Genomic DNA, 43,778 nt, shown 5'->3' with positions numbered 1-43,778 from the left:
AGGGCGGCGGCGGGCGTTTCGGCCTCGGTCACGATCTCGGTCGTGGCTTCCTCGGGCGCGGTCGGGGGCGTGTCGGGCACCGGTGTGGGAGTCTCGGACGGCTCTGGCCGCGTCACCACCTCGGGCGCGATCTCGGCCTCAGGCGGCGGTGCGGGTGCAGGAAGCGGGGCCACACGGGGCGCTTCGCTCGGCGCGGGCGTGTCAGAGGGTGGCGCGGTCACGTCCTGTGCGGGCGGGCTTGGCAGCGCGGCCACTTCCGCCTGCACCTCGGTATCGGGTAGCGGGGCCAGCGCCGACATGTCGGGCTGCGTTTCAGTCGGCGGTTCCGGCGTGGCCTCGGGCGGTGTCGCGTCCGGCGCGGCGGCCTCTGGCGTGGGTGGGGTCGGTTCGGTGATATCGGGCGCGGGCGGTGTCGGCAACGCGGGCTGTTCCACCACGGCGGGCACAGGCACGACGGTTTCGAACATGGCGTCGAATTCCTGCGCCGAAATCAGCGTGACCCCGGTCAGTTCGAACGGCTCTTCCTCCGTATCGCTGAACAGACTACCCCCGATCAGCGCCCAGAAGAGCACCCCGAAATGCAGTCCGCTGGAGGCATAGAGCGCACGCCGCATCGGCCCGTCACTCCCCTGCCTGTTCGTCGAGACGCGGGCCACCCGCATCGGTCACCAGCCCGATTTCGCGGAATCCACCGGCATTGAGTGCGCCCATCACCTGCATCACGTCGGCATAGGGAATGCCCCCGTCCGCGCGCAGGAAAATCTGGTTGCTGTCGCGTTCGGCGGCGATGCCCTGAAGGCGCGTCACCAGCTCCTCCATGGGAACCGGCGTGGTCTGGATCATCACCTGCCCGTCGGCGGTCAGCGTCACGGCAAGGGGTTCCTCCTCCTGCTCGCCCGGCAGCGGCTCGGCGGCGGTTTCGGGCAGCTCAATCGGCACGCCCACGGTCATCAGAGGGGCAGAAACCATGAAGACGATCAGCAGCACCAGCATCACGTCCACGAAGGGGGTGACGTTGATTTCCGACATGGCGGCGTGGCGGGACCGGCGGTTGCCGCGCCTGCTGCGCCCGCCCGTCTGCCCCTGTTTCACTCCGGCCCCCATGGGTCAGTCCAACTGCCGGGAGAGGAGGGTGGAAAACTCATCCGCAAAGCCCTCGTACCCCGCGACCAGCCGGTCGGCATCGGCAGAGAGCTTGTTATAGAGGATAACTGCGGGGATAGCGGCCAGAAGGCCAAGCCCGGTGGCTAGCAGCGCCTCTGCAATACCCGGCGCCACAACCGCAAGCGAGGTGTTGCCCGAGGTCGCGATCTCCTGAAAGGACCGCATGATCCCCCAGACCGTTCCAAAAAGCCCGATGAAGGGCGCGGTCGCACCGGTGGTGGCCAGGAAGTTGAGACCGGATGTCAGCCGCTCCGCCTCTCGTCCAATCGCCACGTCCATCGACCGGTCCACGCGCTGCTGCACACCGGGAATGAGCGCCCCGTCATCGCGCAAGGATCGCTGCCATTCGGTCATGCCCGCGACGAAGACCCGTTCCGACGCGGACCGGGGCCGCTCGGCCACCTTGTCGAAGAGCTCATCCAGCGGCTCACCCGACCAGAAGGCCGCGTCGAACTGCGCCGCCCTACGGCGCGATAGCCGGTAGGTGGAGAATTTGGAGAAGGCGATTGCCCAAACCCAGATCGACGCCGCGAAGAGCATCACCATGACGATCTGGACGACAAAGCTTGCGCGGAAGAACAGGGCCAGCAGCGAGAAATCCATCTCCTGCGCCATGCTCAGCGTTTCGGTTTCCATGAAGTGCGTTTCCTATCTGCCCGGCCTCTGGTCGGATGCCATCTTGTTCGCGGCATCTCATTTGGAGGGGAATCTAGCAAAGAGGAAGAGCAAACACCATTGGCTTGCGTCACGGTCGGTTTCACTGCTGAAACGTAACCAGCTTTTGGCGGATATCCGCCGGAATCCGCACCGCGCGGCCATTTTCGGCAAGGCAGACCACCTGAACCTTTGCCGCATAGAGCCGGTCCGCACCCCGCCAGACGGTCTGATCGAGGTCGAAACTGGCCCCTTTGACGCCGATCAGACGGGTTTTGACCCTCAGATCATCCTCGAATCGGGCGGGCGCAATGAAATCCATCTCCATCCGCCGCACCGCAAAGACGATCCCCTGATCGGCCTTCAGCGCGGTCTGCGAAATCCCCGCCTCGCGCACCATCTCGGACCGGGCCCGTTCGATGAACTTGAGGTAATTGGCGTGATAGACGATCCCCGCCAGATCGGTGTCTTCATAATAGACGCGGGTGTGGAAATGGTGGGTCACGACAGCATCCCCACCCGTGCCGCCAGTCTCAGCCCGTGGCTCGGGTCGTTGGCGCTGGCGGGCATCACCGGGTCGTAGCCTGCGCGGATCACGTTGGCGATCTCGGGTTTCAGGACGGCGGGTTGGCCGGGGGCCGCGGCAAGGGGGGAGCTGTCGGTGAAGGCCGTATCGGACCACAGCAGGATCACCTGCACCATCTGGGATAGTGCGATGGTTTCCGCCGGGACCTTGGACATCTCCTCATCCATGCGGATGAAGACGAAGGCCGCCTGAATGGCCCCCGTGTCGTCGAACCGGAAGCTGCGATACTGGTTGGCATCCGCCGCTTTCAGCCGGTCCACCGTGGCGGGCAGGTCGGGGATCAGCCGGTCGAGATTGGGCGTCTCGGTCAGCTCGTCCCACTCGCGGAAGAAGAACACCATCAGGTTCGCGCCCAGTTCCGGGTCGGTCTCGGCCATCTTGTGACCGGCCAGCGCCACCACCGCCTCGATCGCGCCTTTCAAGATGCTGACGGTCGCATCCTCCACCCCGAAGACCACGGGCACGATGGGGCGTCCCCACCGGGCAAAGAGGTAGTTTCCGTCAGAGCGGGTAAAAAGGCGCGTGACCGCGTCGGCATCCATTCCGGGGGCTCCTTACAGGTTGTTTTCCGCCATCCAGCCCGCGAATACCGGATCATAGGCGGCAGGGCCATAGACCTGCGGGGCGGTGCCGCTTTCGTAGATGGCAGCAGCCGCCGCCCCGTCCGAAATGCGAATGCCCCAAGCGCCCGCCGAAATGTTGCAGGCATGGGCCATGCAGCCCGCGCCAAGCACCCAATCACCCCGCTGGATCACGCTGTTTGCGGGGCCGATCCGGTCGGCAAGGTCGCGGATCTGGTCTTCGGTCATGATGGTCAGGAAGCGGGCACGTTCGCCGGGGTCGCGGAAGATGGCGTAGGGATGTTCCCCGATCCAGCGGGTCGCATCCGCGCCGGGACCAGCGGGAATGCCCGCGAAGGGTTGTTCGCCGGGCGTGGTCTCCATGCCCGCATCGCTGAACCGGTAGGTGGTGAATTGCTGGCGTATGCCGTCGACGAAGATGTCGAGCTCCAACGCATCGGGCTCGATCCGCATATCGCTGACCGCGCCTTCGCAGGCCCCTGTTTCGCCCATCACCTGCACCGTTCCCTGACCGACGCGGATCACCGTCACGCCGGGACCGCACATATTGCCGCCGTGGTGATGGGTGGCCAGCAGCCAGTCATGGTCCGATCCTTCAAGCGCCCAGGCCCCCAGGATTTCCCACATATAGTCCAGCTCCACCGGCAGGGTCGCACCGGAAACCATCAGCCCTTGGCTGGGACGCGCGCCCACGACCGAGGCCGCGCCGAACCGGGTCTGAAACTGATCGTAACTGCCGAAGTCGACATCGGCACTTGCCGCGCTGGCCGAGAGGGCAACAAGGGCGGCACATAGAAATCGGATCATGGCAATGCTCCCGATAGGGTTAAATAAGGCTGCCCTGCTCGGGCGGCATCGGGGCGGCAAGACCCAGATGCGACCAGCCTTTGGATGCCAGCATCCTTCCGCGCGGGGTGCGGGCAATCAAGCCCTGTTGCAGCAGATAAGGCTCGATCACCTCTTCGATCGCGTCGCGGCTTTCCGACAGGGCGGCGGCCATGGTCTCCACCCCCACGGGACCACCGCCGTAGTTCTCCGCCATCAGCATCATGTAACGCCGGTCGGCCCCGTCGAGGCCGAGGTGATCGACCCCGAGCCGTGTCAGCGCGCTGTCGGCAATCGCCTGTGTCAGCCGCCCGTCGCCTTCGACCAGTGCGAAATCCACCACCCTGCGCAGCAGCCGCCCTGCGATCCGGGGGGTGCCACGGGCACGGCGGGCAATTTCCAGCGCGCCTTCGGGATCGGACGGGATGCCCAACATCCGCGAACCGCGCGTCACGATCTCGTGCAGTTCCGGCACCGTGTAGAATTGCAGACGCGTGGGAATGCCGAACCGGTCCCGCAGGGGCGTGGTCAGCAGGCCGAGCCGGGTTGTCGCCCCCACAAGCGTAAAGGGCTGCAGCTCGATCCGCACCGTCCGCGCGGCGGGGCCTTCGCCGATTACGAGGTCCAGCTCGAAATCCTCCATCGCGGGGTAGAGCACCTCCTCCACCGCCGGGTTCAGCCGGTGGATCTCGTCGATGAACAGGACATCGCGCGCCTCCAGATTGGTCAGGATCGCGGCAAGGTCGCCCGCCTTGGCCAGAACCGGGCCAGAGGTCATGCGGAAATTCACCCCCAACTCCCGTGCCATGATCTGCGCGAGCGTCGTCTTGCCCAGACCGGGCGGGCCGTGGAACAGCACATGGTCCATCGCCTCTTCCCGCCTGCGGGCGCTTTCGATGAAGACACGCAGGTTGGCGCGCGCCTCCTCCTGGCCGATGAATTCCGTCAGCTCCTGCGGACGCAACGCGCGGTCGGGGCTTTGATCCTCGGGCAAGGGCGTCGCGCGCAGGGTGGGGTCGGGCTCTGTCATCTCAATCCTTCGGGGCCAGCAGCTTCAGGGCCGCGCGGATCAGGGCCGGGGTTTCCGCGTCGGGCGCGTCCCCCGCGGCCTGCGCCACCGCCATGGCGGCCTCTGCCGGGGCATAGCCCAGGTTCTTCAGCGCCGAAAGAGCCTCGGCCTGAGAGGATGAGGACGGGCGTGCCCGGATTGGCGCCGCGATATCGGGCTGCGCAACCACCGCCACCGGGGCATCCCCCAGGGCCTCGATCACCTCGCCCCCCATGGCCATCACGCCGGGGGCCTTGTCTTTCAGCTCGTTCACCACCCGCTGCGCCAGCTTGGGGCCGACACCGGGCGCGGCCTTGACCGCTGCCGCGTCGCCAAGCGAGATCGCCCGCGCCACGCCCTCGGCCCCCAAAGTGCCCAGAATGGCCATCGCCGCCTTGGCCCCCACGCCCTGAACGGAAATCAGCAGCCGGTGCCATTCGCGGTCATAAAGCGTCGGGAAGCCGAAAAGCTGCAACAGATCCTCACGCACCAGCAATTCGGTGAACAGTGCCGCCGCCTCGCCCGGCCCCGGCAAAGCGGCCAGTGTCCGGTCGGAGCAGTAAACGACATAGCCCACGCCATTCACATCCAGCAGCACATGGTCGCTGCCCTTGTAATCCACCCGGCCTGTCAGTTTGCCGATCATCGCCCCGCCTCCACTGCTGCGGCCAGCCGGCCTGCGGTCTGCGCATGAAAGGCATGACAGATGGCAATGGCAAGCGCATCCGCCGCGTCGGGGCTGGATGGGTTCGCTCCGGGCAATTGCATCTTGACCATATGCGCCACCTGTCCCTTTTCCGCGTGCCCCACGCCGACCACCGTCTTCTTGACCGCATTGGGGGCGTATTCCGCCACGCTAAGCCCCGCCTGCGCCGGAACCAGCAGCGCGATCCCCCGCGCCTGCCCCAGTTTCAGGGTCGCCACGGCATCGCGGTTGACGAAGGTTTGTTCCACGGCGGCCTGGTCCGGCTGCCAGCGGTCCAGCACCTCGGACAACTGCCGGTACAGCGACAAGAGCCGCGCAGCAAGGTCCTTGCCTTCGCTGTGGCAGGTTCCGTTGGCGATGTGACTGAGTCGCGATCCCCGCGACTCGATCACGCCCCAGCCCATGTTTCTGAGCCCCGGATCGATCCCGATGATCCTCATGCTGCCCGACCCCGTAAAATTCTTGCGACTTTTTTGCAGCACTAGCACGAAACGAGAACATTGACCAGACAAAGTCGGTTTTCGGCGTGCACTGAAACAAAAGCGACAAGCACCGGCGGGGATGTCGATTCAGGACAACTTCCTGATCCTGTTCCGACAGGAATTGTGGCGGATTTTTGCCCGAAATTCATGTCGTTACGTCCAATTCAGACCTATGCGCAGATTGCATATGACCCATGCGAAAATCGGCATTGCTCGGGCCAGCCCCGGCCCCTAAGTGCCGGTTCAGCAAGCGAACACTTCGCAACCCACCCTCTTATCTGGAAGGAACATTCAGATGGCTACCGTGACCAACCGCACCGTTGACGCCGGCTTCAGCGTCGCCTCGATCCTCTCCATCTTCGTGGGTCGGATTGCAGCCTGGAACGACGCCCGCGTAACCCGCAAAGCGCTGGAGGCTCTGTCCGATCGTGAACTGGACGATCTGGGCCTGAACCGCGGGGATATCGACTCGATTGCCAATGGCATCTACCGCTGAGATATCTCTCACTCTTCTCTCCCCGATTGAAGCCGCTCCGACCCCGGGGCGGTTTCTTTCGTTTCAAGGGGGTCAGACCGGTGGACGCCCGATCGCGTCTCTCAGGGTCGTGCCGATCCAGACGGATACCGGATCCATGGACAGAACCCATGCCGCGGCCCGATGGCCGGTCGACTGGTCCGACAATTCCGCCAACCGCGCGGCGTAGTCCGCCTCGCCCTGGTGCCAGATCATGAAGCCCTTGAACAGGAAACAGCAGATTACCGCGAGTGCCAGGCTGCGCCAGGGAAACGACAGGCGAACACGTCGGCGGCGCGGAACGACGAGCCCGTCTGGCTGCACCACCACGCCATGTCCCTCGCCCGCGCCGGACTGGTTCATCCTGCGCAGCCGTTCCTGAAACCGGTCGTAATTCGCATCCATCGGGGCACCTCTTGCGCCTGCCCCACCCGTGCACAAATTATCCGCAAATTATGGCAAAACTGTGCCGGTCAGCGGCGCAGGGTCAGCGTGGTCCATTCGCCAAGCTCGGCCCGATGCTCCAGGGTCATGCCCTGCGCCGCATAGGCCGCGACAACCTCGTCGCCCTGTTCATTGAGCAAGCCGGACAGGATGACATGGCCACCTTCCGCGCAATGCGCCGCCACGTCGGGGGCAAGCTCCACCAGCGGACCTTTCAGGATATTGGCAAAGATCAGGTCGTAGGGCGCGGCGGCATGCAGCTCCGCGTGGTCGAGCCCCGCCGCCTCAAGGCAGCGCACCCGCCCCGCCTCGCCATTTGCCGCCACATTGGCCAGGGCCACATCCACGGCAACCTCGTCGATATCGGAAGCCAGAACCGGCTCGGGCCAGACCTTTGCCGCCGCCAGCGCCAGCACGGCGGTACCGCAGCCGATATCGACGGTGTTCTTCTTGACTTCGCCGGCCTGGATCAACCGTTCCAGTGCCTCAAGGCAACCCTTGGTCGTCCCGTGATGCCCGGTGCCAAAGGCCATCGCCGCCTCGATCAAGAGGGGCACACACCCATCCGGCACCTTGTCCGCGTCATGGCTGCCATAGACGAAGAACCGCCCGGCCTCCACCGGATGCAGCTCGCGTTTCACATGGGCAACCCAATCGGTTTCCGGCAGTTCCGACACCACGAAGGGCTTGGCGCCATGGGCCGCCGCCAGCAGAGCAAGGGCCACCTCGTCCGGGGCCTCCACGAAATAGGCGCCCACCTCCCACAGGCCGGACCCATCCTCCATCTCGAAGACACCGACGCCCGTCGCCTCGGGCTCGATCTCTTCCAGGGCAAGGCCAAGCGCCTCGGCCTGTTCCTTGTCTTCAAGGGTGGTGAGGGCGGTGAAGGTCGGCATCGGTCAACTCCTGTCAGGTTTCTCACGCCTTAGGCGCAGGCTGCAAAAAACACAATGCGCCTTCTTCTTGGTCCAAATACTCATACCCGGACCTATCAGCGTCACCCTCCCGCCCGAGGTCGCGCCGCCTTCACAGATATCCCGCGGCAGCACGGGTCGGCGAGGGCCCCCGAACGGGGGCTTGAGCCGGGCCGTTCCCCGGTCGGCGCCGTCAGGCGTCGAGCCCGATGGGGCAGGTCACGCCGGTGCCGCCGATCCCGCAATAGCCGGACGGGTTCTTGGCCAGGTATTGCTGGTGGTAGTCCTCGGCAAAGTAGAATTCCGGCGCGGGCAGGATCTCGGTGGTGATCGCGCCGAACCCGGCCGCTGTCAGGCGGGCCTGCATGCCCGGAAGACTGTCCTTGGCGGCCTTCTGCTGCGCCTCCGAGAAGGTATAGATCCCCGACCGGTACTGGGTGCCCATGTCATTGCCCTGCCGCATGCCTTGCGTCGGGTCGTGATTTTCCCAGAACACCTTCAGCAGCGCCTCATAGCTGATGATTTTGGGGTCATAGACGACCCGCACCACCTCATTGTGGCCGGTCCTCGCGGTGCAGACCTCTTCATAGGTGGCATTGGGCGTATGCCCACCCGCATAGCCCACCATGGTCAACAAGACGCCGTCGAGCTTCCAGAACATCCGCTCCACGCCCCAGAAGCATCCCATGCCGAACATGGCCGCCTCCATGCCCTCGGGCACATCGGGGGTTAGGGGACGGCCGTTTACGAAATGCGTGTCCGCCGTCGGGATTGCCGTTGCCCGTCCCGGCAGCGCCTCGGCAGCCGAGATCATCTCCATCTTCTTTGCCTTGAATCCGAACATCGCGCGTCTCCCTTTCGCTTCCGGCATCTTGCACCCGTCCATAGATGGGGCGCAAGCCACCCCGCGACCAGAGCGGCCGCCTCTCGATAAAGATCACGACAGCGCGATCAAGAGATCATGTCAATCGCAACGTTCCACTTCCCAATCGCCGAAACCGCCCCTAACGTCCCCGACATGACACCTGCCTCCGCCCTCGACTCGCGCGCTTCATGGATGCGCCTTGCGATTTCCCTGACCATCGGACTGGTGGGCAATGTCGGCATGTGGGCAATCATCGTCATCCTTCCCGCCGTGCAGGCAGAGTTCAACGTGGACCGGGGCGATGCGTCCCTGCCCTATACGCTGACAATGGTGGGCTTTGCGCTTGGCAATTACTTCATCGGGCGGGCCGTGGACCGGTGGGGGATCACCGTCTCGATGATTGCCGCTGCCGGTCTGATCGCCCTTGGTTTCGCCGGGGCGGCCATGGCGCCCAACATCGCGACCTTGACGGCCCTGCAATTGCTGATCGGCTTCGGAACCGCAACCTGTTTCGGGCCGCTTATCGCCGACGTGTCGCACTGGTTCCTGCGCCGAAGGGGCATTGCGGTGGCCATCGCGGCCTCGTCCAACTATCTTTCCGGTGCGATCTGGCCGCTGATCCTGGCCGATATCCTCGCCACCCAGGGATGGCGCACGGCCTATCTGGTGCTGGCGGTGGTCACGCTGCTGGTGATGGTCCCCCTGTCGCTGCTGCTGCGCGCCCGCGTGCCCGAGGCCGCGCGCGTGGAGGCCGAAGCCTCCGCCGCCCTGCGCGCCCGCTCGGTCAGCTTTTCGCCCCGGACCCTGACCATGCTGCTGGCCATTGCGGGCATCGGCTGCTGCGTCGCCATGTCGATGCCACAGGTCCATATCGTGGCTTTCTGTACCGATCTTGGCTACGGGCCGGCCATCGGGGCCGAGATGCTGTCTCTGATGCTGTTTGGCGGAGTGGCCTCGCGGCTGGTTTCAGGCGCGCTGGCCGACTGGCTGGGAGGCGTGACGACGCTGCTTATCGGCTCTGCCCTGCAATGTATCGCGTTGTTCCTATATCTGCCGACGACGGGGCTCACATCGCTCTATCTCGTCAGCCTCGTCTTCGGGCTCAGCCAGGGGGGCATCGTGCCGAGCTACGCCATCATCGTGCGCGAATACCTGCCCCCGAGAGAGGCCGGCGCGCGGGTGGGTCTGGTGATGATGTCTACCATCGCGGGCATGGCCATCGGCGGCTGGATGTCGGGCTGGATCTATGACGTGACCGGCAGCTATCAATGGGCTTTCATCAACGGCATCGCCTTCAACGTTCTGAACATCGGAATCATGGCGCTGATCCTGCTGCAATCCCGGCCCCGCCGCGCGGCACCGGTGGCGGCCTGATGCCGACCGGCGGGGCGGGAGTCGACCAGAACGGATTTTTCCGTTAAATTCCTGTCACCAAAATTTGAAATGGCTACGCGACGACCACATCTTCCTGATGCGAGGGACCGGGCCAGACCGGCACCTCGTGCGAGACAGAACAAGAGACCGGTTCAATGTCGATACGAGAAGTCACCCGCGCCTATTGCGAGCGCAGCGACGCGCTTGCCTCGGCCAGTTATTTCGGCACATTCGCCGTCTATTTCCTGACGCTCTACCTTGCCGTCCATTTCTACGATGCCTGGTATCTGGTGGCCCCTCTGGTGGTCATCAACGCGCTGTCGGGTGTCAGGCTTTATGTGCTGCAACATGATTGCGGGCACAGTTCGCTGTTTTCCAAGCGGTGGATGAACGATTGGGCCGGTTACGGCCTGTCGACCTTCACGCTGACCCCCTACAGGGCGATGCAGTACAATCACAACGAACACCACAAATTCCTTGGAGATCTGGAAGAACGCCGGTCGGGCGAGATCCACACCATGACCCTGCGCGAATGGAACGAGGCCGACTGGAAAACGCGCCTGTTCTACCGGCTGTACCGCAACCCGCTGATCCTGATCCCCATCGGCGGCGTCTTCGTCTATGCCCTGCGCTATCGCTGGCCCAAGAACACTTTGAGGGTAGGTGCCGCCGGGGTGCTGATGCATGACGCGCTGTTGCTCGGCTGGATCGCGCTGCTCTACTGGCTTGGCGGTGTGCCTGCGCTGATGGTCTATCTGGCCACCGTCTTCGTGGCAGCCTGTTCGGGCGTGTTCCTCGTCTATCTTCAGCACAATTTCGAGGACACCTACTGGGACCGCCGCCCCGACCTGCGCCACGATCAGGCGGCGCTGCAGGGGTCATCGGCGCTGGACCTCGGCTGGTGGTTCGATCTTGCGACCGGCAATATCGCCTATCACGACATCCACCATTTCAACGCCAATATCCCCAGCTACAGGCTGCGCAAATGCCACAGGGCCATCCGCGACCAGTTCGACCTGCCGACGATCAACTGGCCAGAGGCGATCCGCAGTTTCACCCTGAAGCTGTGGGACGAGGATCAGGGACGCCTGGTTCCCTTCCCGAATGAACGGCGGGCGTTCAGCGGGTTGATGCAACGGATGACGGGCTAGCCGACATATAGCGCAATCGCGGCCTCTACCCCGTCTTGGGCAAGGACGCCCATCCAGTCCGCGAAAGCGGCTGCAAATCGTGGGTCCTGCGAAAGATCGCCATAGATTGCCGACATCTCCAGCCATGCTTGAGGGCGGTTCATGGCCTCTCTGGCGCGTTTCGTCAGCCGGTCCCATTGCGGGTCGTTTGCGGCGATGGCCTCCCCGGCTTCGGTCGTTCCCAGACAATAGCGCGCCCATAGCGCTTCGGTCAGGGCAAGCCCGGAAAACCCGCCGTCCGACAACAGGGCATCGCGCAGCGAGGGCAGCACGAAACCGGGATGCCTGCTGGAGCCGTCGAACGCCACCCGCCGCGTGGTGTCGACGATGGACGGGTTGGAAAAGCGCCGCTTGATCAGCGTAATGTACTGGTCCGGCGTGAACTCTGCCACCGAGGGGACATGCGGCGCGACCTCTTCGCTCAACACCTTGTGCAGGAACGCCCCGACGGCCGGGTGCGTCGTCGCCTCGGCAATCGTTTCCAGACCCAGCAAAGCCCCCGCATTCGCCACCATCTGATGCCCCGCGTTCAGAAGACGCAGCTTCATCATCTCGTAGTCGTGAACCGAAGCCGAAAAGGTTACTCCGACCTTCTCCAGCGGCGGACGACCTGCGCAGAAATCATCCTCTATCACCCACTGCCGGAACGCCTCATGCGAGACGGGCGCGGCGTCGTTCACCCCGAAGGCCCGCGCGAAATCCAGCTCGCGTTCGCCGGTCGCGGGCACGATGCAATCCACCATGGAATTGGGGAAACTACAGCTGTCTTCGATCCAGTCGGCCAGCGCAGGGTCGGAAAGGCGCGCCAACCCGATGACAACGCCCCGCAGGATCGCGCCATTGCCCTGCAGGTTGTCACAGCTCAGCAGCGTGACGGGTCCGTCCCCCCTTTCCCGCCGCAGCCGCAGCGCCGCGATGATCGCGCCAAACACGGTGCCGGGCCGGTCGGGATTCGCCGCATCATGGACGATCTCGGGGTGAGCGATATCCAGCGCTCCACCCAACTGAAAATACCCCCCCTCCGTCACGGTCATCGCAACGATGCGAATGGCGGGATCGGCCATCGCCGCAATCAACGGGCCGTGACCTTCGGCAACCGGCACATAGTCGATCATCGAGCCGATGACCTCTGCCGCCCGGTGATCGGCGTCCAGCTCGATCAGGGTTGTCAGGCAATCCTGCGCCAGCAGCTTGTCGCGCATGGCGGCATCATAGGGCCGGACCCCGGCCCCAAGGATGGCCCAGTCCTTCGCCAGCCCCATCTCCATCAGCCGGCTCAGATACCAGGCTTGATGCGCACGATGAAAATTGCCCACGCCGATATGGACAATGCCGGCGGTCAGGCCAGACCGGTCATAGCCAGGGCGCCGCACCTCTGCGGGCAAAGCCGCCAGAGTGGCATTCGACAGGGAGAGCAGATCCGAGAATGTCTTGTGCACGGCGCTGGCCATGGCCGGTCTCCCTCAGCTCATCCAGTTGCCGCCGTCGACATTGTATGTCTGGGCGACGATATAATCGGCCTCGGGCGAGGCCAGAAAAACGGCCATGCCGGTCAGATCCTGTGCAGTGCCCATGCGGCCGAAGGGAACGGCTTCGCCGACCTCGCGCTTCTTCTGTCCGGGGGCCTTGTTTTCGTATTTGGCGAAGAAGGCGTCGACGCCGTCCCAGTGCTCCCCGTCCACAACGCCGGGCGCGATGGCGTTCACGTTGATCCCGTGACGGATCAGGTTCAGCCCCGCCGACTGGGTCAGGCTGATGACCGCGGCCTTCGAGGCGCAATAGACCGCGACGAGGGCTTCGCCCCGGCGGCCCGCCTGGCTGGCCATGTTGATGATCTTGCCACCCTGCCCGCGCTCTATCATGTGCTTGGCAACCGCCTGCATCGTGAAAAGCGCACCGGAGACATTGATCTTGAACACCCGGTCGAAGTCTTCGCGGGTGATCTCGACGATCGGGGCGGCGGAAAAGATCGCGGCGTTGTTGATCAGGATGTCGATCTGGCCGAGCCTTTCCACGGTTTCCGCTACGGCCGTGTCGATGCTGTCCTGCCGGGTCACGTCCATCTCCACGGCAATCGCCGCCGCGCCAAGATCGGCCGCCGCGGCGCGGGCGCGCGCGATGTCGATATCGGCAATCGCAACCCGCGCACCTTCCGCGACATAGGCTTCGGCGAAGGCAAGGCCGATCCCCCGAGCGCCCCCCGTGATCAGGGCCGATTTTCCCGCCAGCCGTTTCATGCGATCCGCAGCCCGTCAGCGTCGAACTTGTGGATCTGGTCTTCCTGCGCGGTCAGCCACACGGTGTCGCCGTGCCGGGCGCTGAACTCACCGTCCACGCGCACGGTCATGGGGTCGGTCGCGCCTTCGCGGTGGACATGCAGGAACGTGTCGGACCCCAGATGCTCAGCCACGCCGACAGTGCCTTTCCAGGCGCCATCGGTGGTCGAGATCGAGACATGTTCGGGGCGAATTCCAACCGTGTGTGCACCCCGTTTGGCGGCCTCCTCACCGGTCAGAAGATTCATCTTGGGGCTGCCTATGAAGCCCGCGACGAAGATGTTGCGCGGCGCGCGATAAAGCTCCATCGGCGACCCCACCTGTTCGATCACGCCCCCTTGCAGGACCACGATCTTGTCGGCCATGGTCATTGCTTCGACCTGATCGTGGGTGACGTAGATCATGGTGGTGTCCAGCCGCTTGTGAAGCTCGCTGATTTCCAGCCGCATCCCGTGGCGCAACGCCGCGTCGAGGTTCGACAGCGGTTCATCGAACAGGAACGCCGCCGGTTCGCGCACGATGGCCCGCCCGATGGCGACCCGCTGGCGCTGGCCGCCCGAAAGCTGCCCCGGCCTGCGGTCGAGATAGTCGGTGAGGTTCAGCGCCTTGGCGGCGGCTTCGATCCGGCGGTTCTGTTCATCCTGGGGGATGCCCGCCATCTTCATCGGGAAGGCGATGTTCTTGCGCACCGACATATGCGGGTAAAGCGCGTAGGATTGGAACACCATGGCCAGGCCTCGCTTGGCGGGGGGCACCATCGTGGCGTCCTCACCGTCGATGCGGATCTGCCCGGCGGTGACGTCCTCCAGCCCGGCGATCAGGCGCAGAAGGGTGGACTTGCCGCAGCCCGAGGGGCCGACGAAGACCACGAACTCGCCATCTTCGATGGTCAGGTCCAGCGGCGGGATGACCTCGACCTCGCCGAAGGCCTTGCGGACTTTATCAAGCGTAATGCGTCCCATGTTCTTGGTTCCTTATTTGACGGCGCCGAAGGTCAGGCCACGGACAAGTTGTTTCTGGCTGAACCAGCCAAGGATGAGGATCGGGGCGATGGCCATGGTCGAAGCTGCGCTGAGCTTGGCGAAGAACAGGCCCTCGGGGCTGGAATAGCTGGCGATGAAGGCGGTCAGAGGCGCGGCATCGACGGCGGTCAGGTTCAGCGTCCAGAAGGCTTCGTTCCAGGCCAGGATGAAGTTCAACAGCAGGGTGGAGGCGATGCCCGGCACCGCCATGGGCGTCAGGACATAAAGGATTTCCTCTTTCAGCCCCGCACCGTCCATCCGCGCCGCTTCCAGGATCTCGCCGGGGATTTCCTTGAAGTAGGTGTAGAGCATCCACACGATGATCGGCAGGTTGATCAGCATCAGGATCACCACCAGGGCATAGCGGTTGTCCAGAACCCCCAGTTGAATGCACAGCAGGTAGATGGGGTAAAGCACGCCGACAGCAGGCAGCATCTTGGTCGACAGCATCCACAGAAGGATGTCCTTGGTCCGCTTCGACGGAACGAAGGCCATGGACCAGGCGGCTGGCACCGCGATGATGACACCAAGCAGCGTGGAGCCCCCCGCAATGAAGACAGAGTTCCACAGGAAGCGCATGTAGTTCGACCGCTCCTGCACGACGGAATAGTTTTCCAGCGTCCAGTCGAAGGCCAGGAAGACCGGCGGGTTCGCGATGGCCTCGGCCTCGGTCTTGAAGCTGGTCAGGATGGTCCACAGGATCGGGAAGAAGATCAGCAGACCGATGCCCCAGGCGATTGCGGTATTGAGCGCCTTGCGCGGGTTGGAAACGGCACGTGCCATGGTCAGGTCCTCCTCAGGCGTCCAGGTTCTTGCCGACGATGCGCATCAGGAAGAGCGCAACGATATTGGCGAGGATGATGGCGTAAACGCCACCGGCACTGCCGAGACCCACATTCTGGCTTTCCAGCACACGCTGGTAGATCAGGTAGGTCAGGGTCCGCGAGCCGAAGGCACCGCCCGTGGTCACGAAGATTTCCGCGAAGATCGACAGAAGGAAGATCGTCTGGATCAGGATGACGATGGTGATGGCGCGGCTCATATGCGGCAGGATGATGTAGCCGAACCGCGACAGGTGCCCGGCACCATCCATTTCCGCTGCCTCCAGTTGCTCGCTATCGAGCGACTGGATGGCGGTCAGCAGGATCAGCGTCGCGAAGGGCAGCCACTGCCAGGACACGATCAGGATGATGGAAAACAGCGGTGCATCGCTGAGCCACACCACCGGATCGGCCCCGAAGGCGCGCCAAAGATGGGCGAACAGGCCATTCGTCGGATCCATGAACATGTTCTTCCACACCAGGGCAGACACGGTCGGCATGACGAAAAAGGGCGCGATGACAAGGATGCGCACGACGCCTTGCCCCCACATCGGCTGATCCAGCAGCAGCGCCAGAAGGATGCCGAAGACGACCGAGATCAGCAGGATGCCGCCAACGATGATCAGCGTTGTCTGAACCGATGGCCAGAACGCACTGGACGAGATGAAGCGGGAATAGTTCTCGAACCAGACAAATCCCTGATCGCCGCCACGAAGCGGGAGGAAGCGCCGGAAGGAGAACCAGAGCGTCATCGACAACGGGACAAGCATCCAGACGAGAAGCAGAAAGACCGCTGGTGCCATCATGAAGCGCGCGGCGGAGCGGGAATGCTGGGTAGCCATGACGGGATCCTCTCTTTCTGTCGGCGCGTTCAACGCGTCCAAGGCAGAATGGCAAGGGGAATGGGGGCCGGGCAACAGAGGCACCGGCGAGACAGGAGAGAATTGGGTGGGGGGCGGATGAGGGCCGCCCCCCGGGAGGAAGAAACCGGCCTTAGTAGCCCGCAGCTTCCATGGCTTCAGAGGTGATCGCCTGAGCGTTCGCCAGGGCCTCTTCTACGGTCTGTTGACCGGCATAGAAGGCCGAGAACTCCTGGCTTACCTCGGAGGCGATGCCTGCAAACTCCGGAATGGCCGCGAACTGGATGCCGACATAGGGGCTCGGTTCAACGGTGGAGTTGTTCGGATCAGCCGACAGGATCGAGTCCAGCGTCATCTGCGCGAAGGGAACCGAGATGTAGTCGGGATTCTCGTAGAGAGAGGTCCGTGCACCCGGCGGGACGTTGGCCCATCCTTCGTTCTCGGCGACCAGCTCGATGTAGTCGGCAGAGGTGGCCCACTCGATGAACTGCAGCGCGGCATCCGCCTGCTGTGTGCCTGCGGGAATGGCAAGGGCCCAGGCCCACAACCAGTTGGACCGCACACCCAGACCGTTGTCGGGGGCAAGGGCAAAACCGACGGAGTCTGCAACTTCCGAATCTTCCGGGTTGGTCACGAAGGACGCCGCAACGGTGGCGTCGATCCACATGCCGCAGAGGCCCTGCTGGAACAGCGACAGGTTTTCGTTGAAGCCATTGGTGGCATAGCCGGCCGGGCCGCTTTCGCTCATCATGCCTTCGAAGAAGGTCAGCGTGTCGAGCCAGGGCTGCGTGTCGAACTGGGCGTTCCAGTCCATGTCGAACCAGCGGGCGCCGAAGGAGTTGGACATCGCGGTGATGAAGGCGCCGCCTTCACCCCAACCGGGCTTGCCGCGCAGGCAGATGCCGTTGACGTCATTCTCGCGGTCGGTCATTGCAGCCGCAGCTTCGCGAATGAATTCCCAGGTCGGTGCGTCGGGCATTTCGAGGCCAGCTGCCTCCATCAGGTCGGTGCGGTACATCACCATGGAGCTTTCGCCATAGAAGGGCGCTGCATAGAGCGTGCCCTCATGGCTCAGACCGCCGCGCATGGCGGGCAGGATGTCATCGACGTTGTAGTCTTCCGACAGGCCATCCAGCGGCACGAGCCAGCCATTGGCGCCCCAGATCGGGGTTTCGTACATGCCGATGGTCATGATGTCGAACTGCCCACCATTGGTGGTGATGTCGGTGGTGACGCGCTGACGCAGAACGTTTTCTTCCAGCGTCACCCACTCGACCGCGATGCCGGTCGCCTCGGTGAACTGGTCCGTGTAACCCTGCATGCGGATCATGTCGCCGTTATTCACGGTCGCGATGGTGATGGTGGTGTCCTGTGCCAGAGCTGCCGATGCAGTCAGGCACAGCGCAAGCGCACTGGTGGTGCGAATAAGAGTCTTCGAAGACATCCTGTCCTCCCTTGATGGATGTAATGCGCCGCACCATGCGAAAGAATCATACGCGCGTCAACATAATTTTTACGCGCGTAAATTTTAGACCATTCAGGCCGAAGCTCGAACCACCAGATGCGCGGGAAACAGGGTCTCCTGCCGGGACGAGAAACGCCCGCCGCTTTCGATGAGTTCCAACAGGGTTTCCACGCTGCGCCCCGCAACGGCGGTATAGTCATGGGCCGCCGTGGTCAGGGCCGGGCAGGTAAAGCGTGAAAACGGATGATCGTCATGGGACGCCACGCGCAGATCGCAATCGGACCCGCGCCCGACCTTCAGCCCCCGTTCGTAGCAGGCGGACAGAGCGCCGATGGCCAACCGGTCATTCGAACACAGGATGGTGTTGGTGGTGAAATCCCCCGCCGCGATCGCCGCATGCGTCCCCTGCCGCCCGATCTCTTCAAAGGCCCACCCGTCACCTTCCATTCCCACCACAACAGGGTCCTGCCTGTGACGCTTCATCGCCTCGATATAGGCAATACGGCGTTTGTTGGCATTCGGGTTTGCCGGGGTGCGCATTTCCAGAAAACAGGGCGGTTCGCCGCTGCGCATCAGGTAATCGACCGTTTGATTGACGAAACTGGCATTGTCGGACCCGACAAAAGCCTCGCCCATCCCCTCGATATTGCTGTCAAAAAGCACTGTGGGCACGTCCTCGCAAAACCGCTCAATGGCGGATTTGTCCGAGGCCCTTCCCAGGGGGGCCAGCAGAACACCGGCGGGCTTGAGCGACCGAAGGCTGTCGAGATTGTCGATTTCCTGCGATTGTTCGCCATGCGAACTAAGCAGGATCGGGCGAAACCCCGCCTCGATACACAGGTTCTCGATATTGCGGGCAATCTCGGCAAAGAAGGGGTCGGCCAGATAGGGCACGACGATCCCAAGATTCTTGGTCAGTCGCCGGTTCTGGTTGATGGCAAACACATTGGGGCGGTAGTCATATTGCTCCAGCGCCGCCTCGATCCGGGCGCGCGTGGTCTGGCGCACGCTGTCGGGGTCGTTGAAATACTTGGAAACGGTAGGCCGCGAGATGCCGCTGACGGCGGCGAACTCTTCCATGTTCCTGATCTTGCGGTCGCTCATTGGCAGGTCGTTCCCTTCAAACCCAGGCCGGGCATCACGCGGCTGACCCAAAAAACGTGCATCAAACATACCGCGCGTTAAATATCTGCTCTTTCAAGGTAGGCAGCCCGCCCCGGACCCGTCAAGTTGAACGGGCCGAAAACCCTACCAGTGCGGTGGCTTCTGATCGGCCAGCGGCACCGTGCCGCCCTGATCCAGCTCGCGCTCCGCCTCGCGGTTCATCAGCATCTCGACCCGGCGGGTCAGAACCGCGATCTCCCGGTCCTGCCGGGCGATGACGTCGGACAGGTCCTCGACCTGACGGGTCAGGTGGGCCAGCGTTTCCTCAAGATGGGTTGTGTCACTCATATGTTCTTCCTACAGGGTTTTGCCCGAAAGGCCAGCCCGCCGCCTTGCCCCCACGCGCCCCCCAAGTTAAACGCCCGGTGAACCCCGGATCCGAACGGATGGCAAGCATGGCCAAGCAAAAGAAACAGCCCCGCCCCAAGGCAGAAACGCCCAAGGGCTTCCGCGACTATTTCGGCGCGGAGGTGACCGAGCGCAAGGAGATGCTGGACCGGATCGCCGAGGTCTATCATCGCTACGGCTTCGATCCGTTGGAAACATCCGCCGTGGAAACGGTGGAGGCGCTCGGAAAGTTCCTGCCAGACGTGGACCGGCCCAATGCGGGCGTGTTCGCGTGGCAGGAGGAAGACGACGGCAAATGGCTGGCGCTGCGCTATGACATGACCGCGCCCTTGGCCCGCGTCGCCGCCCAGTTCCGCAACGACCTGCCGGCCCCCTACCGGCGGTTTACCATGGGGCCGGTCTGGCGTAACGAAAAGCCGGGACCGGGCCGCTTCCGCCAGTTCTACCAGTGCGACGCGGATACCGTGGGCGCGCCTTCAGTGGCAGCGGATGCGGAGATCTGCGCGATGCTGGCCGACACGCTGGAGGCCGTGGGCATCCCGCGCGGGGATTACATCGTGCGGGTGAACAACCGGAAGGTTTTGACGGGCGTTCTGGAAACCATGGGCATTGGCGACGACGAGGACAACCGCAACGCCGTGCTGCGCACAATCGACAAGTTCGACAAAGTGGGTGAGGCGGGCGTGCGCGAGCTTCTCGGCAAAGGGCGCCTAGATGCCTCTGGCGCCTACATTGATGGAGTGGGGCTGAGCGACGCACAAGCCGAACCAGTGATCGCGTTCCTGACATCTAAGGGAGCGAACGCAGAGGAGACTCTGGCAAATCTCCGTGCCGCAATCGGTGAGTCCACAACCGGCACCCAAGGCGTCGAAGAACTCGAAACCATCGCTTCCCTTCTCGATGCGCAGGGCTACGGCCCCGACCGCATTGTCATCGACCCTTCGGTCGTGCGCGGGCTCGGCTACTACACCGGCCCCGTCTACGAGGCGGAGCTGACCTTCGAGGTGCTCGACGACAAGGGCCGCCCGCGCCAGTTCGGGTCGGTGGCAGGCGGCGGGCGCTATGATGATCTGGTCAAGCGCTTCACCGGGCAGGCGGTGCCTGCGACGGGTGTCTCCATCGGGGTGGACCGGCTGCTGGCCGCGCTGCGCGAAAAGGGCCGGATCGGCGGCACTATGCAGGGGCCCGTGGTCGTGACCGTGATGGACCGCGACCGGATGGCGGAATATCAGCGCATGGCGACGGAGCTGCGCAATGCGGGCATCCGGGCCGAGGTCTATCTGGGCAATCCCAAGAACTTCGGCAACCAGCTGAAATACGCGGACAAACGCGAAAGCCCGGTGGCGATCATCCAGGGGTCCGACGAGGCCGAGCGTGGCGTGGTGCAGATCAAGGACCTGATCCTTGGCGCACAGATCGCGCAGGAAGCCAGCCTTGAGGAATGGAAATCGCAGCCCGCACAGCGGGAGGTTCCGCGCGAGGATCTCGTCAAGGAAGTCCGCGCCATCCTGGACCGGGGCAAATGACCGACAAGATCACCGTCCGGGCCGAGGCTGAGCGGCTCTTCGCCTTTTTCAAGGCGTCTGGCGCCATGGCCATCGACGCCGATCTGCTGCAACCGGCGGATACGCTGCTGGACCTCTATGGCGAGGATATCCGCGCGCGGGCCTATGTCACGCAGGATCCGAACCGGGGCGAGATGATGCTGCGCCCCGACTTCACCGTGCCGGTGGTGCAGACCCATATGGAACATGGCGGCGAACCGGCGCGCTACACCTATCTGGGCGAGGTCTTTCGGAAGCAGCAGGCCGATTCCGGTCGCGCCACGGAATATCTGCAGGTTGGGTATGAGCTTTTCGACCGCGAAGACCCGGAACGCGCCGATGCCGAAGTGTTTTCGCTGTTCAACGAAGTGTTGTCGCCGCTTGGGTTGCGCCCCGCAACGGGCGATATCGGCATTCTGAAAGCCGCCGTCGAAACCCTGACCACGACCGACCGCCGCAAGGGCGCGCTGATGCGTCATATCTGGCGACCCCGCCGGTTCCGCGCCCTGCTGGACCGGTTCACCGGACGGGACGACATGGACGCCGCCCGCAAAGCGCTGCTGGACCGGGTCGCCAAGGACGGGGCCGGAACGGTGGTGAATGCGGGTGGTCCCGAAATTGGCCTGCGCAGCCGCGAAGACGTGCTCGCCCGCCTTGCCCATCTTCAGGCCGATGCCGCAGAGCCCCCGATCAGCCGCAGCGAGGCGGAGGTTCTGGATGTGATCCTGTCCTTGCGGGAAACCCTGCCGAACGCGCATCAGCACCTGCGCGATATCACCGTCGATCTGCCCGGCATGGCCGCTTCCGTGGACCGCATGGCCCGGCGCATGGATGCGCTGGCTGCTGCCGGGATCACGGTCGAGGACCTGCCCTTCGAGGCGAGCTTTGGCCGCACGACGCTGGAATACTATGATGGCTTTGTCTTTGGCTTCGTCGCCGAGGGCCGCCCCGACCTGCCCCCCGTGGCCACCGGTGGCCGCTATGATGCGCTGACCCGCGTTCTGGGGCGCGGTCAGGAAATCCCCGCCGTTGGCGGCGTGATCCGCCCCGAACTGGTGCAGCAATTGCGGGAGGGTCTGGCATGACCCTGAAACTCGGTGTGCCCTCCAAGGGCCGGCTGATGGAAAAGACCTTCGACTGGTTCGCCGACCGGGGCATCGACATGCGCCGCAGCGGGTCGGACCGGGAATACGCGGCCCAAGTGGACGGGGCGGACGTGGACCTTGTGCTGCTCAGCGCCGGAGAGATCCCGCGCGAATTGCAGGCCGGCCGCATTCACCTGGGCGTGACCGGCAGCGACCTCGTGCGCGAACGCATCCCCGCCTGGCAGGACGTCGTGCGCGAATTGCAGCCCATGGGCTTCGGCTTTGCCGACCTGATCATCGCGGTGCCCGCCTTCTGGGTCGATGTGAACTCGCTCGACGATCTTGATGCCGCTGCCGCCGATTTCCGCCGTCGTCACGGTCACCGCCTGCGAATCGCCACCAAATATCACCGGCTGGTGCGGGAGTTCCTGCGCGATGCGGGCGTGGCGGACTATCAACTGGTCGACAGCCAGGGCGCAACAGAAGGCACCGTCAAGAACCTGACAGCCGAGGCCGTCGCCGACATCACCTCGACCGGAGAAACCCTGCGCGCCAATCACCTGAAAATTCTGCCTGGAGGACTGATCCACCGCAGTCAGGCGGTGCTGTTCAAGTCGCGAACCGCAGATTGGTCCAATGGGAACAAAGAGATACTGGAAGAGCTGACGGAGCGGCTGCACGGGTGAAGATGGGGTGGGACAGGCCACTGCCGCTTACAACAAGAGCCGGGTGCATCAGCGCCCGGCTTTTTTCGTTACACAACGTCCAAATAGTCGGGCGCTACAGAACCCCCAGGTTTGCAAGGGCGTTTTGCAGATCCAGCGGCAGCGCCTCTTCCTGCGCTCGGGCGCCGGACAGATCCCGCGGGGCATCCTCAGGCTTCAGATAGCGCCAGCCCTGAAAGGCCCGCTTGGGGGTTGCCTCGACCCGGACGAGCCGCATGTCCAACACGATGGCACAGCGGCGGATGCCATCCTGCCCGATGACCTCTTCCAGCCGCAGCACCTTTTGCCGCGCCTGAACGAACCCTTTGATCACCCAGTAGATCGACCCGCCTGCCAAGATCTCGGCCTCGCGCTTGGGCCACATGCGGGTCACGTGGCGGGGCTGCCCGTCCGGCCAGCGCTCATGCGCCGTAGCCTGCCAGGCGGCCAGATCGTCGACCGTTTCCGTGCCGACGCTGAGCTTTAAGAGATGCGTAAACTTGGCTGCCATCGGTCCCCCTTGCTGATCTGCAACATAGGGCGGTTCCCCATGCCTGCCAAGTTGACCCGGGCAGGTCTTGTGGGTATCTTCGTCCGTCCCCCCTACCAATATGGATAATGACCAATGAGCCGCTTCTCCGCCCCGATTGCCGAAGCCATCTGGGACATGAAATACCGGCTCAAACAGGCCGATGGCACGCCCATTGACCAATCCATCGAGGATACGTGGCGCCGAATCGCCCGCGCGCTGGCTGAGGTGGAGACCGACCCCGCCACTTGGGAAGACCGGTTCTATGCCGCGCTGGAAGATTTCAAATACCTGCCCGCAGGCCGCATCACCGCAGGTGCAGGCACCGGGCGCAATGTGACGCTGTTCAACTGTTTCGTCATGGGCACGATTCCCGACAGCCTGGCGGGCATCTTCGAAAACCTGAAAGAGGCCGCGCTGACCATGCAGCAGGGCGGCGGGATCGGTTACGATTTCTCCACCATTCGCCCCAAGGGCGCCGATGTGCATGGGGTCGCCGCCGATGCCTCGGGCCCGCTCAGCTTCATGGATGTCTGGGACGCGATGTGCCGCACGATCATGTCGGCAGGCAGCCGCCGGGGCGCGATGATGGCGACGATGCGCTGTGATCACCCGGATATCGAGGCCTTCATCACCGCCAAATCCGACCCCGCCCGTCTGCGCATGTTCAACATGAGCGTGCTGGTGACCGACCCGTTCATGGAGGCGGTGAAGGCCGATGGCCCGTGGGAGCTGGTCTTTGGCGGCAAGGTCTATCACACGGTTCAGGCGCGCGATCTCTGGAACCGGATCATGCAGTCGACCTATGATTATGCCGAACCGGGCGTGATCTTCATCGACCGCATCAATGCGGCCAACAATCTGGGTTACGCCGAGACCATCGCGGCGACCAATCCTTGTGGCGAGCAGCCCCTGCCGCCTTACGGCGCCTGCCTGCTTGGCTCCGTCAACCTCGCGCGGCTGGTCAGCGACCCGTTCACGGAGGCAGCCCAACTGAACGCTGCCGCGCTGGACGATCTGGTCGCCACCGCCGTGCGGATGATGGATAACGTGGTCGATGCCTCCAAATTCCCGCTGGAGGCGCAGGCGCAGGAGGCACAGGCGAAGCGCCGGATCGGGCTTGGCGTGACGGGGCTGGCCGATGCACTGCTGATGCTGGGGCTGCGCTATGGCTCGGACGAGGCCGCCGCGCAAACGGAAGGGTGGATGAGGCAGATCGCCCATGCCGCCTATCGCGCCTCGGTCGATCTGGCGAAGGAACGCGGGGCGTTCCCGCTGTTCGACGCCGACGCTTTCCTTGCCTCGGGCAACATGCAGAACATGGACGACGCCCTGCGCGACGACATAAGGCAATATGGCATCCGCAACGCGCTGCTGACCTCCATCGCGCCGACGGGGACGATCTCGCTCTATGCTGGCAACGTGTCATCCGGGATCGAGCCGGTCTTCGCCTATGCCTATACCCGCAAGGTGCTGCAGCGCGACGGCAGCCGGACCGAGGAAGAGGTCGTCGATTACGCCGTCAAACTGTGGCGCGACCTGAAAGGCGATGCGCCCCTGCCCGACTATTTCGTCAACGCCCAGACCCTGCCGCCCGCCGATCACGTCAAGATGCAGGCCGCCGCGCAGAAATGGGTGGATTCCAGCATCTCCAAGACGATCAACTGCCCCGAGGATATCAGCTTCGAAGCGTTCAAGGATGTCTACATGCAGGCCTGGGATACGGGCTGCAAGGGCTGCACCACCTACCGGCCCAATGATGTGACGGGGTCGGTGCTGAGTGTCAGCGAGGCTGAGGACAAACCCGTTGCGGAACAGCCCGACGCCGATGGCGACGTCGTCTACATCGCCGAACCACTCGATCGCCCGCAGGAGCTGGAGGGCCAGACCTACAAGCTCAAATGGCCGGATTCGAACCACGCGATCTATATCACCATTAACGATATCGTCATCGCGGGCCACCGTCGCCCGTTCGAGATCTTCATCAATTCCAAGAACATGGAGCATTTCGCCTGGACCGTGGCCCTGACCCGAATGATCAGCGCGGTGTTCCGGCGCGGCGGCGATGTGTCCTTCGTGGTGGAGGAGCTGAAAGCGGTGTTCGACCCGCGCGGCGGCGCGTGGATGCAGGGCAAATATGTGCCCTCCATTCTGGCTGCGATCGGCGGCGTGATCGAAAAGCACCTGATTGCCATCGGTTTCATCGAGGGCGAGGGCATGGGGCTCAAGGACGACCCGCGTGCGAAGGTCGCCGCCATCGGCGCCCCCAACCCGCGAGGCGCGGCCTGTCCGTCCTGCGGCGAGTACGGGATGCGCATGGTCGAGGGCTGCATGACCTGCCCAAGCTGCGGCCACTCGAAATGCGCCTGACCGGTCGGGCGGGGCTCAGCCCTGCCCCATCAATCGGGCATGCAGGATCAGTTCGGGGCGGTATTCGAAATGCATCCCGTCGTAATGGTGCCACTTGCCGCCCCAGATGAATCCGTAGCGTTCGAAGGCCTGCACGATCTCGGCGGGGATGCGATTGTTGTATTCGGTCGCCTGCCCCTGCGCTGCACCCGACCATCTCCAATAGCCGCCAAGTTCGGTGTTCAGATCGACGGCAATGCCGAAGCTGTGCACCGAAAGCCGGTCCGTACCCGCAATCACCCGCCAGTTGAAGCTGCCGCCGGAATTTTCGAAATAGATTGCATAGTCGGGGCCAAGCGCCTCGATCTCGGTCAGAGCGGTGTCCAGCTGGACATGGACACAATGGTCTTGCGTGACGTTGAAGCGGGTCGCGCCGCCCGGCCCGTCATAGCTGACCCGGGTCAGCGTGGCGCGCACCTCCGCCTGCGTCTCGGCATAAAGCGCGCGAAAGAAATCGTCGTTGCGCAGCCGGCCGGGATCATGGAACGCGCTGCGCCGGTCGGTCAGCGAGAAGTCCAGCGGGTAGACATAGACAAACTGATCGCCAAGCGTTGCATTGATCAGCCGTGCCGCCGGGTCCACCTGCCGCGCCGGCGCAAAGGGCAGCACCGTGCCGCTGGCAAAGGTGACGGTCCCCGCTGCCCGGTCGAGGTCGAGCCCCGGATAAGCGGTTTCAAGCGCGGTTTCCACCGGATCGCCCGCCCTGCGCAGCGGCAGGGTCAGCCAATTCACCGGTGTACAATCGGCAGCCGCCGTTGAGGCCGCAAGGCAAAGGGCCAGACAGAGGCGCCACATCAGAACACGTCAACCCGGATCGCGGTGCCAGTGTTGCCATGGCCCAGGATCTCGACCCGTATCATAACCTCGCCATTCACGATGGCATTGCGCGCCGCAGGAGAGATCGACCCGGCGGCCAGCATCTGCTCGGCTCGTGCGCGGTTGGTGAAACTGCTGAAGAAACTGTCCCATTGGTCGCCCGGATCGGCCTCGCCGTAGCGGTGGTAATTGGCACGGTCCTGGCGGATGATCTGCCACGGTTCCGTCAGGCGCTGGCCATTCGAATTGTAATGATCGTTCCAGCTGAGGAAGGCGGTATAGCTTTCGATCACCGACAGACCCCCCGGCTGCGGGGCCGGTTGCCCCTGCATCGAACCGCCACCCGCGACATCGACCCGAATATGGGCGCCCGTCGCACCCTGCCCCCAGATTTCGACCTGCACCAGAACCGGGCCGTTCACGATGGCAGTGCGCGCCGCAGGCGAGACATAGCCGCTTGCCAACATCTGCTCCGCCCGCGCCCGGTTGGTGAAATCGCTGAAGAAACTGTCCCATTGGTCCTGCGGGTCGGCCTCGCCGTAGCGGTGATAATTGGCACGGTCCTGACGGATGATCTGCCAAGGCTCCGTCAGCCGCTGACCGTTGGAATTATAGTGGTCATTCCAGCTGAGCAGCGCCGTATAGCTTTCCAGCAATTGCTGTGCCTGGGCCTGCGGGTGGCCTGCAAAGGCAACAATCACTGCGATGGCAGTCAGGATCAGTCTCATGGGCGGTGTCTCCTCTGCGCTGTGGCACGTCCGTTTTGGCCTTGGCCACAACTCTGGCCGAGCCGGCGCAGGCGCGCCTTGAGCAGGATCAAACCGGGCGGGCCACAACGCCTAGCCCTGTCCCCGATGCTGTGATAATCTCGCCGCAATTCCCGCATAGACCGGGGAAAAACCGGTAACGGACATGAGGCAGTGATATGTGGCAGGCAGTTCGCCGAGCAGGAGCCATCCTGTGTGCACTTGGTCTTTCCAGTTCCTTGGCATCGGCTCAGGGAATCTTTGAAGGGCGTGAAACGCTCGGCCAGGCGCGCCTTTTCACCAACGACCTGATTGGCGATGGCCGCGACCGCTGGCGATCCGGGGCCTATGGCATCAGCACTGTGCGCGGTCCGTCCTGGGACGGGTATCTGCCCCTGCGCATGGGCGAAATCATGGAATACCGCTTTCGCGGCGAGGTGATCACACCGGCCAGCATCAGCAACCCCGCCCCCGGCGACAGGCTTTACGCCGGTGTGCTGTCGGTCGGCGCGCATACGCATTTTTCATGGAGCGGGTTCGATGTGGCGCTTGGCGCGGATATCGTTGCAATGGGCGAACAGACGGGCATCCGTCACCTCCAAGAGGTGGTGCACGAGGCATTCAGCCTGCAATCCAGCCGGGTCGAAAGCTTTCAGGTCGATAACGGGGTCTACCTGCATGGCACCGCCGAAATCGGGCGCGAGTTTTCTTTCGGATCGGGCCACGTGCGCCCCTTCCTGGAACTGCAAGCCGGGGTTGAAACCATGGCGCGCGTCGGGTTCGACCTGACATTTGGCAACTACGGTCAGGGCGGGCTGAGCCTGCGCGATGTGACCACCGGCCACCGGATCAGCGCCATCGACAGCGAAGACGATCACGGGCTATCCCTGCTGCTTGGCGGTGACTATGCGTGGGTCGAGAGCTCCCGCTACCTGCCGTCGGACCGGGGCTATACGCCCGAGGACACCCGCTATCGCCTACGCGCCGGGGTGAATTACGCATTCGGTCACTCCAATATCTTCTACGGGCTGACCTATCTGTCGGAGGAATTCGTGGGCCAGAGCGAGGGCCAGACCATCGGGTCCGTCACCATCGCTCTGGAATTCTGACGCCCCGATTCGATTTTTTTCGAATCGCAGGCGAATCACCCCCTTCCCAAGGTGATTCGCCTCTGCTAGATTCGTCCCACAGGGCAGAATGTACCAATAAACACAGGCAGAATACCATGAGCACGGGCTATCGGGGCCTGACCATGATCGCATGGTCGCAAACCCTGATCGACGGCGTACCGGCAGAGAATAACAACGAACTGGCCGAAGGAATGTCCTGGCGCTGGCAGGGACGCGCTCTTCCTCTGGAGGGCGATGGCGCCGCGCTGCTTCTGGGAGTCAGCCAGGATCACGCCGAGCTCCGTGCACGGGCCGCGCGGGTGGTGCGTAAATTGCTGCATCACCCCGCGCCCACCCCCAAACAGGATGCCGCCCTCGATGCGGACCCGCTCTTTGGCGACGCGTTCATGGTTGCCGACGGTCCGCGTTTTTACACCGTGGTGCCAGTTGCGGCGGGCAAGGGACGTCTGCCCATCCTGATCTTCCCCGAGGCCATTCCGCCGGTGAACCGCGATCTCACCATCATCCGCGTGAACCAGCCGCGCCCGATGGCAGCGGTCGAGAGCGCCTCGGTCATCTGTTTCACCCCCGGCACCCGCCTTCGGACCGAACAGGGCGACATCGCCATCGAGGATCTCGGCCCCGGCGACCGGCTGCTCACCCGCGATGACGGCCCGCAAGAGGTCGTCTGGACCGGTCAGCGGCGCATGTCGGGGGCACGTCTCTTTGCGATGCCCGACCAGAGACCCATCCGCATCCGCGAGGGCGCGCTTGGCGTCTACCGGCCCGACGCCGATCTCGTGGTTTCCCCCGAACACCGCGTCATCGTGAAGGGTGCCGTCGCCCGCGACCTGTGGGGCGAGCCGGAGGTTCTGGTCTCTGCCCGCGATCTGGTCAGTGACCGGCTGGTGACCGTTGACCATTCCATGCGCGAAACCTGGTATGTGCATCTGATGCTGGAACGCCATCAGGTGATCTGGGCCAATGGGCTGGAGGTCGAAACCTTCCACCCCGGTTTCATGGGGCTCGACCACCTGGAAGGCGGCCAGCGGCGCAGCATGCTGTCGCTCTTCCCCGATCTGGCGGATGACCCGTTCAACTACGGCGCCCCCGCGCGGCGGATGCTGGACCGGGCCGAGGCCGCCATCCTGATGCACGGCTATCGAAAGACCGCCGGCAGGCATTGACACCCCAGACCGCATGTGTAAAACGCGCGCATCCCGGCAACCCGCTTGCCGGGGTTTTCATTGGTGTTGGTGGCCCCCGCAAGGGGATGCCTGTCGGGCCTCGGCCAAAGGACAACGCCCTTCGACACGTCAAGAAGGAGATCAGACGGTGACCAAACGCACCTCTGCCAAGTACAAGATCGACCGCCGGATGGGCGAAAACATCTGGGGTCGTCCGAAATCCCCGGTCAACCGCCGCGAATACGGCCCCGGCCAGCACGGCCAGCGCCGCAAGGGCAAACTGTCGGACTTCGGTCTGCAGCTGCGCGCAAAGCAGAAGCTGAAAGGCTACTATGGCGACCTGACCGAGAAGCAGTTCCGCCGCATCTTCACCGAGGCCGAGCGCCGCAAGGGCGACACCGGTGAAAACCTGATCGGCCTGCTGGAAAGCCGTCTGGATGCCATCGTCTACCGCGCCAAGTTCGTGCCGACCGTCTTCGCCGCCCGCCAGTTCGTGAACCACGGCCACGTGACCGTGAACGGCAAGCGCGTCAACATCCCCTCCTACCGTGTTAAAGAGGGCGACGTCGTGGAAGTGCGCGACAAGTCCAAGCAGCTCGCCGTTCTGCTGGAAGCCGTCCAGCTGGCCGAGCGTGATGTGCCCGACTATATCGACGCCGACCATTCCAAGATGAAGGCCACCTTCGTCCGCACTCCGGGCCTGGGCGACGTGCCCTACCCGGTGATGATGGAACCGAACCTGGTCATCGAATACTACGCTCAGAACTAAGCGTCTGACGCGTCGAACAGAGGGGGCCGCGCCGAAATCCGGTGCGGCCCTTTTTGCGTTCTGCCCCCGGAAAGAAGGATCCGCCGGACATGACCCACCCTGTCTACGCCCGCATCGACGGCCCCATTGTGATGATCGGCTTCGGCTCGATCGGAAAAGGCACCTGGCCACTTATCGAGCGTCATTTCGACTATGACGCGGACAAGTTCACCGTGATCGAACCCGATGCCGGTCAGGCCAATTTCCTGCGCCAGCACAAGCTGAACCATGTGCAGACCGCGATCACGCCGGACAATTACCGCGAGGTTCTGGGCGAGTTGCTGGAACCGGGCAAAGGCTTCTGCGTCAATCTCAGCGTCGATACCTCCTCGCTCGATCTGATGCGCTTTTGCCGCGAAATCGGGGTGCCCTATATCGACACCGTGGTCGAACCCTGGGCGGGTTACTACTTCGGCACCACCGACAACGCCGCGCGCACCAACTATGCCCTGCGCCAAAAGGTGCGGGACGAAAAGGCCGCCAATCCCGGCGGCACCACCGCCGTCAGCTGCTGCGGCGCCAATCCCGGCATGGTCAGCTGGTTCGTGAAAGAGGCGCTTCTGACGCTGGCCAAGGACACCGGCCGTGACATCGCAGCGCCCACGGACCGCGCCGGATGGGGCCAGTTGATGCAAAGCCTCGGCGTTCAGGGCGTCCATATCGCAGAACGCGACACCCAGGCCCGCCGCCTGCCCCGACCGCGCGGTGTCTTCGTCAACACCTGGTCGGTCGAGGGCTTCATCTCCGAAGGCTTCCAACCCGCCGAACTGGGTTGGGGCACGCATGAGCCATGGTTCCCCGAAAACGGCCACAGCCACGACACCGGCTGCATGGCAGGCATCTGGCTGGACCGCCCCGGCGCGATCACCCGCGTGCATACCTGGTGCCCGACCCCCGGCCCGCAATTCGGCTTCCTCGTGACCCATAACGAGGCGATCTCGATCTCCGACTACTACACTATCGGCGATCCTGCCGCGCCGGACTATCGCCCGACCTGCCACTACGCCTATCACCCCTGCGATGACGCGGTGCTGTCCCTGCACGAGATGTTCGGATCTGGCCGTCAGCAGACCAAGCACCACATCCTGACCGAGGACGAGATCGTCGAAGGAATTGATGAGCTTGGCGTGCTGCTCTACGGGCATGAGAAGAACGCGCTGTGGTTCGGCTCGCGCCTGTCGAACGAGGAAACCCGCGATCTGGCCCCGTACCAGAACGCGACCGGGCTACAGGTGACATCCGCTGTGCTGGCTGGCATGGTCTGGGCACTGGAAAACCCCAATGCCGGGATCGTGGAAGCCGACGAGATGGACCACGCCCGATGCCTTGAGGTGCAGCGCCCCTATCTCGGCCCGGTCGAGGCGCACTACACCGACTGGACGCCCCTGCAGGACCGGTGGGAACTGTTCCCCGAAGATATCGACGAAAGCGAACCCTGGGCCTTCCGCAACGTGTTGGCCAGCTGATCACCAAAGCCGCCCTTCGGGGCGGCTTTTTCGCAGGTCTCGTCTAAGCGGGCTGCGCCACGGCACCCCGTTGGTCCAGCAGCCAGCTTGTCACCATGCCGCCGATCCACATGCACAACAGCGCCAGCCACGCCGTGCCCACGAAGATCGAGCCGCCGGTCACGCCTGCCCCGATTGCGCAGCCTCCTGCCAGCATGCCGCCCATTCCCATGAACGCCGCCCCGATGAGGGCACGGCTCATATTGCCAGCGCCGTCAAAGCCCTGCAGCTTCAGCTCCCGTCCCCAGAGCGCCGACAGGAAGGCCCCCAGGAAGACGCCGGGCACGAGGCCGATATCGAACTCCAGCACCGGGCTGGAGGTCAGGAAGAACATCAGCGTGTTGGCGGACGGCCCCGTGAAGGTCGCGCTTTCCACCTGCACGGGATCGAAGGCCACCTGGCTGAGCGAATAGGTCAGCACCCATCCCGCCGCGACCGCGAACCCCACGCCAGACGCGGTAAACAGAACCCGCAAGCTGACCCGGTTCTTGCGCGCCAGCCAAAGCGCCGCCAATGCAAAGCCGAGCCCGATCATGAAGCCGGACACGGGCGGCAGATGCAGCGAGGTAAGCAGGTTGAAATTGGTGCCGCCGGGCGTGATCCACAGCCCCGCCACCCAGTTGCGCAGCGGTGACAGCCAGCCCTGCAATGCCATCTGCGCCACCACGGCAAAGACCAGCCCCGACACGAGCGAGCGCATGTTTCCCGTTGCCGCCAGCACCAGCAACCGGCCTGAACAGCCGCGCGCCATGACCATGCCCGCGCCGAACAGCAACCCGCCGACGATCGCACCCGAGATCGAGCCCGGCACCGCCATCATCCGCGCATCCTCGACCCGCATCATCCCCGACAATGCCGCAAGTTGCGTCCAGACAACCGCCGTCGAGAAGGCCAGCAGCCAGACCGCCATGCGGCTGCCGAGCTGGCCTTTCGCGAACTCCACCACCGAGGCGCGCAGGCAAAAGGATGACCGCTGCGCCGCGATGCCGAGCAGCAATCCGGTGATCAACCCGAACAATGCGGCGGTTTGGGGTTCTCCGATCCGGTCAACGAGGGGAACGATATCCATGATGATCTCCTGCAACTTGGCTGCGGTTTGGCCGATTGCAGCGGGGCGGACCTTGACTCAAGTCATATTCAAAGGCTGGAATGCGAAATTTTTGCTCGTCAGCCCGCAAGAAAGGCCCTAAGGCGTGCCCATGTCCCGCCCGTCCCCCTTTCGCACCATGTCTCTGGCCGATGCCAAGACCCTGCCGATCTGGCGGCAGCCGATTGCGCTGCTGGTGATCATGTCGCTGGCGATGCCGATTGCCTTCGCCACGTGGTCGGCGCTACTGAACAATTTCGTGGTCGAGGTGGCCCAGTTCGACGGCTCCGATATCGGCTGGCTGCATACGGTGCGCGAGATCCCCGGCTTCCTGGCCATCGGGGTGATCGCCCTGATCATGGTGATCCGCGAACAGGTGCTCGGGCTGCTGTCTCTGATCCTGCTCGGGGTGGCCACGGCCATCACGGCCAATTTCCCGAGTTTCGGCGGCATCCTGATGGTGACGCTGCTCAGCTCCATCGGGTTCCACTATTACGAGACGGTGAACCAGTCGCTGCAACTGCAATGGCTGGATAAGAAACGCGCGCCGCAGGTGCTTGGCTGGCTGGTTGCGGTGGCGTCCGGCGGAACATTGCTGGCCTATGGCCTGATCATCCTCACATGGCGCGCCTATGACCTCAGCTTTTCCACCGTCTACTGGGTGGCAGGCGGCTTTACCGTTCTGGTCGCGCTGGCCTGCCTGATCATTTTCCCGCAATTCGAGGCCCCCAACCCGCAGCGCAAGCAGTTCATCCTGCGCCGCCGCTACTGGCTCTACTATGCGCTGCAATTCATGTCGGGCGCACGGCGGCAGATCTTCACCGTCTTCGCAGGCTTCATGATGGTGGAGCGCTTCGGCTTCGACGTGCACCAGATCACGGCGCTGTTCATGGTGACGCTCGTGCTGAACATGGGGCTTGCGCCGCTTCTGGGCAAATTCGTCAGCCTGTTCGGAGAGCGCGCTGCGCTGGTGTTCGAATACACCGGCCTGACCGGGGTCTTCCTGCTTTATGCCGGGATCTATTTCTTCGATTGGGGCGTGACTCTGGCGCTTGTCCTATACGTGGTCGATCACCTGTTCTTCTCGCTGGCGCTGGCGATCAAGACCTATTTCCAGAAGATCGCCGATCCCGGCGACATTGCCCCAACGGCAGCCGTGGCCTTCACCATCAACCACATCGCGGCGGTATTCCTGCCTGCCTCGCTCGGCTATCTGTGGCTGGTCTATCCCGGCGCGGTCTTTGCACTGGCCGCCGGTATGGCCATGGTGTCGCTGCTTTTGGCGACGCTGATCCCGCGTCACCCCGAGATGGGCAACGAAACCATCCTCAAACCGCGCCTGCCCGCCCCGGCGGAATGATCAGGGCGCAGGGCAGAGCGGTGTGATGTCGAACATGGTGATCTGATCGTCAAGCAGCACGAAACGCACTTCGCTGCTGCAATCGCTGATCGTGGAGGCCGTGCCAGACAGTTCGGCCCGGCTGTTCTCGACGCTGATCGAGCTGAAGGAAACCTCGGCATAAGGCTCCGAGCCTTCGAACATCTGCTGCAATTCTTCTTCGCTCGTCAGCTGTTGCAACTGGGGGTGCAGCCGCGCATGTGCAGCGGCGAAATCGCCAGCCGACACATCCTCCACAAATCCGCGCGCGTGTTCCCGTGCCCCCGCGCTGAAAAACATCACAATCGCCAGAGTAAGCCCGACAAGGGCCACAAGCCCCAATATGATATTGCGCAAAATCTTCATGCCCGATCCCCTGATCCTGTTGATGGGGTAATCTCCGCCATCTGCAGAAAAGGATAGACCAAGCGACCGGCCCCTTGCCAGCCTTTCAGGTGCGCGCCTTTTCGAAGGCCGTCCAGGCTTTCTCGAAGGCGTTGAAATCGAACCCTTCGGCGCGGGCCGGCTCCAGCACAAGCCGTTCGGTTTCCTGCATTTTTTCGATTGCAGCGGCCAGTTGGTCGACAACCTCTGGCGGGATCACAACCGCCCCGTGCCGGTCGGCATGGATCAGGTCGCCGGGGCGCACATCCATGCCCATGATCCGCACCGGCTGATTGATGCTGCGCACATGGACGAAGCCATGGCTCGGCCCGATGCTGCCCGCAACCACCGGGAAATCAGGGGCGAGGTCGCCAAGGTCGCGCATGACCCCGTTGGTCAACGCACCGGACATGCCGAAGCCCTTGTGGATCGTCGTGTTCACCTCGCCCCAGTAGGCGCCGATGGCATTGGGGTAGTCGAGATCCTCCACAACCGCGACCGAGGGTTTCGGCCCCTCCGCCATCGCCTTGTAATAGGCCATGCGGCGGGCGCGGATCGTAGCGGCGTCTTCCGTGGGAGGCGCGACGGCGGCGATCTGCGCTGTTACGGCGTAGCCCACCATCACGCCCGTGGGGTCGCTGGCCAGCATCGTGCCGCGGGTGAAGGCGTTGAAGCCGCGCTTGCCTTGCGCCACTTCGATGGCGTTGCAGACGGTGGGGGTATCGACGCTGTTGAGCAGGGTCAGAAGGGTGTCGTCCATCAATCCTCCAGCCAGCGGATCAGGGCCGCCGTGGTGTGTTCGGGTTGTTCCAGCGTGGGCAGATGGCCCGCGTTTTCGATGATCTCCAGGTGGCTGTTTTCCAGCAGCCCGTGCATGAGCTCATGCCGTTCCACGGGGCAGAGCGCGTCATGCCGCCCGCACAGGACCAGCGCTTTGCCCTTGTAGGCGGCGAGCGTCTCCTGTTGGTCAGGCCGGTCGCGCAAGGCAATGGATTGATTGAGAAAAACCTTCGGGCCGAGGTCCAGCGCCATATCCATGCAGAGATCCAGGATCGCCGGTTTGCGTGGGCTGTCGACGAGGTAATTCGGCTTCATCTCGTCGCGCATGACCTCGCGCAGGCGGCCCGCTTTCACGGCCTCCATCTGCGGGATGCGACGGGCCTTCACCTCGGGCAGTTCAGCTCGCGGGTTGGTGTCGAGAAGCGCCAGCCGCTCCACCCGGTCCGGTGCTTGGCGCACGATCTCCATGGCGAGGATACCTCCCATGGACAGGCCAGCAAGCGCGAAGCGGGGCGGCGCGTTTGCCAGCACGTCGCGTGCGAGTTCGGCCATGTTGTCGGCCCCGCCCATGGGTGCAACCATCACAGCGCGCTGCGCGGAAAGCACTGATATCTGGGGGAAAAACAGCCGGGCATCGCACATCATGCCCGGCAGAAGCAACAGCGGTAGCGTCATTGGCTTGCCAGCGCCGCACCGTCGGAGAGGGCTTTCAGCTTGGCATAGGCAATCTCGGGATCGACGGCGCCGAAACCGGCGAAGGTGCCGAAGCCGCAATCGCTGCCCGCGATTACGCGATCCGCGCCGACAATGTCGGTAAACCGTTGGATTCGCTGAGAAACAAGCTCCGGATGCTCCACGAAATTGGTCGTTGTATCGACCACGCCGGGGACCAGCACCTTGTCGTCCGGGATATCTGCCTTGCGGTCGCGGAACACGGTCCATTCATGGCCGTGGCGGGGGTTCGACGTCTCGAACAGCACATAGCGCGATTTGGTCGACATGAGCGTGTCGAACATCTTGGCCATTGGGATGTCGCAGCAATGGGGCCCTTCGTAATTTCCCCAGCAAATATGGACCCTTACGCGACCCTGCGGCACATCCTGAAGGGCGTGATTGAGCGCCTCCACATGCATGTTGGCGACCTTCAGGAACTCAGTATCCGACAAATCGGTAAACAACATGTGACGGGAGAGCGCCAAATCGGGGCAATCGAGTTGCAGATCGAGTCCGGCGGCCACGATGGTTTCGTACTCCGCCTTCATCGCATCAGCCAGCGCGGCCAGGTAGGCCTCTCGTGTCTTGTAGAAATCATTCTGTAAAAACAGGGAGATAACACCGGGGCTGGCGGCGTTCATGAAACCGCGAGACACCCCGTGTTCGGCCATCGCGGCCTTCAGATTGGCGATGTCCTTTTCCAGCTCGCCCTGCCCTTTCGACCGCACCTCTCCGGTGCACATGGGGCGGGCGTATTGCGGGGTGCCACCGTCATCCGCTAACCGCTTGAGAAAGCTGGGAAACATCTTGAGATCGGCGGGCGCGTTGCGGGGGCTGTCGCCGGAGAAGCCAGTGTAGCGGTCTTTTACGTAAGTCGCGTAGGAGATCTTCGACGTCTCGCCGTCCGAGACGATATCAATCCCTGCATCCCTTTGTTTTTTCACGGTTTCTGAGACAGCCGCCGTCATGCAGGCATCAAAGGCGGCGGCGTCAAAAGGCTCTTCCCGTTCGCGGGCGAAGATGAAATCCACCACCTCCTGCGTGCGGGGAAGACTGCCCACATGGGTCGTCAGAATTCGGGTCATTTATGTCTCTCCTCCCTGTCGAAAACAGGGGGGTGCCATGCGTACACCCCCTGTACACCCCCCGTACACCCCCCGTGCAGACAAAACGGCGTCTCGCGGGAAGGACGGGGAAAAGGGCGGCCCCGCCGTGGGGCCACCCCTCGGATCGTCATTTGCCCTGCCAGGTCAGCCCGGCGGGGTCGCCCGTGGCGACGATGTGGTACATTGCGGCTTCACCGGTCATCGACGGCACCGCGCTATGGGCCAAGCCTTCGGGAACGCTCATCGTGTCGCCGGGGGCAAGCGTGGCGCTGCCGCCGTCCCAGTCCACCCGCCAGTGGCCTTTGACCGGCATCAGGACGGAGGGCTTGTCATGGCTGTGCTTGGCATCCGTGGCGGAGGCGCGGGTGATGAAATCGACCTCGAAGCCGGGTTTGTCGCGCAACAGGCCGGATTCACCGATCACCTTGCAGGGCGTTTTGTCGGCCAGCGCCACCATGTCCCAGTAGCGGGCGACGTGGTTGGGCAGGACCTCTGCCGTGCTGGGTTCCCCCCGCTTGGCAAGCTCTTCGGCGGACATGAGCGGCATGGGGGCCACGCCCTTTGGCAGCGCCTCGCCCTGCTTGGTGTCATAGAGCTTGCCGGTTTCTGCCAGCACCAGCCCGTGATCGGCGGCATCCTCGATCACCTGCGGCGCCCACATCACGCCGCCGCCGGCATCGTCGCCGCCGAGGATGGCCATGATCATTCCGTAATCGGTACCGATATTCTCGAACCCCCGGAACACGCCGGTGGGAATGTTGAAGATGTCACCCTCTTCCAGCGTCACTTCACCCGCCGTTCCATAGCGCCCCCAGAAGAAGCGCCAGCGGCCGGAGAGGACGAAGAACGCCTCTGCCGTGCGGTGATCGTGCAGCGAGTTGCGGCATTTGGGGGGCTGGCCCGCCGCGCCGATGTTGAAACCATGCGGGATCGAGATGTGGACGTGCTGATCGGGGCTTTCGCTGACGCCGCCGCCGATGATGGTGAAGTTTTCCTTCTGGTCGCTGCCGGGCGTATGGGCGTCGATGAAGGCGGTCTTGCAGGGTTGGAGGTCGCCATAACGGACGATGCGGGCTTCCATCTCTTGCGGGGTCATTGTGCTATCCTTTGTGAAACTGCGGGTTGGGTTGGGCTGGTGTCAGCCCGTTCCCGGTGGTCGCAGGTTCAGCCGCCGTGCGCGTCGGCTGGCGAGGAAGCCGTGGCGGCGCGTAAGCGCCAGGGTGGGGCGCAGCCCTGTCATTCGGCGGCCCCGCTATGCAGGAGGATCTGTTTCCAGATCGCGGTTTCATCGAAGAGCGTGTATTCGCGGCGGATGCCGCGCGGGCCAAACTCCGCGTGGGTGATGCCAAGAAGGTAGATCTCGGCCCCCGTGGGTTTGCCGAAACAGCCCCAGCCTTCGTGACGCCCATGCAGTGACCAGCGGATCGCGGCGCGGGGCGGCATCAGGGGGTCGTCCCGCCCGATCTGGTGGTCGATGGTGAAGGTTGCATCGGGCAGGGCCGCGCGCAGGCCCATCCAGAAGCCATCAACCGAGCCCCAGGAATGTCCGGTCACGCCGCCGGGATACTCGGTCTGCACTGCGCGGTCGTATTCGCGCGGGATCGCGGCCATGTCGGCGCCCATGATCCGGGTCAGGATGTCGGCATAGCGCTGGCCCCATTCATTGTCATTGCCCCGACCCTTGTAGGGGCCGGACACGTCATTGGCGGGGGTCAGCGGGCGCACGGCCTTTTCCGGCCCGCCCTCGGATTTGATCAGCGCGCGGGCGTATTTCCTGGGCGTCCAGCCCATCTGGCGCACGATTGCGCCCTGATCGCGGATCAGCCATTCATCGTTGATCTGGTTCGCGATCGCGTGGCAATCCGCGATGATCCGGTAGGTGAGCTTTGTGCCCGTGGCCTTGCCGTAGACCCCGTCGCAGGCATGGGTGGCGGTGGACAGAATGCGGTGCGAAGACAGCATCCCCTCCTCCGGCGTGCCGGACCAGATCACATCCTCTCCCAGCAACTGCCGGTCGGGAAACTCCGCCAGTGTCGCCATGGTCGCGCCGATGACGCCCTGGTTGCCGATGACGACGGAACCGGGGCTGCGCACCACGATATCGGGCGCGTAGTAGTCGTGCAGCGTGGCGATGCCGCGATCTTCCCAGATCTCGCGCGTGATGCCGAGGATGTAATCGGGGAAATCGGCGAATTTGGGGTCAAACCCTTTCATGAGGTCCATCCTTGGGGAATGCGGGCCGAGCCGCGAATGATGAGCGGGCCGTCGATGGCCACCCGGCGGGCGGGCATGTTGGGCGTGTCGATACGGGCCAGCATGGTGCGCACGGTTTCCTCCACCATCCGGTTGGCGGGCTGGCGCACGGTGGTCAGGTTATAGCTGGGCCAGGCGGAGATGATGACATCGTCATAGCCGACGACGGAGACATCGGCGGGGATGCCAAGGCCAAGCTCGTAGCGCAGCACATCCATCACCGCGAAGGCCATGTGATCGTTGGCGACAAAGACGGCGTCGGGGCGATCCTCTGTGTCGAATAGCTGCCGCGCGGCAGCCTGCGCCTGATCGGTGTGGAAATTGCCGACGGCCCGCGAATGAAGCGAGAGGCCCGCGGCCGTCAGCCCCTCAAGGAACCCCTTTTCGCGGTCGCGCTGCGTGGAGGCCCCCTCCCATCCCGCGATATGGGCGATCTTGCGGTGACCGCCCGCAACGAGGAACTCGGCCAGCTTGCGCCCGCCCGCCACGTTGTCGGAGGCGACACCGGACAGCGTTTCGTCATCCTGCAAACGGTTGAACAGCACCACCGGAACGCCTGCCGCCTCACAGCGCTGCGTCAGGTCCGAGGACATGGCGACCGAGGCGAGGATGATGCCGTCAACCTGGTAATCGAGGATCTCATCCATCACGCTGTCGATATTGTCGGCGGTGTTGGAGGCCATGAAGATCAGCACGTGATAGCCCTGCGCCTGCAACGCGTTCGACAGCTTCTCCAGCACTTCCGGGTAGAAGTGGTTTTCCAGATAGGCCACCACCAGCCCGATGATGCGGCTACGCCCGGTGATCATGGCGCGGGCAAGGATGTTGGGGCGGTAGCCCAGTTCGCGCGCCGCCTTGCGCACCTTTTCCGCCGTTTTCGCCGAGACCGACGCGCCGGGGGTGAAGACGCGGCTGACGGCGCTTTGGCTGACGCCCGCGCGTTCTGCGACCTGAAGGGATGTGACTTTCTCTGCCATCAGTCTGCCGTCCACCCCCCGTCCACCATCAGCGCCGTGCCCGTGACAAGCGCCGAGGCGTCGGAGGCCAGGAACACCACCGCGCCCATGATATCCTCGACCTCGCCCGGACGGCCCAGTTTGATCTTCTCCCTGATCCAGGCCGCGCGTTCCGGATTGTCGAAGGTGGATTGCGTCAGCGGCGTCAGGATGAAGGTGGGACAGATCGTATTGACGCGGATCTGGCGCGGGCCCCATTCGATCGCCATCGCCTTGGTAAAGCCCTCGACCGCATGTTTGCTCGCGCAATAGACCGCGCGGTCGATGCCCCCCACATGCGCCATCTGGCTGGAAATGTTGATCAGCGATCCGGGCCGCCCGCTGCCGATCAGCCGCTCCGCCACGGCGCGCGTCAGGAAATAGGCCCCGCGCAGATTGAGCCCCATGGCCAGGTCGAAATCGCCCTCGGTCGTGTCAAGCGCCGGGGAATGGCGCGCAACCCCTGCGGAGTTGACCAGCACATCGAAGGGTTCCGCCCGCGCGACGGCATCCTCGGTTGCGGCCACGTCGGAGACATCGAGGACCAGCGCCTCGGCGCTCATGCCTTCGGCCTGCATGGCCGCCACCGCCGCGCCGAGCTTGTCGGCGGAGCGCGCTGCCAGAACCACATGCGCCCCGGCCTCGGCCAGTGCCACGGCGGCCGCCAGCCCGATGCCGGAAGAGGCGCCCGTGACCAGAGCGCGTTTGCCGTCGAGGCGGAACGAGGGGGTGCGGGGCAGGGTCATGCGTCTCTCCAATCCGGTTCGGGGATGGTGCCGGGAACGCGGGCCTTGTTGAATTCCCGCATGCGCCCAAGCACATCCACCCCAAGCTGCCGGTAGGCGTCGAGAATGTCCACAAGGACCCAGTTTTCACGGATGAGCCCGCCCTCCAGCCGCCAGAAATCAAGACTGCGCAGCAGGATTTCCCTGTCGGAGGGCGCAATCCCCATCCAGCCATCGCCCGACAGCGTCAGCCGCATATTGGGCCACCCGGTTTCGCAGACATAGTCGCCCTCGCCCACCCAGTGGGACATGAGATCGCCCATGGCGTCGAGCTTGCGGTCGGGCATGCCGCGCAGGAACGGGCCCTGATGCCAGGTGCGGAAGCCCGCGATGCCGCGTGCGGTGCCGATGCCGGCGGGGCCGTACCAGTTCATTTTGGGGTGCCAGTACCGGTGAAGCTGCATGACGCCCGGATCCGGGTTGCCCGGGAACTTGCAGAGATCCGTCAGCATGGCGATGACGTGATCCATGGCCGCCTGCCCGTCGCCCTCTATGGCCAGCCCGTCGCCCGACATGGGTGCAGGTGTGCAGAGGAAGGCCCCAAGCTGCGGCGCCATGGGCCAGGCGTTTGCCTGCATCATCAATTCGGGAATGTCCCAGATCGCCTGCATCTCGGTGATCTGACCGTTTTCCAGCCGAAAGAACTCGTGATAGCGCATATGGGCCAGATGGCCCGTGGGGGGAATATCGAGGAAGGGCGCGCGGAACGTGCCCATGTAATTGCCCATGCAGCCGACCCAGTCCTGCCCCTCGGGCGTGGTGCCCGCCATGACGATCATGTCGCGGCGTTCGAGGTCGGGCATGGCGGCCAGCAGCGGCGCATAGGCGGTGTCATAGAGTGCCTGAGCGCCTGACAGGTCGCCGAACGGGTGGCACAACCGAACGGCCACGTCCGGCGCGATCCCCGCCAGAGCCTTCCGCACCGGAGCCTCCGCGAAATCCGCCATGGCCGCCCGAAGCGGGGCAATCGCGGCCTTGATACTGGCGCTGCGGTCAGTCATGGCGCGCCCGGTTGACACAGGCGGAGGATGGCCCTTCGAAGGGCCATGAAAGACGCGATTTGCAAATCGCGTGGGAAGCGGTTTCGAAACCGCTTTTTGAAGGCGCTTCGAAGCGCCTTGCCCGCGCTCCGCTCATTCCGCCGCTTCCCGGTGGGGCGCGCCTTCGCCATAGGGCACATTGACCCCGCCATAGCGACGCACGCGGATGTTGCATTGCTCGGCATGGCCCACGAAGCCCTCCAGCATGCACAGGCGGCTGCCATATTCGCCGATCATGGTCGCGGCCTCATCGGTCAGCACCTTCTGGTAGCTGTGGGTTTTCAGGAACTTGCCGACCCAGAGCCCGCCGGTATAGCGCCCGGCCTTCTTGGTGGGCAGCGTGTGGTTTGTGCCGATCACCTTGTCGCCATTGGCCACATTCGTCCGCGCCCCGAGGAAGAGCGCGCCGTAGCAGGTCATGTTCTCCAGGAACCAGTCATCGCGGTCGGTCATCACCTGCACATGCTCCGATGCGATGTCATCGGCCACGGCCAGCATCTCGTCATAGCTGTCGCAGAGGATCACCTCGCCATAGTCTTCCCAACTGGTGCGCGCGGTATCTGCCGTGGGCAGGATGGTCAGGATCCGGTCGATTTCGGACAGGGTCTCCTCGGCCAGTTTCCGTGAGTTCGTGACCAGCACGGCGGGAGAGTTGTAGCCATGCTCAGCCTGCCCCAGCAGATCGGTGGCGCAAAGCTCGCCATCCACGGTGTCGTCGGCGATCACCATGGTTTCGGTCGGGCCTGCGAATAGGTCGATGCCGACGCGTCCGTAAAGCTGGCGCTTGGCTTCGGCCACGAAGGCATTTCCGGGTCCGACCAGCATGTGCACGGGTTCGATCGTCTCGGTGCCGAGCGCCATGGCCCCCACGGCCTGGATACCGCCCAGAACGTAGATCTCATGCGCGCCGCCCAGATGCATGGCGGCAATGACGGCGGGGTTGGGCTTGCCCTGCCATGGCGGCGTACAGGCCACGATGCGCGGCACGCCCGCGACCGATGCCGTGGCCACCGACATATGGGCCGAGGCCACCATGGGGAACTTGCCGCCGGGCACGTAACAGCCCACGGATTGCATGGGGATGTTCTTGTGACCCAAAATGACGCCGGGCAGGGTTTCCACCTCGATATCCAGCATCGAGTCGCGCTGTGCCTGCGCAAACTTGACCACCTGTTCCTGGGCGAACCTGATATCGGCCAGTTCGCGGTCAGTCAGTTCGTCGATCAGCGCCGCGATCTCGGCCTCGGACAGCCGGTAGCTCGCAGGCGAATAGCCATCGAACTTCTCGGACAGCTCCCGCACCGCCGCGTCCCCGCGTTCTTCGATATCCGCGAGCGTCGCCTCCACCACGGCGCGGGTCTTGGCGTCATCTTCGGCCCGTTCATCCGCCGGTTTGCCTCGCTTGAGATAGTCGATGGTCATGTGTCTCGTCCTCGGTTGCCCGTCATCTGCGGGCCGTTCTCGTGTGGTTCGGTTTGCCGCCCCGGAGCAACCATGCCCCGGCGCGACGG

45 protein-coding genes and 1 pseudogene are annotated in these 43,778 nt (G+C 63.9%); 12 read left to right on the top strand and 34 right to left on the bottom strand.

Features of this window, described 5'->3' with window-relative positions:
- The 9 genes and pseudogenes from RBB16_RS15880 to ruvC all read right to left on the bottom strand — a co-directional run.
- Positions 1-614, bottom strand: a pseudogene (locus tag RBB16_RS15880) (hypothetical protein); the annotation flags it as partial.
- A 7-nt stretch (positions 615-621) separates the two neighbouring features.
- A complete protein-coding gene (locus RBB16_RS15875) occupies positions 622-1,104 on the bottom strand; it encodes an ExbD/TolR family protein (RefSeq protein ID WP_306047093.1) in 483 nt (160 codons plus the stop codon).
- Between the two features lie 3 nt (positions 1,105-1,107).
- Entirely contained in the window at positions 1,108-1,800 is a 693-nt protein-coding gene (tolQ, locus tag RBB16_RS15870) for a protein TolQ (RefSeq protein WP_306047092.1), read from the bottom strand.
- A 121-nt stretch (positions 1,801-1,921) separates the two neighbouring features.
- Complete coding sequence (gene ybgC, locus RBB16_RS15865; protein ID WP_306047091.1) at positions 1,922-2,323, bottom strand: tol-pal system-associated acyl-CoA thioesterase; 402 nt, start codon at positions 2,321-2,323, stop codon at positions 1,922-1,924.
- On the bottom strand, positions 2,320-2,946 hold the full coding sequence (locus tag RBB16_RS15860) for a hypothetical protein (protein ID WP_306047090.1): 627 nt from the start codon (positions 2,944-2,946) through the stop codon (positions 2,320-2,322). The genes ybgC and RBB16_RS15860 overlap by 4 nt, the downstream gene beginning before the upstream one ends.
- Positions 2,947-2,958: 12 nt before the next feature.
- The gene (locus tag RBB16_RS15855; protein ID WP_306047089.1) at positions 2,959-3,792 is read right to left on the bottom strand and encodes a hypothetical protein; all 834 of its coding nucleotides are present in this window, start codon (positions 3,790-3,792) and stop codon (positions 2,959-2,961) included.
- A 19-nt stretch (positions 3,793-3,811) separates the two neighbouring features.
- A complete protein-coding gene (gene ruvB, locus RBB16_RS15850) occupies positions 3,812-4,840 on the bottom strand; it encodes a Holliday junction branch migration DNA helicase RuvB (RefSeq protein ID WP_306047088.1) in 1,029 nt (342 codons plus the stop codon).
- Between the two features lies 1 nt (position 4,841).
- Complete coding sequence (ruvA, locus tag RBB16_RS15845) at positions 4,842-5,504, bottom strand: Holliday junction branch migration protein RuvA (protein ID WP_306047087.1); 663 nt, start codon at positions 5,502-5,504, stop codon at positions 4,842-4,844.
- Positions 5,501-6,004 (bottom strand): crossover junction endodeoxyribonuclease RuvC, encoded by a 504-nt coding sequence (gene ruvC / locus RBB16_RS15840; protein ID WP_306047086.1) that lies wholly within the window; start codon positions 6,002-6,004, stop codon positions 5,501-5,503. Before ruvC ends, ruvA begins: the two co-directional genes overlap by 4 nt.
- A gap of 337 nt (positions 6,005-6,341) precedes the next feature.
- On the opposite strand from ruvC, the gene RBB16_RS15835 reads away from it, so the two are divergent.
- A complete protein-coding gene (locus tag RBB16_RS15835; RefSeq protein ID WP_083431293.1) occupies positions 6,342-6,542 on the top strand; it encodes a DUF1127 domain-containing protein in 201 nt (66 codons plus the stop codon).
- Positions 6,543-6,614: 72 nt separating this feature from the next.
- Here RBB16_RS15835 and RBB16_RS15830 read toward each other — a convergent pair whose 3' ends face one another.
- From RBB16_RS15830 to msrA, 3 genes are all read right to left on the bottom strand, one after another.
- Positions 6,615-6,965 (bottom strand): hypothetical protein, encoded by a 351-nt coding sequence (locus RBB16_RS15830; RefSeq protein WP_306047085.1) that lies wholly within the window; start codon positions 6,963-6,965, stop codon positions 6,615-6,617.
- Positions 6,966-7,033: 68 nt separating this feature from the next.
- Positions 7,034-7,900 (bottom strand): 50S ribosomal protein L11 methyltransferase, encoded by an 867-nt coding sequence (locus tag RBB16_RS15825; protein ID WP_306047084.1) that lies wholly within the window; start codon positions 7,898-7,900, stop codon positions 7,034-7,036.
- 211 nt (positions 7,901-8,111) lie between these two features.
- Positions 8,112-8,762 (bottom strand): peptide-methionine (S)-S-oxide reductase MsrA, encoded by a 651-nt coding sequence (gene msrA, locus RBB16_RS15820; RefSeq protein WP_306047083.1) that lies wholly within the window; start codon positions 8,760-8,762, stop codon positions 8,112-8,114.
- A 174-nt stretch (positions 8,763-8,936) separates the two neighbouring features.
- Between msrA and RBB16_RS15815 the strand changes: the two genes are divergently transcribed.
- Positions 8,937-10,157, top strand: coding sequence for a CynX/NimT family MFS transporter (locus RBB16_RS15815; protein WP_306047095.1), 1,221 nt, complete (start codon positions 8,937-8,939; stop codon positions 10,155-10,157).
- A gap of 155 nt (positions 10,158-10,312) precedes the next feature.
- Positions 10,313-11,308 carry a fatty acid desaturase gene (locus tag RBB16_RS15810; protein ID WP_306047082.1) on the top strand — a complete coding sequence of 332 codons (996 nt, stop codon included), beginning with the start codon at positions 10,313-10,315 and terminating at the stop codon, positions 11,306-11,308.
- On the opposite strand, the gene RBB16_RS15805 is transcribed toward RBB16_RS15810, so the two are convergent.
- The 8 genes from RBB16_RS15805 to RBB16_RS15770 all read right to left on the bottom strand — a co-directional run bounded on the left by RBB16_RS15805 (position 11,305) and on the right by RBB16_RS15770 (position 19,243).
- The gene (locus tag RBB16_RS15805; protein WP_306047081.1) at positions 11,305-12,798 is read right to left on the bottom strand and encodes a mannitol dehydrogenase family protein; all 1,494 of its coding nucleotides are present in this window, start codon (positions 12,796-12,798) and stop codon (positions 11,305-11,307) included. The two genes, RBB16_RS15810 and RBB16_RS15805, sit on opposite strands and share 4 nt — an antisense overlap.
- Before the next feature lie 12 nt (positions 12,799-12,810).
- Positions 12,811-13,584 carry an L-iditol 2-dehydrogenase gene (locus RBB16_RS15800; protein ID WP_306047080.1) on the bottom strand — a complete coding sequence of 258 codons (774 nt, stop codon included), beginning with the start codon at positions 13,582-13,584 and terminating at the stop codon, positions 12,811-12,813.
- Positions 13,581-14,585, bottom strand: a complete 1,005-nt coding sequence (locus tag RBB16_RS15795; RefSeq protein ID WP_306047079.1) for an ABC transporter ATP-binding protein — start codon at positions 14,583-14,585, stop codon at positions 13,581-13,583. Before RBB16_RS15795 ends, RBB16_RS15800 begins: the two co-directional genes overlap by 4 nt.
- A 12-nt stretch (positions 14,586-14,597) precedes the next feature.
- On the bottom strand, positions 14,598-15,428 hold the full coding sequence (locus RBB16_RS15790) for a carbohydrate ABC transporter permease (RefSeq protein ID WP_306047078.1): 831 nt from the start codon (positions 15,426-15,428) through the stop codon (positions 14,598-14,600).
- A gap of 13 nt (positions 15,429-15,441) precedes the next feature.
- Positions 15,442-16,308, bottom strand: coding sequence for a sugar ABC transporter permease (locus tag RBB16_RS15785; RefSeq protein WP_306047077.1), 867 nt, complete (start codon positions 16,306-16,308; stop codon positions 15,442-15,444).
- A 151-nt stretch (positions 16,309-16,459) separates the two neighbouring features.
- Entirely contained in the window at positions 16,460-17,770 is a 1,311-nt protein-coding gene (locus RBB16_RS15780; RefSeq protein WP_306047076.1) for a sugar ABC transporter substrate-binding protein, read from the bottom strand.
- 93 nt (positions 17,771-17,863) lie between these two features.
- Positions 17,864-18,895, bottom strand: a complete 1,032-nt coding sequence (locus RBB16_RS15775) for a LacI family DNA-binding transcriptional regulator (RefSeq protein WP_306047075.1) — start codon at positions 18,893-18,895, stop codon at positions 17,864-17,866.
- A gap of 144 nt (positions 18,896-19,039) precedes the next feature.
- Positions 19,040-19,243, bottom strand: a complete 204-nt coding sequence (locus tag RBB16_RS15770; RefSeq protein ID WP_127558310.1) for a SlyX family protein — start codon at positions 19,241-19,243, stop codon at positions 19,040-19,042.
- A gap of 107 nt (positions 19,244-19,350) precedes the next feature.
- Between RBB16_RS15770 and hisS the strand changes: the two genes are divergently transcribed.
- The 3 genes from hisS to hisG are packed head-to-tail and all read left to right on the top strand — an operon-like array spanning position 19,351 to position 22,618.
- Positions 19,351-20,829: a histidine--tRNA ligase gene (gene hisS, locus RBB16_RS15765; protein ID WP_306047074.1), complete on the top strand. Its 1,479-nt coding sequence runs from the start codon at positions 19,351-19,353 to the stop codon at positions 20,827-20,829.
- Positions 20,826-21,932 (top strand): ATP phosphoribosyltransferase regulatory subunit, encoded by a 1,107-nt coding sequence (locus RBB16_RS15760; RefSeq protein ID WP_306047073.1) that lies wholly within the window; start codon positions 20,826-20,828, stop codon positions 21,930-21,932. The genes hisS and RBB16_RS15760 overlap by 4 nt, the downstream gene beginning before the upstream one ends.
- The gene (gene hisG, locus RBB16_RS15755; RefSeq protein ID WP_306047072.1) at positions 21,929-22,618 is read left to right on the top strand and encodes an ATP phosphoribosyltransferase; all 690 of its coding nucleotides are present in this window, start codon (positions 21,929-21,931) and stop codon (positions 22,616-22,618) included. The genes RBB16_RS15760 and hisG overlap by 4 nt, the downstream gene beginning before the upstream one ends.
- Before the next feature lie 94 nt (positions 22,619-22,712).
- On the opposite strand, the gene RBB16_RS15750 is transcribed toward hisG, so the two are convergent.
- On the bottom strand, positions 22,713-23,147 hold the full coding sequence (locus RBB16_RS15750) for a DUF1489 domain-containing protein (RefSeq protein WP_306047071.1): 435 nt from the start codon (positions 23,145-23,147) through the stop codon (positions 22,713-22,715).
- A 114-nt stretch (positions 23,148-23,261) separates the two neighbouring features.
- Between RBB16_RS15750 and RBB16_RS15745 the strand changes: the two genes are divergently transcribed.
- Complete coding sequence (locus RBB16_RS15745; protein ID WP_306047070.1) at positions 23,262-25,535, top strand: adenosylcobalamin-dependent ribonucleoside-diphosphate reductase; 2,274 nt, start codon at positions 23,262-23,264, stop codon at positions 25,533-25,535.
- Between the two features lie 15 nt (positions 25,536-25,550).
- Here the strand turns inward: RBB16_RS15745 and RBB16_RS15740 are convergent, their stop codons facing one another.
- Entirely contained in the window at positions 25,551-26,369 is an 819-nt protein-coding gene (locus RBB16_RS15740) for a M15 family metallopeptidase (RefSeq protein ID WP_306047069.1), read from the bottom strand.
- Positions 26,369-27,118, bottom strand: coding sequence for a hypothetical protein (locus tag RBB16_RS15735; RefSeq protein WP_306047068.1), 750 nt, complete (start codon positions 27,116-27,118; stop codon positions 26,369-26,371). Before RBB16_RS15735 ends, RBB16_RS15740 begins: the two co-directional genes overlap by 1 nt.
- A gap of 197 nt (positions 27,119-27,315) precedes the next feature.
- Here RBB16_RS15735 and RBB16_RS15730 point away from each other — a divergent pair, with 197 nt between their 5' ends.
- From RBB16_RS15730 to RBB16_RS15715, 4 genes are all read left to right on the top strand, one after another.
- Positions 27,316-28,245 (top strand): lipid A-modifier LpxR family protein, encoded by a 930-nt coding sequence (locus tag RBB16_RS15730; protein WP_306047067.1) that lies wholly within the window; start codon positions 27,316-27,318, stop codon positions 28,243-28,245.
- A gap of 116 nt (positions 28,246-28,361) precedes the next feature.
- Positions 28,362-29,432 (top strand): Hint domain-containing protein, encoded by a 1,071-nt coding sequence (locus RBB16_RS15725; RefSeq protein WP_306047066.1) that lies wholly within the window; start codon positions 28,362-28,364, stop codon positions 29,430-29,432.
- A 148-nt stretch (positions 29,433-29,580) separates the two neighbouring features.
- Entirely contained in the window at positions 29,581-30,201 is a 621-nt protein-coding gene (gene rpsD, locus RBB16_RS15720) for a 30S ribosomal protein S4 (protein ID WP_071688899.1), read from the top strand.
- 89 nt (positions 30,202-30,290) lie between these two features.
- The gene (locus RBB16_RS15715; protein ID WP_306047065.1) at positions 30,291-31,706 is read left to right on the top strand and encodes a homospermidine synthase; all 1,416 of its coding nucleotides are present in this window, start codon (positions 30,291-30,293) and stop codon (positions 31,704-31,706) included.
- A 43-nt stretch (positions 31,707-31,749) separates the two neighbouring features.
- Here the strand turns inward: RBB16_RS15715 and RBB16_RS15710 are convergent, their stop codons facing one another.
- A complete protein-coding gene (locus RBB16_RS15710) occupies positions 31,750-32,814 on the bottom strand; it encodes a YeeE/YedE family protein (protein WP_306047064.1) in 1,065 nt (354 codons plus the stop codon).
- A gap of 130 nt (positions 32,815-32,944) precedes the next feature.
- Between RBB16_RS15710 and RBB16_RS15705 the strand changes: the two genes are divergently transcribed.
- Positions 32,945-34,192, top strand: a complete 1,248-nt coding sequence (locus tag RBB16_RS15705) for an MFS transporter (RefSeq protein ID WP_306047063.1) — start codon at positions 32,945-32,947, stop codon at positions 34,190-34,192.
- On the opposite strand, the gene RBB16_RS15700 is transcribed toward RBB16_RS15705, so the two are convergent.
- From RBB16_RS15700 to hisD, 10 genes are all read right to left on the bottom strand, one after another.
- Positions 34,193-34,576, bottom strand: coding sequence for a hypothetical protein (locus RBB16_RS15700; RefSeq protein ID WP_306047062.1), 384 nt, complete (start codon positions 34,574-34,576; stop codon positions 34,193-34,195).
- 85 nt (positions 34,577-34,661) lie between these two features.
- Positions 34,662-35,354: an RraA family protein gene (locus RBB16_RS15695; protein WP_306047061.1), complete on the bottom strand. Its 693-nt coding sequence runs from the start codon at positions 35,352-35,354 to the stop codon at positions 34,662-34,664.
- On the bottom strand, positions 35,354-36,049 hold the full coding sequence (locus RBB16_RS15690) for an alpha/beta fold hydrolase (RefSeq protein WP_306047060.1): 696 nt from the start codon (positions 36,047-36,049) through the stop codon (positions 35,354-35,356). Before RBB16_RS15690 ends, RBB16_RS15695 begins: the two co-directional genes overlap by 1 nt.
- Positions 36,046-37,173, bottom strand: coding sequence for a cobalamin-independent methionine synthase II family protein (locus RBB16_RS15685; protein WP_306047059.1), 1,128 nt, complete (start codon positions 37,171-37,173; stop codon positions 36,046-36,048). The genes RBB16_RS15690 and RBB16_RS15685 overlap by 4 nt, the downstream gene beginning before the upstream one ends.
- Positions 37,174-37,321: 148 nt before the next feature.
- A complete protein-coding gene (locus RBB16_RS15680) occupies positions 37,322-38,290 on the bottom strand; it encodes a cupin domain-containing protein (protein ID WP_306047058.1) in 969 nt (322 codons plus the stop codon).
- Between the two features lie 140 nt (positions 38,291-38,430).
- Positions 38,431-39,408, bottom strand: a complete 978-nt coding sequence (locus tag RBB16_RS15675; RefSeq protein ID WP_306047057.1) for a nuclear transport factor 2 family protein — start codon at positions 39,406-39,408, stop codon at positions 38,431-38,433.
- Entirely contained in the window at positions 39,405-40,424 is a 1,020-nt protein-coding gene (locus RBB16_RS15670) for a LacI family DNA-binding transcriptional regulator (RefSeq protein WP_371931258.1), read from the bottom strand. The genes RBB16_RS15675 and RBB16_RS15670 overlap by 4 nt, the downstream gene beginning before the upstream one ends.
- Positions 40,424-41,188, bottom strand: coding sequence for an SDR family NAD(P)-dependent oxidoreductase (locus RBB16_RS15665; protein ID WP_306047056.1), 765 nt, complete (start codon positions 41,186-41,188; stop codon positions 40,424-40,426). The genes RBB16_RS15670 and RBB16_RS15665 overlap by 1 nt, the downstream gene beginning before the upstream one ends.
- The gene (locus RBB16_RS15660) at positions 41,185-42,228 is read right to left on the bottom strand and encodes an ester cyclase (protein ID WP_306047055.1); all 1,044 of its coding nucleotides are present in this window, start codon (positions 42,226-42,228) and stop codon (positions 41,185-41,187) included. The genes RBB16_RS15665 and RBB16_RS15660 overlap by 4 nt, the downstream gene beginning before the upstream one ends.
- Before the next feature lie 132 nt (positions 42,229-42,360).
- Complete coding sequence (gene hisD / locus RBB16_RS15655) at positions 42,361-43,689, bottom strand: histidinol dehydrogenase (protein ID WP_306047054.1); 1,329 nt, start codon at positions 43,687-43,689, stop codon at positions 42,361-42,363.
- Positions 43,690-43,778: the final 89 nt, after the last annotated feature.

The organism is Nioella sp. MMSF_3534, assembly GCF_030732985.1.
Lineage (GTDB): Bacteria > Pseudomonadota > Alphaproteobacteria > Rhodobacterales > Rhodobacteraceae > Nioella.
The sequence above is the reverse complement of the archived record's forward strand: the minus strand, read 5'-3'. Positions and strand labels throughout refer to the sequence as shown.

Coding starts and splice junctions, on each gene's coding strand:
- RBB16_RS15685 (WP_306047059.1), bottom strand. CDS start 37,173: ATGACCCGAATTCTGACGACCCATGTGGGCAGTCTTCCCCGCACGCAG.
- RBB16_RS15675 (WP_306047057.1), bottom strand. CDS start 39,408: ATGAAAGGGTTTGACCCCAAATTCGCCGATTTCCCCGATTACATCCTC.
- RBB16_RS15705 (WP_306047063.1), top strand. CDS start 32,945: ATGTCCCGCCCGTCCCCCTTTCGCACCATGTCTCTGGCCGATGCCAAG.
- RBB16_RS15745 (WP_306047070.1), top strand. CDS start 23,262: ATGAGCCGCTTCTCCGCCCCGATTGCCGAAGCCATCTGGGACATGAAA.
- RBB16_RS15800 (WP_306047080.1), bottom strand. CDS start 13,584: ATGAAACGGCTGGCGGGAAAATCGGCCCTGATCACGGGGGGCGCTCGG.
- hisD (WP_306047054.1), bottom strand. CDS start 43,689: ATGACCATCGACTATCTCAAGCGAGGCAAACCGGCGGATGAACGGGCC.
- RBB16_RS15750 (WP_306047071.1), bottom strand. CDS start 23,147: ATGGCAGCCAAGTTTACGCATCTCTTAAAGCTCAGCGTCGGCACGGAA.
- ruvA (WP_306047087.1), bottom strand. CDS start 5,504: ATGATCGGCAAACTGACAGGCCGGGTGGATTACAAGGGCAGCGACCAT.
- RBB16_RS15770 (WP_127558310.1), bottom strand. CDS start 19,243: ATGAGTGACACAACCCATCTTGAGGAAACGCTGGCCCACCTGACCCGT.
- RBB16_RS15760 (WP_306047073.1), top strand. CDS start 20,826: ATGACCGACAAGATCACCGTCCGGGCCGAGGCTGAGCGGCTCTTCGCC.
- RBB16_RS15790 (WP_306047078.1), bottom strand. CDS start 15,428: ATGGCACGTGCCGTTTCCAACCCGCGCAAGGCGCTCAATACCGCAATC.
- RBB16_RS15665 (WP_306047056.1), bottom strand. CDS start 41,188: ATGACCCTGCCCCGCACCCCCTCGTTCCGCCTCGACGGCAAACGCGCT.
- ruvB (WP_306047088.1), bottom strand. CDS start 4,840: ATGACAGAGCCCGACCCCACCCTGCGCGCGACGCCCTTGCCCGAGGAT.
- RBB16_RS15690 (WP_306047060.1), bottom strand. CDS start 36,049: ATGACGCTACCGCTGTTGCTTCTGCCGGGCATGATGTGCGATGCCCGG.
- RBB16_RS15695 (WP_306047061.1), bottom strand. CDS start 35,354: ATGGACGACACCCTTCTGACCCTGCTCAACAGCGTCGATACCCCCACC.
- RBB16_RS15835 (WP_083431293.1), top strand. CDS start 6,342: ATGGCTACCGTGACCAACCGCACCGTTGACGCCGGCTTCAGCGTCGCC.
- hisS (WP_306047074.1), top strand. CDS start 19,351: ATGGCCAAGCAAAAGAAACAGCCCCGCCCCAAGGCAGAAACGCCCAAG.
- RBB16_RS15795 (WP_306047079.1), bottom strand. CDS start 14,585: ATGGGACGCATTACGCTTGATAAAGTCCGCAAGGCCTTCGGCGAGGTC.
- RBB16_RS15785 (WP_306047077.1), bottom strand. CDS start 16,308: ATGGCTACCCAGCATTCCCGCTCCGCCGCGCGCTTCATGATGGCACCA.
- RBB16_RS15780 (WP_306047076.1), bottom strand. CDS start 17,770: ATGTCTTCGAAGACTCTTATTCGCACCACCAGTGCGCTTGCGCTGTGC.
- RBB16_RS15710 (WP_306047064.1), bottom strand. CDS start 32,814: ATGGATATCGTTCCCCTCGTTGACCGGATCGGAGAACCCCAAACCGCC.
- tolQ (WP_306047092.1), bottom strand. CDS start 1,800: ATGGAAACCGAAACGCTGAGCATGGCGCAGGAGATGGATTTCTCGCTG.
- RBB16_RS15670 (WP_371931258.1), bottom strand. CDS start 40,424: ATGGCAGAGAAAGTCACATCCCTTCAGGTCGCAGAACGCGCGGGCGTC.
- RBB16_RS15830 (WP_306047085.1), bottom strand. CDS start 6,965: ATGGATGCGAATTACGACCGGTTTCAGGAACGGCTGCGCAGGATGAAC.
- RBB16_RS15735 (WP_306047068.1), bottom strand. CDS start 27,118: ATGAGACTGATCCTGACTGCCATCGCAGTGATTGTTGCCTTTGCAGGC.
- RBB16_RS15700 (WP_306047062.1), bottom strand. CDS start 34,576: ATGAAGATTTTGCGCAATATCATATTGGGGCTTGTGGCCCTTGTCGGG.
- RBB16_RS15725 (WP_306047066.1), top strand. CDS start 28,362: ATGAGCACGGGCTATCGGGGCCTGACCATGATCGCATGGTCGCAAACC.
- RBB16_RS15810 (WP_306047082.1), top strand. CDS start 10,313: ATGTCGATACGAGAAGTCACCCGCGCCTATTGCGAGCGCAGCGACGCG.
- ruvC (WP_306047086.1), bottom strand. CDS start 6,004: ATGAGGATCATCGGGATCGATCCGGGGCTCAGAAACATGGGCTGGGGC.
- hisG (WP_306047072.1), top strand. CDS start 21,929: ATGACCCTGAAACTCGGTGTGCCCTCCAAGGGCCGGCTGATGGAAAAG.
- RBB16_RS15805 (WP_306047081.1), bottom strand. CDS start 12,798: ATGGCCAGCGCCGTGCACAAGACATTCTCGGATCTGCTCTCCCTGTCG.
- RBB16_RS15775 (WP_306047075.1), bottom strand. CDS start 18,895: ATGAGCGACCGCAAGATCAGGAACATGGAAGAGTTCGCCGCCGTCAGC.
- RBB16_RS15740 (WP_306047069.1), bottom strand. CDS start 26,369: ATGTGGCGCCTCTGTCTGGCCCTTTGCCTTGCGGCCTCAACGGCGGCT.
- msrA (WP_306047083.1), bottom strand. CDS start 8,762: ATGTTCGGATTCAAGGCAAAGAAGATGGAGATGATCTCGGCTGCCGAG.
- RBB16_RS15860 (WP_306047090.1), bottom strand. CDS start 2,946: ATGGATGCCGACGCGGTCACGCGCCTTTTTACCCGCTCTGACGGAAAC.
- RBB16_RS15875 (WP_306047093.1), bottom strand. CDS start 1,104: ATGGGGGCCGGAGTGAAACAGGGGCAGACGGGCGGGCGCAGCAGGCGC.
- RBB16_RS15680 (WP_306047058.1), bottom strand. CDS start 38,290: ATGACCCCGCAAGAGATGGAAGCCCGCATCGTCCGTTATGGCGACCTC.
- RBB16_RS15815 (WP_306047095.1), top strand. CDS start 8,937: ATGACACCTGCCTCCGCCCTCGACTCGCGCGCTTCATGGATGCGCCTT.
- RBB16_RS15825 (WP_306047084.1), bottom strand. CDS start 7,900: ATGCCGACCTTCACCGCCCTCACCACCCTTGAAGACAAGGAACAGGCC.
- RBB16_RS15715 (WP_306047065.1), top strand. CDS start 30,291: ATGACCCACCCTGTCTACGCCCGCATCGACGGCCCCATTGTGATGATC.
- RBB16_RS15660 (WP_306047055.1), bottom strand. CDS start 42,228: ATGACTGACCGCAGCGCCAGTATCAAGGCCGCGATTGCCCCGCTTCGG.
- RBB16_RS15855 (WP_306047089.1), bottom strand. CDS start 3,792: ATGATCCGATTTCTATGTGCCGCCCTTGTTGCCCTCTCGGCCAGCGCG.
- RBB16_RS15730 (WP_306047067.1), top strand. CDS start 27,316: ATGTGGCAGGCAGTTCGCCGAGCAGGAGCCATCCTGTGTGCACTTGGT.